Annotated in this window: 54 protein-coding genes (2 of these 54 running past the window's edge); 49 read left to right on the forward strand and 5 right to left on the reverse strand. The window is 31.2% G+C overall.

Features of this window, described 5'->3' with window-relative positions:
* The 15 genes from D4Z93_RS03500 to D4Z93_RS03570 all read left to right on the forward strand — a co-directional run.
* Positions 1-473, forward strand: the 3' portion of a protein-coding gene (locus D4Z93_RS03500) for a Kiwa anti-phage protein KwaB-like domain-containing protein (protein WP_119970420.1). The gene continues 442 nt to the left of window position 1, outside the view; the window shows 473 of its 915 coding nt (coding positions 443-915); its start codon lies beyond the left edge, outside the window; the stop codon is at positions 471-473.
* Between the two features lie 18 nt (positions 474-491).
* Entirely contained in the window at positions 492-1,079 is a 588-nt protein-coding gene (locus tag D4Z93_RS03505; RefSeq protein WP_119970422.1) for a hypothetical protein, read from the forward strand.
* Between the two features lie 63 nt (positions 1,080-1,142).
* Positions 1,143-3,524, forward strand: coding sequence for an EcoAI/FtnUII family type I restriction enzme subunit R (gene hsdR, locus D4Z93_RS03510; protein WP_119970423.1), 2,382 nt, complete (start codon positions 1,143-1,145; stop codon positions 3,522-3,524).
* Positions 3,525-3,543: 19 nt separating this feature from the next.
* The gene (locus tag D4Z93_RS03515; protein ID WP_119970425.1) at positions 3,544-4,989 is read left to right on the forward strand and encodes a type I restriction-modification system subunit M; all 1,446 of its coding nucleotides are present in this window, start codon (positions 3,544-3,546) and stop codon (positions 4,987-4,989) included.
* Between the two features lies 1 nt (position 4,990).
* Positions 4,991-6,700: a restriction endonuclease subunit S gene (locus tag D4Z93_RS03520; RefSeq protein WP_119970427.1), complete on the forward strand. Its 1,710-nt coding sequence runs from the start codon at positions 4,991-4,993 to the stop codon at positions 6,698-6,700.
* A 162-nt stretch (positions 6,701-6,862) separates the two neighbouring features.
* Positions 6,863-7,270, forward strand: a complete 408-nt coding sequence (locus D4Z93_RS03525) for a helix-turn-helix domain-containing protein (RefSeq protein ID WP_119970429.1) — start codon at positions 6,863-6,865, stop codon at positions 7,268-7,270.
* 10 nt (positions 7,271-7,280) lie between these two features.
* Entirely contained in the window at positions 7,281-8,096 is an 816-nt protein-coding gene (locus D4Z93_RS03530) for an ImmA/IrrE family metallo-endopeptidase (protein ID WP_119970430.1), read from the forward strand.
* Entirely contained in the window at positions 8,065-8,937 is an 873-nt protein-coding gene (locus D4Z93_RS03535; protein ID WP_119970432.1) for a hypothetical protein, read from the forward strand. Before D4Z93_RS03530 ends, D4Z93_RS03535 begins: the two co-directional genes overlap by 32 nt.
* Before the next feature lie 287 nt (positions 8,938-9,224).
* The gene (locus D4Z93_RS03540) at positions 9,225-9,602 is read left to right on the forward strand and encodes a helix-turn-helix domain-containing protein (protein WP_162920248.1); all 378 of its coding nucleotides are present in this window, start codon (positions 9,225-9,227) and stop codon (positions 9,600-9,602) included.
* Between the two features lie 199 nt (positions 9,603-9,801).
* Positions 9,802-10,041 carry a type VII toxin-antitoxin system HepT family RNase toxin gene (hepT, locus tag D4Z93_RS03545; RefSeq protein WP_341466785.1) on the forward strand — a complete coding sequence of 80 codons (240 nt, stop codon included), beginning with the start codon at positions 9,802-9,804 and terminating at the stop codon, positions 10,039-10,041.
* 39 nt (positions 10,042-10,080) lie between these two features.
* Positions 10,081-10,467: a type VII toxin-antitoxin system MntA family adenylyltransferase antitoxin gene (gene mntA, locus D4Z93_RS03550; RefSeq protein WP_119970436.1), complete on the forward strand. Its 387-nt coding sequence runs from the start codon at positions 10,081-10,083 to the stop codon at positions 10,465-10,467.
* A 1,677-nt stretch (positions 10,468-12,144) separates the two neighbouring features.
* Positions 12,145-12,495 (forward strand): four-helix bundle copper-binding protein, encoded by a 351-nt coding sequence (locus tag D4Z93_RS03555; RefSeq protein WP_119970437.1) that lies wholly within the window; start codon positions 12,145-12,147, stop codon positions 12,493-12,495.
* A gap of 864 nt (positions 12,496-13,359) precedes the next feature.
* Positions 13,360-13,554 (forward strand): hypothetical protein, encoded by a 195-nt coding sequence (locus D4Z93_RS03560; RefSeq protein ID WP_119970439.1) that lies wholly within the window; start codon positions 13,360-13,362, stop codon positions 13,552-13,554.
* 521 nt (positions 13,555-14,075) lie between these two features.
* A complete protein-coding gene (locus tag D4Z93_RS03565) occupies positions 14,076-14,525 on the forward strand; it encodes a sunset domain-containing protein (protein ID WP_119970441.1) in 450 nt (149 codons plus the stop codon).
* A gap of 106 nt (positions 14,526-14,631) precedes the next feature.
* Positions 14,632-14,991 carry a molecular chaperone Hsp90 gene (locus tag D4Z93_RS03570; RefSeq protein WP_119970442.1) on the forward strand — a complete coding sequence of 120 codons (360 nt, stop codon included), beginning with the start codon at positions 14,632-14,634 and terminating at the stop codon, positions 14,989-14,991.
* Positions 14,992-15,173: 182 nt separating this feature from the next.
* Here the strand turns inward: D4Z93_RS03570 and D4Z93_RS03575 are convergent, their stop codons facing one another.
* Positions 15,174-15,314, reverse strand: a complete 141-nt coding sequence (locus tag D4Z93_RS03575) for a zinc ribbon-containing protein (protein WP_119970444.1) — start codon at positions 15,312-15,314, stop codon at positions 15,174-15,176.
* Positions 15,315-15,525: 211 nt separating this feature from the next.
* On the opposite strand from D4Z93_RS03575, the gene D4Z93_RS03580 reads away from it, so the two are divergent.
* The 3 genes from D4Z93_RS03580 to D4Z93_RS03590 all read left to right on the forward strand — a co-directional run bounded on the left by D4Z93_RS03580 (position 15,526) and on the right by D4Z93_RS03590 (position 18,693).
* On the forward strand, positions 15,526-16,332 hold the full coding sequence (locus D4Z93_RS03580; RefSeq protein WP_119970446.1) for a glycosyltransferase family 8 protein: 807 nt from the start codon (positions 15,526-15,528) through the stop codon (positions 16,330-16,332).
* Between the two features lie 728 nt (positions 16,333-17,060).
* Positions 17,061-18,221, forward strand: coding sequence for a MalY/PatB family protein (locus D4Z93_RS03585; protein WP_119970448.1), 1,161 nt, complete (start codon positions 17,061-17,063; stop codon positions 18,219-18,221).
* A 28-nt stretch (positions 18,222-18,249) separates the two neighbouring features.
* A complete protein-coding gene (locus tag D4Z93_RS03590) occupies positions 18,250-18,693 on the forward strand; it encodes a hypothetical protein (protein ID WP_119970450.1) in 444 nt (147 codons plus the stop codon).
* Positions 18,694-18,830: 137 nt separating this feature from the next.
* Here the strand turns inward: D4Z93_RS03590 and dmpI are convergent, their stop codons facing one another.
* The gene (gene dmpI / locus D4Z93_RS03595) at positions 18,831-19,019 is read right to left on the reverse strand and encodes a 4-oxalocrotonate tautomerase DmpI (RefSeq protein WP_119970452.1); all 189 of its coding nucleotides are present in this window, start codon (positions 19,017-19,019) and stop codon (positions 18,831-18,833) included.
* Positions 19,020-19,267: 248 nt separating this feature from the next.
* On the opposite strand from dmpI, the gene D4Z93_RS03600 reads away from it, so the two are divergent.
* From D4Z93_RS03600 to D4Z93_RS03645, 10 genes are all read left to right on the forward strand, one after another.
* Positions 19,268-19,930: a superoxide dismutase gene (locus D4Z93_RS03600; protein WP_119970454.1), complete on the forward strand. Its 663-nt coding sequence runs from the start codon at positions 19,268-19,270 to the stop codon at positions 19,928-19,930.
* Positions 19,931-20,300: 370 nt separating this feature from the next.
* Complete coding sequence (locus tag D4Z93_RS03605) at positions 20,301-21,626, forward strand: MFS transporter (RefSeq protein ID WP_119970456.1); 1,326 nt, start codon at positions 20,301-20,303, stop codon at positions 21,624-21,626.
* Positions 21,627-21,664: 38 nt separating this feature from the next.
* The gene (locus tag D4Z93_RS03610; RefSeq protein ID WP_119970458.1) at positions 21,665-24,046 is read left to right on the forward strand and encodes a glycyl radical protein; all 2,382 of its coding nucleotides are present in this window, start codon (positions 21,665-21,667) and stop codon (positions 24,044-24,046) included.
* Between the two features lie 16 nt (positions 24,047-24,062).
* Complete coding sequence (locus tag D4Z93_RS03615) at positions 24,063-24,857, forward strand: glycyl-radical enzyme activating protein (protein ID WP_243105976.1); 795 nt, start codon at positions 24,063-24,065, stop codon at positions 24,855-24,857.
* A 54-nt stretch (positions 24,858-24,911) separates the two neighbouring features.
* The gene (locus tag D4Z93_RS03620; protein ID WP_119970461.1) at positions 24,912-25,715 is read left to right on the forward strand and encodes a pyrroline-5-carboxylate reductase family protein; all 804 of its coding nucleotides are present in this window, start codon (positions 24,912-24,914) and stop codon (positions 25,713-25,715) included.
* A 118-nt stretch (positions 25,716-25,833) separates the two neighbouring features.
* On the forward strand, positions 25,834-26,769 hold the full coding sequence (locus D4Z93_RS03625; RefSeq protein WP_243105994.1) for a sugar phosphate isomerase/epimerase family protein: 936 nt from the start codon (positions 25,834-25,836) through the stop codon (positions 26,767-26,769).
* A 660-nt stretch (positions 26,770-27,429) separates the two neighbouring features.
* On the forward strand, positions 27,430-28,320 hold the full coding sequence (locus D4Z93_RS03630; protein ID WP_162920249.1) for a LysR family transcriptional regulator: 891 nt from the start codon (positions 27,430-27,432) through the stop codon (positions 28,318-28,320).
* Positions 28,321-28,939: 619 nt separating this feature from the next.
* A complete protein-coding gene (locus D4Z93_RS03635) occupies positions 28,940-30,211 on the forward strand; it encodes a dihydroorotase (RefSeq protein WP_119970467.1) in 1,272 nt (423 codons plus the stop codon).
* 31 nt (positions 30,212-30,242) lie between these two features.
* Entirely contained in the window at positions 30,243-30,764 is a 522-nt protein-coding gene (locus D4Z93_RS03640) for a nitroreductase (RefSeq protein WP_119970468.1), read from the forward strand.
* Positions 30,765-31,241: 477 nt separating this feature from the next.
* Positions 31,242-32,126, forward strand: a complete 885-nt coding sequence (locus tag D4Z93_RS03645) for a S66 peptidase family protein (protein ID WP_279220968.1) — start codon at positions 31,242-31,244, stop codon at positions 32,124-32,126.
* An 83-nt stretch (positions 32,127-32,209) separates the two neighbouring features.
* On the opposite strand, the gene D4Z93_RS03650 is transcribed toward D4Z93_RS03645, so the two are convergent.
* Positions 32,210-32,770 (reverse strand): accessory gene regulator B family protein, encoded by a 561-nt coding sequence (locus D4Z93_RS03650; protein ID WP_119970472.1) that lies wholly within the window; start codon positions 32,768-32,770, stop codon positions 32,210-32,212.
* A gap of 96 nt (positions 32,771-32,866) precedes the next feature.
* Positions 32,867-33,010: a cyclic lactone autoinducer peptide gene (locus D4Z93_RS03655; RefSeq protein WP_119970474.1), complete on the reverse strand. Its 144-nt coding sequence runs from the start codon at positions 33,008-33,010 to the stop codon at positions 32,867-32,869.
* Between the two features lie 207 nt (positions 33,011-33,217).
* Between D4Z93_RS03655 and D4Z93_RS03660 the strand changes: the two genes are divergently transcribed.
* The 4 genes from D4Z93_RS03660 (at position 33,218) to D4Z93_RS03675 (ending at position 36,331) form a co-directional block, all read left to right on the forward strand.
* A complete protein-coding gene (locus tag D4Z93_RS03660) occupies positions 33,218-34,024 on the forward strand; it encodes an alpha/beta fold hydrolase (protein ID WP_119970476.1) in 807 nt (268 codons plus the stop codon).
* Positions 34,025-34,183: 159 nt separating this feature from the next.
* A complete protein-coding gene (locus D4Z93_RS03665; RefSeq protein ID WP_119970478.1) occupies positions 34,184-34,672 on the forward strand; it encodes a YsnF/AvaK domain-containing protein in 489 nt (162 codons plus the stop codon).
* Between the two features lie 259 nt (positions 34,673-34,931).
* Positions 34,932-35,303 (forward strand): YsnF/AvaK domain-containing protein, encoded by a 372-nt coding sequence (locus D4Z93_RS03670; RefSeq protein ID WP_119970480.1) that lies wholly within the window; start codon positions 34,932-34,934, stop codon positions 35,301-35,303.
* A 116-nt stretch (positions 35,304-35,419) separates the two neighbouring features.
* The gene (locus D4Z93_RS03675) at positions 35,420-36,331 is read left to right on the forward strand and encodes an HAD family hydrolase (RefSeq protein ID WP_119970482.1); all 912 of its coding nucleotides are present in this window, start codon (positions 35,420-35,422) and stop codon (positions 36,329-36,331) included.
* Positions 36,332-36,402: 71 nt separating this feature from the next.
* Here the strand turns inward: D4Z93_RS03675 and D4Z93_RS03680 are convergent, their stop codons facing one another.
* The gene (locus D4Z93_RS03680) at positions 36,403-37,977 is read right to left on the reverse strand and encodes a serpin family protein (protein ID WP_119970484.1); all 1,575 of its coding nucleotides are present in this window, start codon (positions 37,975-37,977) and stop codon (positions 36,403-36,405) included.
* 370 nt (positions 37,978-38,347) lie between these two features.
* On the opposite strand from D4Z93_RS03680, the gene D4Z93_RS03685 reads away from it, so the two are divergent.
* The 17 genes from D4Z93_RS03685 to D4Z93_RS03760 all read left to right on the forward strand — a co-directional run.
* Entirely contained in the window at positions 38,348-39,109 is a 762-nt protein-coding gene (locus tag D4Z93_RS03685) for a nucleotide-binding protein (protein WP_119970486.1), read from the forward strand.
* Complete coding sequence (locus D4Z93_RS03690) at positions 39,106-40,407, forward strand: nitrogenase component 1 (protein WP_119970488.1); 1,302 nt, start codon at positions 39,106-39,108, stop codon at positions 40,405-40,407. Before D4Z93_RS03685 ends, D4Z93_RS03690 begins: the two co-directional genes overlap by 4 nt.
* Positions 40,408-41,457 (forward strand): nitrogenase component 1, encoded by a 1,050-nt coding sequence (locus D4Z93_RS03695; protein ID WP_119970489.1) that lies wholly within the window; start codon positions 40,408-40,410, stop codon positions 41,455-41,457.
* 6 nt (positions 41,458-41,463) lie between these two features.
* Positions 41,464-43,779: a carbamoyltransferase HypF gene (gene hypF / locus D4Z93_RS03700; RefSeq protein ID WP_119970491.1), complete on the forward strand. Its 2,316-nt coding sequence runs from the start codon at positions 41,464-41,466 to the stop codon at positions 43,777-43,779.
* A 16-nt stretch (positions 43,780-43,795) separates the two neighbouring features.
* Entirely contained in the window at positions 43,796-44,002 is a 207-nt protein-coding gene (locus tag D4Z93_RS03705) for a HypC/HybG/HupF family hydrogenase formation chaperone (protein ID WP_119970493.1), read from the forward strand.
* Position 44,003: 1 nt separating this feature from the next.
* The gene (gene hypD / locus D4Z93_RS03710) at positions 44,004-45,062 is read left to right on the forward strand and encodes a hydrogenase formation protein HypD (RefSeq protein WP_119970495.1); all 1,059 of its coding nucleotides are present in this window, start codon (positions 44,004-44,006) and stop codon (positions 45,060-45,062) included.
* On the forward strand, positions 45,055-46,059 hold the full coding sequence (hypE, locus tag D4Z93_RS03715) for a hydrogenase expression/formation protein HypE (protein WP_119970497.1): 1,005 nt from the start codon (positions 45,055-45,057) through the stop codon (positions 46,057-46,059). The genes hypD and hypE overlap by 8 nt, the downstream gene beginning before the upstream one ends.
* A gap of 24 nt (positions 46,060-46,083) precedes the next feature.
* The gene (locus D4Z93_RS03720; protein WP_119970499.1) at positions 46,084-46,854 is read left to right on the forward strand and encodes a nitrogenase iron protein NifH; all 771 of its coding nucleotides are present in this window, start codon (positions 46,084-46,086) and stop codon (positions 46,852-46,854) included.
* On the forward strand, positions 46,845-48,173 hold the full coding sequence (locus D4Z93_RS03725; RefSeq protein ID WP_119970501.1) for a nitrogenase component 1: 1,329 nt from the start codon (positions 46,845-46,847) through the stop codon (positions 48,171-48,173). Before D4Z93_RS03720 ends, D4Z93_RS03725 begins: the two co-directional genes overlap by 10 nt.
* Positions 48,170-49,306: a nitrogenase component 1 gene (locus D4Z93_RS03730; protein ID WP_119974208.1), complete on the forward strand. Its 1,137-nt coding sequence runs from the start codon at positions 48,170-48,172 to the stop codon at positions 49,304-49,306. Before D4Z93_RS03725 ends, D4Z93_RS03730 begins: the two co-directional genes overlap by 4 nt.
* Before the next feature lie 134 nt (positions 49,307-49,440).
* The gene (locus tag D4Z93_RS03735; protein ID WP_119970503.1) at positions 49,441-50,835 is read left to right on the forward strand and encodes a cell wall-binding repeat-containing protein; all 1,395 of its coding nucleotides are present in this window, start codon (positions 49,441-49,443) and stop codon (positions 50,833-50,835) included.
* Between the two features lie 147 nt (positions 50,836-50,982).
* Positions 50,983-52,590 (forward strand): PucR family transcriptional regulator, encoded by a 1,608-nt coding sequence (locus tag D4Z93_RS03740; protein ID WP_119970505.1) that lies wholly within the window; start codon positions 50,983-50,985, stop codon positions 52,588-52,590.
* A gap of 155 nt (positions 52,591-52,745) precedes the next feature.
* Positions 52,746-52,910 (forward strand): hypothetical protein, encoded by a 165-nt coding sequence (locus tag D4Z93_RS13175; RefSeq protein ID WP_162920250.1) that lies wholly within the window; start codon positions 52,746-52,748, stop codon positions 52,908-52,910.
* Between the two features lie 53 nt (positions 52,911-52,963).
* The gene (locus D4Z93_RS03745) at positions 52,964-54,214 is read left to right on the forward strand and encodes an MFS transporter (RefSeq protein ID WP_162920251.1); all 1,251 of its coding nucleotides are present in this window, start codon (positions 52,964-52,966) and stop codon (positions 54,212-54,214) included.
* A gap of 24 nt (positions 54,215-54,238) precedes the next feature.
* Positions 54,239-55,384 carry a M20 family metallopeptidase gene (locus tag D4Z93_RS03750; protein ID WP_119970509.1) on the forward strand — a complete coding sequence of 382 codons (1,146 nt, stop codon included), beginning with the start codon at positions 54,239-54,241 and terminating at the stop codon, positions 55,382-55,384.
* Between the two features lie 632 nt (positions 55,385-56,016).
* Positions 56,017-57,366, forward strand: coding sequence for a Na+/H+ antiporter NhaC family protein (locus D4Z93_RS03755; RefSeq protein WP_119970510.1), 1,350 nt, complete (start codon positions 56,017-56,019; stop codon positions 57,364-57,366).
* A gap of 177 nt (positions 57,367-57,543) precedes the next feature.
* A protein-coding gene (locus tag D4Z93_RS03760) for a sigma 54-interacting transcriptional regulator (protein ID WP_119970512.1) crosses the window boundary here: on the forward strand, positions 57,544-57,671 show its start. The gene runs 1,450 nt beyond the window's last position; the window shows 128 of its 1,578 coding nt (coding positions 1-128); the start codon lies at positions 57,544-57,546; its stop codon lies off the right edge, out of view.

Consider the following 57,671-nt stretch of genomic DNA (forward strand, 5'->3'; position numbering starts at 1 on the left):
CTGTAGTACAGAAAGAAGATGATAGTATACTAGTACTTTCAAAGACGATACCGGACATTATATTAGATGCTAGTGGAATATTTGCTTTTATACTAAATGTTACTCAAGCTGAATATATTTTGGAAATAGATTCATTGTTTGTGAGCGCATTAAATAATGCCTCTAGTAATTTAAGAGAATATAATTTAATGAAGAGTGATACTATTGAAAGTTTTATAAGTGAAGTATCTAAAAAAAATAACTATATGAGGAAACTTCATAAAATAGAAGCTACTCATTCATATCAGTATTTCCATAATAATATTAATAGCATACCAGAAGTTTTAAAATTGTATAATTTAAATGTTAAATTTGATGAACAAAATGGAATGATTATATTTGATGATGAAACAGATGTTAGTGATGTATTACATTTATTTGCAGATGATTATGTTAAAAGGTATATTAGTCAAAAAGATGATGTGATAAAGTAATTAAAAGGAGGAATATAGATGATTCCTGAGTTGGCATTATCTGTAACAGGTTTTATCCCTCTATACATAATGATGATTTCCATGTATTTATATTCGTATTTGTTTGGAACTATATGGGAAACAACTAAAAAGGATATAATACTTACTATTCTAATTATTATACTTATACAATTTATTTCTTCAATAGTAGTTAACTGCTATATAAAAGGTAAGGAAAGTTCAAGAATTTCAGAAAATGAAATTACGTTTAAAAATATTAGAGAAGATAAAAAAGCATATGTAAATTATATGATGACATATCTAGTGCCATTATTGACATTTGATTTAGACAAGATAAATGGATTTTATATACTATATACTAATATATTAATAATTATGTTTGTAATTATGAACGGAAAGGCAGAAAATTTTAATTTCAATATTTTTTTATGGATAAAGGGGTATTCTGTTTATAAAGGTGTAAATATTGATGGGTGTGATAAGGTATTATTAATAAAGAAAAAGAAGTTTTCTAATATTAAAGCTAATCATACTAAATATAGGTTTGTATCTTTTGGAGGAAGTAATGATATTTACTTGTGTAAAAGATATAATGTAAATAAATAAGTAATAGCCTAGAAATTAGAACGTTTATTTAGAACGGTAAATTCTAGATTTGGGGGAGTTATTATGGATAAAAAGAAACTGAGCGAAAGAGATATAATAACAAAATACATAATTCCAGCTGTAGAAAAAGCTGGTTGGGATAGAAATAAACAAATTAGGGAAGAAGTAAATTTTACTGACGGTAGAATTATAGTTAGAAAGAAAATTGTTACAAGGGGAAAAAGGAAGAGAGCAGATATAATTCTCTATTATAAGAGTAATATACCACTAGCTATAATTGAGGCTAAAGATAATAATCACTCAATTGGGTACGGAATGCAGCAGGGATTAAATTATGGAGAAATATTGGATATTCCATTTATTTATTCATCTAACGGCGATGGATTTATAGAACATGATAGAACTAAAAAAGAAGGAATATTGGAAAGAGAGCTGAAATTAGAGGAATTTCCATCTCCAGAAGAGCTATGGAACAGGTATAAAGCTTATAAAGGTTTAACTAAAGAGCAGGAAAATGTTGTTACTCATAATTATTACTATGATCAAGATACTTTCCCACCACGTTATTATCAAAGAATTGCAATTAATAGGGCGGTAGAGGCAATTGCACAAGGACAGAATAGGATACTTCTTGTAATGGCCACGGGAACAGGCAAAACTTATACTGCATTTCAAATAGTATATAAGCTTTTCAAATCTGGCGTAAAGAAGAGAATTCTTTACTTAGCAGATAGAAATATTTTAATTAATCAGACAATTATAGGAGATTTTAAACCTTTAAAAGAGAACATAAACAAAATTCAAAAAAGAACAGCTGATAAATCAAGAGAAATTCAGTTTGCTTTATATCAAAGTTTAACTGGAGAAACTGAGGAAAAGAAAGTATTTAAGAAATTTAGCAGAGATTACTTTGATCTTATAATAATAGATGAATGCCATAGGGGAAGTGCCAAGGATGATTCAGCCTGGAGAGAAATATTGGATCATTTTGAATCAGCTACAAAGATTGGATTAACTGCTACTCCAAAAGAAACTAAGGATGTTTCTAATATTGATTACTTTGGTGATCCTATATTTACTTATTCATTAAAGCAGGGCATTGAAGATGGATTTCTTGCCCCTTACAAAGTAATAAGGGTAGGTATAGATAGAGATTTAGAAGGTTATAGGCCGGAAAAGGGTAAAAGGGACAAGTATGGTAAAGAGTTAGAAGATAGGATATATAATAAAAAAGATTACGATAAAACGCTGGTATTAGAAAAAAGGACAGAGCTGGTAGCTAAATATGTTTCTGATTATTTGAAAAAGAATGATAAGAGAATGGCTAAAAGCATATTTTTCTGCACTGATATAGATCACGCAGAGAGAATGAGAAAAGCTCTTATAAATGAAAATGCTGATTTATATTCAAAAAATCCTAAGTATATAATGAAAATAACAGGAGATGATGATGAAGGAAAAGCAGAACTAGAAAATTTCATAATACCTTCAGAAGATTATCCTGTTTTAGTAACTACATCAAAACTTTTAACTACTGGTGTGGACTGCAAGACCTGTCAATTTATCATAATAGATTCAGAGATAAACAGTATGATTGAATTCAAGCAGATATTAGGCCGAGGCACTAGAATTAGAGAAGATTACGGTAAGATGTACTTTACTCTTATAGATTTTAGAGATGTATCAAGGTTATTTGCTGACAAGGATTTTGATGGTGAACCTGTTAAAGTCAAAGATGTAACTTCTGATGAGGTTCCAGATGAAAATGATGAAGAAATTGATGATACTTATGAAGAAGAGGAAAAGAAAGAGACAAGCTATGGAGAAGCTGGAGAATATACTGAGGGAGAAACTATAAGTGATCCCTCAGGTGAGAAAAGAAAGAAATATTATGTTGATGATGTAGAAGTTAAAGTTATTAATGATAGAGTTCAGTACTATGGTAACGATGGAAAACTTATTACAGAATCTTTAGTAGATTATACTAAGAAGAATATAAAAAAAGAATTTGCAAGTTTAGATGAATTCCTGAGAAAGTGGAGTGAAACTGATAAAAAAGAAGAATTAAGACTGCATTTAGAAGAAGAAGGAATTTTCCTTGAAGATTTAGAAGATGAAGTGGGAAAAGATATGGATACCTTTGATTTAATATGCCATGTAGCTTTTGATATGCCTGCTTTAACTAGAAAAGAAAGAGCAAATAACGTAAAAAAAAGAAATTACTTTGCTAAATATGGAGATTCTGCAAGAAGAGTTTTAGAAAAACTATTAGATAAATATAGTAATGAAGGCATTGAAAACATAGAAGATATTAAAGTACTTAAGCTGCCGGACTTTAAGGAATTTGGCACCCAACTAGAAATAGTGAAGAGAGTATTTGGTGGTAAAAAGAAGTATGAAGAAGCTGTTAAAGAATTGGTTAAGGAATTATATACAATAGCATAAGAGAAAGGAGACATAATACATGTCAATAACAAATGTAGTAAAATCAGTACAAGATATAATGCGCCAGGATGCAGGGGTAGATGGAGATGCTCAAAGAATATCTCAACTAGTTTGGATGATATTTTTAAAGGTATTTGATGCAAAAGAAGAGGAATGGGAATTAGAGTACGATGATTATACACCTACTATCCCGGAAGAATTAAGATGGAGCAACTGGGCTCAAGATGATGAAGGAATTACAGGTGATGAGCTTTTAGACTTTGTAAACAATAAACTATTCAAAGGTTTAAAGGAAATGGAAGTAGATGAGAATAGTGATGCTAAAGCTCTATTAGTTAAATCTGTATTTGAAGATTCCTATAATTACATGAAGTCAGGAGCTTTAATGAGACAGGTAATAAATAAACTAAATGAAATAGATTTTATAGCAGGTGAAGATAGACATTTATTTAATGATATATATGAAAATATATTAAAAGATCTTCAAAGTGCAGGCAATGCAGGAGAATTCTATACACCAAGACCTGTTACACAATTTATAATAGATATGCTAAGTCCAAAGCTTAGTGAAAAAGTAGCCGACTTTGCTTGTGGTACTGGTGGTTTTTTAACCTGTGCCATAGAAAGCTTAAAAAAACAAGAAACCAAAGTTGAAGATTTAAAAATATTAGGTGAAACCATAATGGGTGTAGAAAAGAAGCCATTTCCTCACATGCTTGCTACAACTAACTTGATACTTCATGATATTGATGTGCCAAACATAAAACATGATAATTCTTTAATGAAGAATGTAAGAGATTTAAAGCCTTCAGAATATGTTGATGTAATAGCAATGAATCCTCCTTTTGGCGGAATTGAAGAAGATATGGTATTAACTAATTTTCCTCAGCAATTTCAAACAAAAGAAACAGCAGATTTATTTATGACTCTTATAATGTATAGATTAAGTGCAAAAGGAAGAGCGGGAGTAGTACTTCCAGATGGATTCCTATTTGGTGAAGGTGTAAAGACACATATAAAAGAAAAACTTTTAAATGAATTTAATCTTCATACTATAGTAAGAATGCCTAATGGAGTATTTGCACCATATACGGGAATAAATACAAATCTTTTATTTTTTGAAAAAGGTAAGCCAACAGAAGAAGTTTGGTTCTTTGAACATCCACTTCCTGAAGGATATAAAAATTATACTAAAACCAAACCAATAAGATACGAAGAATTTGAACTGGAGAAAAAGTGGTGGAATAACAGAGAAGAAAATGAGTATGCTTGGAAGGTTTCAGTAGAGGATATCAAAAATAGAAATTACAATTTAGATTATAAAAATCCTAATAAGGAAGAAGAAGATTTAGGAGATCCAAAGGCATTATTAAAAAAGTATCATGAAGCTACTGCTGCTGTAGATAAATTGCAGGATTCTTTGATAGATGAATTAAAGAAGATTTTAGAAGGGACATCAAAATAGTATGAACATGTTATTAGAACAATTTAAAACAATATTTGATAGACCAGAAAAAGTTAAGAAGTTAAGAAATTTAATACTACAGTTAGCAGTAAGGGGAAAATTAGTAGAGCAGGATGAAAATGATGAGCCAGCCAGTGTGCTCTTGGAGAGAATAAAAGAAGAAAAAGATAAGCTCATTAAAGAAGGAAAGATAAAAAAGTCAAAACCATTGCCAGAGATAAGTGAGGATGAAAAACCTTATGAATTGCCTGAAGGATGGGAATGGGTAAGATTAGGATGTATATATAATATAGTAAGAGGATCATCACCAAGACCAAAAGGAGATCCTAAATATTTTACTAATGAAAGAACAAAGTATCATTGGGTTACAATAAAGGATATTACTAATTCATGTGTTAATGAAAGACTTGTAAGTACAATTGAGTATTTAACATATGAAGGTAGTTTAAAGAGTAGATTAGTTGAACATGATGAGATTATAATAGCTGTAAGTGGTAGCGTAGGTAAGTCAGCAATAATGGGGATTAGTGGATATATATATGATGGGTTAGCAGCTTTGAAACATATTATTAATAATAAAGTATTAAGAGATTATATATATATTTATTTAAAATGTTGGAAAGATAATATAAATAACATGTCAGAAGGAACATCATTTCCTAATATTAATACGGATAAATTAAATCGACTTTTGATTTCGCTACCACCTTTAAATGAACAAAAACGTATAGTAGAAAAGGTAGATTCATTAATGGCATTTTGTGATGAATTAGAAAAAGAACTACAAAGAAAGGTTAAATATAGTTCTTTAAGTTTAAAGTCTGTATTTAATAGCATTGATAGCTGCAGTTCTTTAGAAGAGTTAGAAGAAACACTGAGATTTATTATAGATAACTTTAAAGAGTTAACATTAGGTGATGATGGAGTTAAAGAATTAAAAAATGCAATATTTGAATTAGCAGTACAAGGAAGGCTTGTTCCTCAAAATTCAAAGGATGAGCCAGCAAGTGTGCTTTTGGAAAAGATAAAAGAAGAAAAAGAAAAGCTTATTAGGGAAGGAAAGATAAAAAAGGAAAAGGCACTGCCAGAGATAAGTGAGGATGAAAAGCCTTATGAATTGCCTAGTGGATGGGAATGGGTAAGGATAGGAGAATATTGTTTAATAAATCCAAGAAATTCAATTGATGATAATGAACTAGTATCATTTGTGCCAATGAAGTTAATAGAGAATGGCTTCAACAATAAACATACATCAGAGACAAGGTTGTGGAGAGAAATAAAAAATGGATTTACACATTTTGCCGAAAATGATGTTGTTGTAGCTAAAATTACTCCATGTTTCGAAAATAGAAAATCTGCTATTATGAAAAATTTAGTTAATAATATAGGAGCAGGGACAACAGAACTATATGTTATTAGAAGCATTAAAAATTTAATACTTCCAGAATATATATTATGTATATGCAAAACGGAAGAATTTATCAAGGGTGGTATAGAAACGTATACTGGAACTGCTGGTCAGCAAAGGGTAAAAAAGGATTATATAACTAGGTTTGTTATAGGAGTTCCACCACTAAATGAACAAAACCGTATAGTACAAAAAGTAGATTCATTAATGACATTATGTGATGAATTAGAAAATAAAATAGAAAAATCTAAAAAGTACAGCGAAAAATTAATGGAAGCTTTACTTAAGAATGAATTTATGTAAAATTAATAGCAACTTTATGTGGTATATTACCAGAGGCTCGTAACATGTGGATGTAAATGGATTAAAATTGTAATTTAAAAAGATACATATGTAAAAGCTATTTTTACATATGTATCTTTTTTTACAATATTGACATATAATATAGTTAAGGGAGGTAATAATATGATTAATATATTAGAGAAATATACTGAAAAGCAATTGAGATCATATATTTATGACAATAGATATAAAATAGGTGCTAATCTTCTTCAATTTATTAAAGATAATGGATATACTAAATCATCGCTTTCAAAATTAACAGGTATATCAAGACCAACTATTGATAAATTAATTAAAGGTGAAATAGATAATAATACAAATCTCAAAAAACATGTGGATAAGATTATTACAACCTTTAATATAAAGCTTGAAGAATTAGTAGATTATAAGCATACAGAGTCAGACAATAACCGTGAAGTTGTAGCATCTAATAATGCACCGGAAGAATATGAACTAAGTGATAAGGCTAAAAGAATGTTTGGCTTTTTAGACGATATAATAGATCTTTATGAAGTCTATAGTGATAGGTAGGGTGATAAATATGTCTCAATATATAACATCTCAGAATTTAAATGAAGTGATAGAAGCAAATAAAAAAATAAAAAATGAAATTGAGAATTTTAAAAATAATTTCTTTATTAATTATAACAAAGCTGGAATAGTGGGTCCTGATAGACTAGCATTTGATGTTCTTAAGAAAAATTATAATTTAATACAGCTGCCAATAGAGGATGAGTATTGGGGAGGAGCTATATTTATTAGGAATAATTTAAAAATACCTGTTATTAATTCAGCGCAACCCAGAGTTTATCAATTTTTTGTTGCCTGGCATGAAGTATATCATTTGCTTTATGATCCTTCTATTATTAAAGGACAGCATAACATACAGGCAGAAGAAATGGAATTAAATGAGAGAAGAGCGGATTACTTTGCTGCAAAGATGTTATTAGGTGATGTCTATAGATATTATTATTCATTAGAAGATGCTGATTTTATAAATAAAATTGCAAAGTGTATGGATGTATTTAAATCACCCTATAAGGCTATATTAATTCAATTATATGAAGATGCTGTACTGTTCAACAATGTTGGATTAAAGAAGTTAATAGTTGAGAATTTTGATAAAAAGCCAGAAAATTTAATTGAATTATTTGAAAAACTAGAATTAGATACTGATTTAGTTAAACCATCTAATATAATAAGTTTTGGTGGATTGGATAAAAAAATAAAGCTGCTGTCAGAAAAAGAAACGGATGTTGATTATCATAAAGATAATTTGAAATTTTTAAATAAACTCAAGGATTTAGTGAAGGGAGAACTCATAAATGGAAGTAATTCAGGTAGAAAAACTAATTGAAGCTTTAAATTCCAGTGCTCCTAAAAAGATAGGAATCCTTGATAATAATACAATTACTTTTTTAATAAATGTAGATAAATATATTTATGTAGAGAAGATATTGAAAAAGTATGATTTATTACTAATACCTAATTGGGTTTATCAAGAAGTAAATGATTCAGAAGAAAGAGTAGATTATATAGAAAACATGTTTAATAAAGGTATAAAAATTTTTGTGATAAACGAGAGTGATTATGAAAAGTTAGCAAAGTATAAATCAGTATGGATTTATAAGTTTTTTCTATATTGTTCATTCAAAATTGGTGAGATAAAAAGTTTCATTAAAAGATATATTGAGAAAAATCAGCCTCTGGAAGAATTAGAGGACTATGAAGTTTGGTTGAATTTATTGTATAATAATGGGTTTGAAGGCAAACGGCTTAAAAATGGAAGAACAAAGAAGAAAAATGCAGGAGAAATTTCAATAGGTGTTTTAGCTCTAGCTATGTCATATATTTATTTTCAAGGACACCATACTATAACTGTGTTATCCAATGATAGGGATACATATGATTTTGTTAATTTTGCAAAGTTAAAATTATTAAACGACAATATGTTTGAAGGATTAGAAAGCAGTGTTATAACATTTAAGTCTAATGATTTCATAATTAAAGAAAGTTATTTGAATAGTTATATAAGTGATGGAAAAGATATTTATTCTATTACAGAATTTAGAGATGAAAAAAGGGTTAAATATACAAAAAATGCACCTGATACTTCGGTTGAGGAACATGATGAAATTTTAAGCAATGAAGCTTTTATAGAAAATTTAAAAGATAGTACTTTTAATATTATATTTTAATATAAGGTATAGAAAGATACAGACCTAATGGATATTTTGTAGAGGAAAGGGTGTTATTTACAATATATTCAATCTACTTTGAAACAAAGTAACTTTTACTTAACACTAAAATTATTTTACTTGAAAATAATATAAAATTAGTTAAACAAAATAGTGTTATATCATTTTATATGAAATAAATTAGACAAAACAGATACTTTTTAATGAAAACATCATTAAAAAATATCTGTTTTGTTAACTAAGGTTAATGAAATTGAATATGATATAGATAAGAAGGATGGATGTTTATGTTAAGCACAAATGAAATAATAGGAAGAAATATTTTAAAAATTTTAAATGAAAAAGATATAAAACAAACTCAATTAGCGGAAAAATTAAATGTTTCAAAACAAACTTTAAATAAGATAATTCATGGAAGAAGGAATATTTCAATAAGTGAAATAAAAGCGATATGTGATGCTTTATCTGTACCTATGGAAAAACTTACAGATGAAGATATCTTAAATGAAGAGCAAATGGAGCCTATAAAGCTTTTTATGAGAGAAGTTAATAGAAAAGAAGCTAAATGCGGACTAATGCATGCACAGAATATTATGGATATGATTCTCTTTCATAGTGAAATTCAAGAGAAAGAGGGAATACTTCAGGAAGAGTGGGATGATTAATGCATGAGTTAATTAGCAAAAGTATAACTTTAGAAGAGGAATCTTTACTGGAAAAATTCTTAATAATGGAAGGCTCTTATTATATTAATAGAGCGAGCAAGCATTAGTTTGACTACTGGTGTTTTTTTATTTCAGATTTTAAAATTAATATCAAGTTTATGTTCCAAATCAGGACTTTTTTGTATAAAGTAATCATATAATAGCCAGAAACAGATGGGGAAGACCAGAAACTAATAAGGAAAGTTTTAAAATACTTGCAGAACATGATATTATTGAAGAAAAATATGTAAATAGTTACTTTGCTATGGCTAAATTTAGAAATAGAATTGTTCATATGTATTTTGATGTTAGTGATGAAATGATTTATGAAATAACACAAAATAATTTAGAAGACTTTGAGGCTTTTATCAAGAATATTGTGAAAAATATTAGTGTATAATGAAATTTAGAAAGGTAAATACAGACAGGAGGTGATATTGTGCTAAACATAGAAAACTTAAAAAAGTATTTTAGTGAACAACCTAACATTTTAGGTGTATGGATAATAGGTTCCTATGGGACCGAATATCAGAGAGAGGACAGCGATATTGATTTTGCTATACTTTATGATAAAGATATAAATGATTTAGAAGAAATGAAGTTCGCGTGTGATATTACAGAAATACTTAAGATAGAAAACATTGATACTATAAATTTAAAAAAGGCACCAATCACACTTCAATTTAAGACAATAAAAGAAGGTAGAAATTTATATGAAGCAGATTATATTAAAATTTGTGACTATGTGGAGTATATAATAAATAATTATGAGGATAAAAAATACTATTTGGATCAATTTGATAAGGACTATTTTGCAAGTTTTTAATGGAGAGATAAATATCGATAAGGAATAAAAACTTATAATAGAACAACCAGAATATAATGATGAAAATATAAAAGATATAAGTGAAAAAAGAGCTAATGCTTTTGTTGCAGAGCTGCTTATGACTGAAGAAGATATTGATGAGTATTCAAGGCAGCTCCATATATAAAGTCTTTAGCAGCTGTTGAGGTTGTTAATTTTTGTGACATCTTGTTTTTATATACTACAGTACACGGTAAGAATGAACTAGATAGCTAAATGTGTTATGTGAAGTTTACTAAACTTTATGAAGTAGGTAAAGAACCTAAAGTTATAAAGAAAAACGGTAAAGTACTATCATTTATTGATGCTATAAAAAGGTCTTACATAAAATTTTCACATAGCGACAGTCTTAAAAGGTTGATGGATAATATTATAGGAAATAACAAAGAATGAACACTATTTTAATTATAGTGTTTTTGTTTTTTAGATTTATAAATGCTAATAATATATAATTATTCAAAGTTTATAAATTATTACATTATGAATCTATGGACTAGCTTTACCTCTTCGCATACTCAGAATTAAAGCTGTTCCATAGAAATCAAATTTAATGGTATATTCCATCCCAAACCCAGGCAGCAGTTCTCTGAAGTCTTATAATAGGCTCTTTTTCAGTCGCAAGGAAGCTTTGGACAAGCCTTTTCTTTTTCTCTTATTTGCTGTATTAATAGCTACTCAAAATAAAATATTTCGTAAACATATAGAATATTTAGTTTTTGCAGTGTTAGAGACAAAGGCAAATATACAAGTCTATTAGTTAATTCCGCTCGTATGCTTATATCAATGTAGTATTAGTATGGCGGATAGGTATAATAAAATAAATTCTAGTGTATTAAAGTCACTTAATTAAATTAGATTAGATATGTATTTCAGGTTATAAAGGAGATTGGATCTAATAAGGATATAGTTACTGATGCATATAATATATATTTAACATATTCGGGTACTTTAACTGCCACCCGAAAAAGTACAGGTTCCAATCTAGCATTTCTAAGCTTTTATAAGTTCCTCCTTTATCCGGACCTTCTAAAAACAAAGAAATACACGATTTTAACTAGTCCTTTATTTGGGTTCCTGGCAGAGTGCATGAAGGTGGACGTACTTCCTGCAAAAACTTTTCATGCACAAGCATTAAAAGACATGTTCATATAGTGTTTCGCAGCAAGGCAGCCCCATTTAGGTATTCCTCTGAGGTCTTTCATTTGTGCTACTTTGCTAAACAAAGGAAGATTTAACAAAAGAGCAAGCTTGTAACAAGACTTTGGCAAATTCTTTAGTGTTATAAGACAATTTATTTGCCCGATAATATGTGCAAATAAAGCAAATTATAAACATCTTAACTTTTACGTCAGATTAAATAATCTGACTATAATTTAAAAGTATAAAAAAGTTTTATAGGACTGAAAAAATGATAGAAATAGTAAAAATGCCTCAAATAAAAATATTTGATGAACATGGAGAAATTAAAGTAGCGGATAAAATTTCAATAAATGATATGGAGGTATATTAGGGGACATGTATCGGTAAAATTTGTTAAGAAGGTATATTTCATAGTTTAATAAGAATAAAAAATTATTTTTTGTGCATTCTATATTTTGTATGAGTAATTAAAATTAGTTATTAAGGAAGGTGTATTGAATGAATACAGCAACTATGTCTATAAATAAATATCAGCAGTGTATTGATGAATGTAATAAATGCGCTCAAAAATGTTATGAATGTTTTAAAGCATGTTTAAATGAACCTGATGTTCAAAATAGGAAAAATTGCATAAGTGTGCTTATCGAATGTGCACAGATGTGCCAGATGTCAGCATCACTTATGTCTATGGATAGTTGTTCAGTAAAGGAGCATTGTAGGATTTGTGCTAATATTTGTGATAAATGTGCACAAGAGTGTGGAATGTTTAAAGAGCAACATTGCCAGATATGTATGCAGGAATGCAAAAAATGCGCAGATGAATGTAGAAATATGGTTACATGTAATTAATAAATGAGAACTTAGGTGATACCGGGTGCTTTATTCATAGAATGTTTAAAGAATATATATAAATAAGTAATAAATATTACACAAAATCGTAACAATAACCGTATATAATAATAAGTGTCCTAAAGAAATAGTCTTTAGAGAAAACTAAAAGTATAATAAGTCCCCCCTTATTATATAAATAAACTTGAGCACTAGGTTAATTTACTGGTGCTTATTTTTATGCATATTAAAAAAGAAGAAAGTGCTAAAAGTTTAATAATAGATATTTCTATAAGACAACTAAGCGCATTTAATAGTGACGAAGACGGACAACCCAATAAAAATTATTAATGTCTGATGAAGAATTTCAAGATTTTAAAACTAATCATGTATTAGAAAATTTTAATAAGAAAACTTATAGTAAGTTGTTACCTATAAATTTTATTTTGGTAATTATAACAATGTTCATATTAATTAAAGGATTAGTGCCAGGTTACTATCTATTTATGATTCTACTGCTATTGTATTACTTATAACTGAACAAATTGGATTACTTTTAAGTTCTGCAATTCCAGCTACATATGTTGGATTAGGACTGTTTGATTATGCTTTATCTATATTTCCTTTAAAGAAAATTCATCCATCATTGGATGTACTGCGTTCGTAGTTGCGTAAATTACAAATAATGTTAACTAGTAATTTAATTTTTATCGAATTTTTATTTAAATAAAATAAAAATTTAAAAGAATAAATGTTTATGTTTACATAAATGTGATATAATGTAAGTGAATGGTAATGAAATATGCTTGTTATCCCCCCTTTTTCACCATTACCTTATGAGTGTTTTACAGGGATTAAAAGATAGCTTTGAAAAGGGGGAGGAAAATGAATATTTTATTTTTGTGTCTTATAGTGCTTTCTATTACAGGAATATTGAGTCTAACAATTTTAGCAGTTTTCTGCTATAAACAAGACAATATAAAAATGTTATTTGAAAGTAAAACAACTATGTCAGAGAATGGAGTCTCATCTAATGCCAAAGTTGATATAAATAAGTGCAAAAAGGAAAATAGTAAGTAGTTGTTCGAGAAACTACTTACTATAAAAAATTACACAAGCATATTTATGAGCTAATTACATTTCCATGTAAAACACTCACCATATATTATATTCTATTTATGCAAAAAAAGATAACTATTTTTAATAAAGTTTGACGTACTTTCTATAAAATTACACCGTATTGTTCAAATAAATTTTACGGTGTTTTTATATTTAAAAAAAATCTATAAATAGAACTTTATAGAATAAAATTCGGCGTAATATTAATTTAAACACTGAAGATTCGTCATCTCCAGTGTAAAGTAAATACCAATACACTAAAGAAAAATATTTTAGTTTCCATGGAATTTAAATATTTAAATATCTTAAGTACATTTGATATCCTTATGTGAATAGTATGTGCAGAAATTAAATTATTATTTTGGTAACTTATTGGTTGTCACACATTGGTAAATGATTTTAAGTATTTGAGAAACGAATTAACTAAAATATGCTATAATGTAGGTAGCATAATGTATTAGTATACTTTAGGAGACTCAGTAATGAAATGGATATTTCTTTTTTTAGGCTTTATGTTTGAAATATTATTTTTATATTCATTGATGATAAAGCCTGTAATTTGCTTTAAAAAATGGCAATCAGGTGTATTATACGGTATACCGATGGTGCTATATATGACATTATTTTTTCTTATACTTAATGTTGAATATCAAACCTTTAAAATAAATATTGAAGCTTCAAATAGCATGGTAGTATCAAATACGGTTTCTGTTCTGCCATCAACATCTACACCGACAACTTCAAGTGATAAAAATAGTAATGATACAAGTAAAGGTGATATTATAGGAGATACTGACAGTAAGATATATCATATTCCTGGAGATCCTGATTATGAAAAGGAAATGAAAAAAACAAGCAACAATGAATATTTTAAAACTACATCAGAAGCTGAAGCTGCCGGATATAGAGCGTCTAAGAAAACACCTAAATAAAAAGGTGCTTTTTTATGCTTAGAATTGTAAATTCTATAAAAATGCGCGAATTAAATAATTATGTTAGAATATAGATAAATTCTGAAAGAAAGAGGGAATATAAGTTATGGATAAAAAAGTATTAGACTATGTTACTCAAAAAACACATGAATTAATGAGTGTACCATCATGCTGCAGTGAGGCAAAAGCAGCGGCAAAAGCTTGGTTGGATGCTGTTGGAACTGAAAAGGAAGCTGTAGAAACGAAAAAATATATTGATGAACTGGAAGCAGATATTGTACCAATAGATAGTTTAATTAGTCTTGTAGAATCTGATAACGGAATTAAGTTTTTAGGAGCAGATGCTGCTAAGAGTATGGCAGTACATGCAAAGAAAATCAAGTCTGCTGGAGCGAAATATTGTGATTGTCCAGCATGTACAGCCGCAGCGGCAATTCTAGAAAAAAAGGATATGCTTCTTAAATAAGAAAAGAAGGTTAATAATCGAAAAAAAGAGTATATTTGTACTTCAAAAACGTGTAGAATAATAGTAATAACTTATGCTAAAAATAATCAATAATTAACTGAATGCCAAAGACTACCTTTGAATGTTGGCCTTAATAAGAGCCTTTGGCTATTCAGAACAGATTATAAAGGATTTTTTACAAACTAGTCAACCTTTGTGAATGTACTCATTCTACATTTAGGACATGGTGGTAAAGTATCTGTATCCTGATCTAAGTAAATTATTTCGCCACAATTAGTACACTTGTAATGGCCCTTACCAGGTTTATCGCCGGTTGAATACATAATTATCACCTCTCTTGGTATCAATATTCAACATAAAATATTTAATTCCTCTATTTTCTAATTCATTTTTTATAAGAATAACAAAAGTTTTTTGTAATAAGCTCCTTTTATTATAATGAGTTTGCTGTTATAATAAGATAAATTAAATTACTAAAGTTAAAGTTTATATGTTTTAAATTGAATTTACTAAATTATTGGAAAGAAGATGCATATGAATATTCTTGTTACTTTAAATTCAAATTATTTAAAACCATTGAAAGTTATGCTCAAATCGCTGTTCATTAATAACCCAAAAGAACGCTTTTATATTTATATGATACATTCAGATATGAAAGAAACTGAACTTTCTGATATAAGTATGTTAGTACAAAAAGATGGAAATAAATTTTATGCGATAAGAGTAAGAAATGAATATTTTAAAGATTCACCTTTAACTATGCATTATACAAAAGAGATGTATTATAGATTATTAGCATTTAAATTTTTGCCTAAGGACGTTGATAAAATATTATATCTTGACCCAGACATACTTGTTATAAATTCCATAAAAAAATTATATGATACTGATATTTCTGAATACCTTTATGCAGCAGCGTATCATGATATACCTACGGTAAAAGAAATTAACAGGTTAAGATTAAAACCATATGAGGTTGAAAGATATTATAATTCAGGAGTTCTTTTGATGAATATTAGCCTGCAGAGAGAGTTAGTAAAGGAAGAAGAAATTCTGAATTTTGTTCAGAATAATAAGAATAAATTGATTTTACCGGATCAGGATATAATTAACGCATTATATGCTAAGTATATAAAGCAAATTAATGGAATAATTTATAATTATGATCCACGATACTACAAATATAATAAAATTATAAGTAAAGGCAATATTGATATGGATTATGTTATCAATAATACTTCTATAATTCATTTTTGTGGAAAGAGAAAGCCCTGGCAAAAAAGTTATACGGGAGAATTCTATTCTTTATATAAGCATTATGAAAAAGTCGCTGAATCATAAGAAAAATTTGATTTTCTAAGTCAATAAAGGAATTCGACAATTTTTAAATTGCTGAATTTTTTATTATAAAAAACAGGGTGTTAGGACACCCTGTAGCATACAATCAATTCTAGTTGTAGCCAATCCATAAAGCTGGTGTTATAAAAAAATAGCTATGCCAATTGCGGCGGTAGGCTATCTTTTTTATTTTGTCTGTTAGTACGATAATTAAAAATAGTTAGATATTATAGGGTTTATAATTCCAAGCTTAAGTTATTCTCCAGCTGCTACTTCCAAAATTCGTCACGTAAAAAATTTCTAGTAAGTCTAAGTTCGTATTTATAAAAATCTAAGCAGATTTTATAAACTCGCAGGTTTAAACATATAAAATCTACTAAGATTTTCAAAAATACTTCACCAAGATTTACTAAAAAATTTTTTAGTGTTCCTACGTTTTGAAAATGTCAGTTTACGTATAACTTAAACTTGGAATTACAAACCCTATATTTTACATATAAAGTTATTTATCTTTTTCTTAAAAGAATCAAGTTGACAATAAGAAGATTTTCCATGGTGAATATCTATGAATTAAATATTTTCACTGTCAAGAGAAATAGCACGTATACTGTATCTGAAAATGATAGAACCTGCAATTTGTTTAAAAAAATGGTAGTTAAAGATATTATATGTTATATTACTACTATATGGATATAAGGCCTTAATTAAGATATTTTAGGAGGAATCGAGAAATGCAATATAATTTTGATGAAATCATAAGTAGGAATAATTCAGCTAAATATGATGAGTTAAGTGTTAATTATGGAAGAGATGATATAATACCTATGTGGATAGCTGACATGGAATTTAGGACTGCCCAGCCTATAATTGATGCTATGAAAAATAAATTGGATGAAGGTATATTTGGTTATGTATCAAGACCTGATTCTTACTTTGAATCAGTCCGTAAATGGTATTTAAAAAAACACAATTGGAATATAGAAAGCAAATATATGAGCCATAGTCATGGAGTTGTTCCTGGAATGGTGATGATGATAAAAGAGTTTACAGATCCTGGAGATAAAATAATAATTCAGTCGCCGGTTTATAATGAATTCTTTGAGATAATAGAAGATAGCGGCAGAAAATTAGTAATTAGTCCATTAAAATTGGTTAATGGCAGATACGAGATGGACTATGAAGATTTTGAAGAAAAAATAAAAACAGGGGTAAAGATGTTTTTACTTTGTAACCCTCACAATCCAGTGGGAAGAGTGTGGACAAAAGAAGAGTTAACTCAAATCGGAAAAATTTGTTTAAAGTATAATGTACAAGTAATTTCGGATGAAATCCATTGTGAACTAGTATATGGAAATAACAAGTATATTCCATTTGCTTCAATTTCACAGAAATTTTTTCAAAACTCAATAACCTGTTTTGCTCCAAGTAAGACTTTCAATTTAGCAGGATTACAATCCTCTATTATAGTTTTTGGGAATAAGGGACAGAAAGATAGATATGATCATCTTCTTCAAATAAATGATATCAAAAGAAATAATTCTTTTAGTTTAGTTGCAACTGAAGCTGCGTATAGATATGGTGAGGAATGGCTTAATCAATTATTGGCATATTTGAAGGGAAATATAGATTTTGTATATAATTATTGTAAAGAAAATATACCTAAAATAAAACCTAACATACCAGAAGCTACTTATTTAATTTGGATTGATTGTAAAGGACTTGGGATGACTGCTGAAGAATTAAAGGATTTTATGACAAATAAAGCTAGATTAGCTTTAGGATTATGGTATGGAGAAGAAAGCAAAGATCATGTAAGAATGAACATTGCTTGTCCTAGGTCGGTAGTTGGGGAAGCATTGATGAGATTAAAATCAGCTGTGGATAATTTATAGAAACATTATGAAAAGAGGAGTGATTATAATGCATATTGAAAAACAATATTTGTATCATAGACATGAATTTACTGATTATTTTTGCGTTAAAATTTCAGTTAGAGAAAACTCTCAGGATAATATTTTGTTTTTGAGAAATACCGATGATTTAGTTGATGAAGGTGCATCATGGATTAGTATTAGAAACTTAAATGATGAAGAATTTTTGAAGCAACATAAAATTGAATATATTATAAAAGAAGATCAATTAAATAAGAATAGGGAAATTATACCGATTGGTTTATTTGAATTTAATGATAAAGATAATTTTTGTGATTGTGAATTATTATTATGGAATATAGGATCTAAAGATTTATATGATTTTGAACATATAATAAAAAATATAGAAGATGCAATAAAGATTAAATATAATGCACTGAAATTAAAGAAAAAATGTATTGAAAACAAGAAAGAAGATATTGAATTAGATTGAATTGAAATTCCTATATTTAATTCAAAGCAAAACGCCACAAAATTCAATTTGAATAGTGTGGTGTTTTAAAATTAAAATATTCTTACGGGGTTTACATAGATCATTTTATATTCTTGCATAGCTTAGTATTAGAAGAACTATTTTTGCTTATTAGATAATAATTCGGTACCTGAACCTATATTTTCTAACTCATTTTCTTTTATAAGAGTAACAAAAGCTTGCTCAGGTATATTAAGAATTTTACTTGCGGAAGTTACAAGCTCATTTACAAGTTGTTCTTTTTGCTGTTTTGTAATTTTTGGGCCTTCAATTTTTATTAGTGGCATAGAATCACTCCTTAAATGTAGTTTATAAAAATATTATATAGGTTTAAATAATTAAAGTAAAATTTATTATATGCCAATAGAGAAAAAACTAAAAATTATAATAAGTCCCCCTTATTATATAAATAAATTTAAGCACTATGTTAATTATACTGGTGCTTATTTTTATATATACTTGCTTGTGTAAGAATTAAACATTTAAATTCTAGATGCATACAATAAATGGTGATATATTATTAGGAGTGATTTAATTGTACAACTTAAAGCCTGAAACTTTTGATTTTAAATCAGTTAATGGAATTTCGAATAAGCAGCTAGATGAGCATTATAAATTATATGTGGGTTATGTAAATACATTAAATAAAATTTGGAATATGGCCTATATACCTGAAAATTATACTGATAGCAATCCAACCTATTCTAATATGCGTAGTTTAAAGCTTGGGGAAACCTATTTTTTAAATGGAGTAAAATTGCATCAACTTTACTTTCAAAATATGACAGGAGGAAATAATACTCCTTTTGGTCCGGTATTAAAGGCTATAATAGATCAGTTTTCTTCTTATGATAGATTTATATCTTATCTTACTAATGTAGGTTTATCTATGAGAGGTTGGTCTGTTCTTTCTATTGATTCTATAGATAATAAACTTCACATAATAGGTAGTGATTTACATGACAAAGGTTCTGTATGGCTTTCTTATCCATTATTAGTTATGGATCTTTATGAACATGCATATTTTATGGATTTTGGAACAGATAAGAAAAAATATATAGACACTTTTATTAAAAATATAAATTGGAGGGTGGTAAATAACAGGCTTACAAGTTTTACCTCGTTTAAGCGGATTAATTGGATAAATGCAAACAGAAAACAATATAACCAATGTCCATTGATGTTTACTAGATTTTAAAAATATTAAAACATATAGGGTTTATGAATGAAAGCTGAAGTATAACCTAAGCTTTCATTTATAAACCCTATAATTCTAGTAGATAGAGAAAGTATTATAAAAATAATGTAGTTTAAACTTTTAAGAACTTTGGAGTTTCCCAAGGTTCTTTTTAATATCCAAAAGTGAAGGTACTTTCAGAGCATTTTATTATCACGTTTTGTGATAGGGTTTATCTCATTTACGCGGGAGATCATGTACTGAAAACGTATTATTTATTTTTTGAATAGTGGTATTCGTCATAGGCATTTCCGGTCTGAACAATTGAATGTTAATATAATAACGAAAGAAAACGTTAATATAATAACAAAAGAAAATGAAAGGAGAAAAAATGAAAAAAGATTATAAAGAAGCGCCATTTACGAAATTCCATCTTATGCTATATGTCTGTACTATTCTAGGTCAGATTGCATGTGGGTATGCTTTGGGGATTGCAGGTACAGCAGTAACACAAGCTCAGGATAAATTGAGTCTAAGTACTTTTTGGGTTGGACTGCTTGGAGCCGGAACACTAATCGGACTTGCAGGGAGCCTTGTTGTCGGCAATATTTCAGATAAAATTGGCAGAAGCAAATTGTTGATACTGGATATGGCATTATTTTCTATATTTTCTATCCTTCAGCTTTTTACATCAAGTGTTGGAATTTTAATGGTTCTGCGTATCTGCATCGGTCTTTGTATTGCTGTTGATTACACAGTGGGATCTACAATTATTTCAGAGTGGTTTTCACCTAAGGATGGACCAATTTATCTGAGCAGGTTTATTATTTTCTGGACATTTGGTTATGTAGCTTCCTTCTTTGCAGGACTGATTATGGGAAACTTATCGACAGATTACCATATCATTTTCGTTACTTCAGTTATTCCAGGTGTACTTGCTGCTATTTCAAGAATTGTTATGGGGGTTCCAGAATCTCCTACATGGCTGGCTACAGTTGGTCGGTTGGATGAGGCAAACAAGCTGATTGAGGAGAAACTTGGAGATGAATATTGTGTTGTTGTGGAAGAAAAGAAAGAAATTAATGAAAAAGTATCTGTAATGGAATTATTTAGTCCCAAATATCGAAAAAATACACTTGTGGGTGGAGCATTCTATGCATGTCAGGTGTTCCCTTACTTTGGAGTAGGCATCTTTCTTCCTATATTAATTGGTCAATTGAATATGGGAGATGCAAATACATCTAGTATTTTATACGATATCTTCTGTATGGCGGGAGCATTCATCGGAACTTATCTGTGTAACAGGATTTCGCGAAGACGTTTTCTTGTTTCAACATTTTATGTTTCTGCTATTGCACTGGGTGTGATGATTTTAGGACATAAAGGACCAGTTATTATAACTGTTGTTTCATTCTGTGTATATGCACTTGCTATGTCAATTGCTGTTGTAATGGAAAATCCATATCCACCAGAATTGTTTGATACTCGTGTTAGAGGCACAGGTGTTGGTATAGTTATTTTTTTCAGCCGAATTGGAGCGGCTGCAGGAACTTTTCTACTTCCGATTCTTGTAGAAAGCATTGGTGTATATGGTACTTTAGGTGTCTGCTTTGCCATATTGCTTATTGGAGGAGTAGTTTGCCAGCTGTTTGCACCGGAAACTTCCTTAAAACATATTCATGTGGTAAATACAGATAAGAGTTTATCTACAAATTGAAGGAACAAAAAATAATAGTTGTAAAGGAGAAATGTATCATGTCAAAAGATTATATGCAGAGAATACAGGCACTGAGAGAAAATTATATGTCTCATCGTGTTGAAATGGACATCCTTGATGCTTACTATGTGACTCAAGGATTTAAAGCCACAGAAGGCCAGCCATGGCAGATTCAGAAAGCTACTGCTATGAAGAATGTATATGAGAATAAACCGGTTTACATTCAGGACAATGAACTTTTAGTTGGCGGTGTTGCATTCAAACCGCGTGCAGGAATTCTCAATCCAGATTCTGCTTGCTCCGTAATTGAGAAGGAGCTTGATACTATCAGCACACGTAAATATGATCCATTTTATCTGTCTGATGAGAACAAGAAACTCTTTATGGATGAAGTTGCTCCTTATTGGAGAGGCAAATGTGTTCTTGATCGTTGGAATGTAATGATGCCTGAAGATGTAAGAACAATGCGTGATGGCGGAATGCTGTATGTTGATAAAAAGTTTGTTCGTGGATATGGTGAGAATACACCTGGCTGGAGAACTCTTCTTAAAAAAGGTATTTCCGGAATTAAGAAAGAAGCTGAAGAAAAACTTGCTGCTCTTGATGATGCAAAGGGAGAAGATGTACTGAAACAGATAATATTTTACAAATCGCTTATTATCTCAGCTGAAGGTATCATTGCACTTGCTAATCGTCATGCAGATCTGGCTGAAAAGATGGCAGCAAAAGAAACAGATGAAACACGCAAGGCAGAACTGTTAAAAATTGCAGAAGTGAACCGCAACGTTCCTGCAAATCCACCTCGCAACTTCTATGAAGCACTGCAGAGTATGCTTACCTATGAGTTCTGTATCTTTATGGAGCAGAATGCCTCTTCTTATAATTTAGGCCGTATGGATCAGTATCTTGTTGATTATTATAAGAAAGATATTGCAGATGGTATACTGACACAGGATGAAGCTCAGGAACTTATGGACTGTTTCTGGATTAAGATTGCAGAAATGGGATTATTTCAAGATGGTGAAAGTGCTGCTTTCTCCGCAGGTTACAATATGACTGTTCAGGTTTGTGCAGGTGGTATTGATCAATATGGAAATGACGCTGTTAATGATCTTTCCTATATGACAATTCAGGCTACAGAAGATACTGCTCTGAAAGAACCAAACATGACCGTTCGTTACAGCATTTCCAAAAACCCGGATTCATTCTTAAGAAAAGCTGCAGAGTGCATCCGTATGGGACGTACGATGCCTGCTATCTATCATGATGACGATGGTATCAAGATGCTTCTTAATAAGGGCATTCCACTGTCACAGGCATGGGATTGGACTCCATGTGGCTGTGTTGAGACAAATCTGGAAGGCCGTTTAAAATCTTATACTGATATTGGTGAAATCAGTATGGGTGGCGTTGTAGATATGGTTATGAATAATGGTAAGAGCCGTAAGAATGGTGAGCAGATTTCTATTCAGACTGGTGATCCTCGTGATTTTAAGACGTTTGATGATTTTATGGCAGCAATCAAAAAACAGATTGATTATTTCGTGCATACGATGGCAACAATGAATTCCTATTTGGATTATCTTAGCGAGAATTATCGTCCGGTTGCAGGGCTTTCGCTCACATATCCGAACTGTATGAAGGTTGGAAAGGATTACGCAAATGGCGGAGCTGAGTTTAATATAGGTAATGGTATCAATATCATCGGACAGGCAGATATCATTAATTCTGTGGCAGACATTAAAAGTCTTATTTATGATGAAAAGAAATTGACTATGGATGAACTTTGCAAAGCATTGGATGCAAATTTTGAAGGATATGATGACATCTATAAGATGTGTATGGATGCACCAAAATACGGAAATGATGATCCTAAGGCTGATTTTTGTGCTGGAGAAATCTACAACTATCTTGTAGATCAGATTGAGAAATATAGTTCACCATTTGGTAAATTGACAGCAGGTATGCTTCCTGTATCTGGTAACGTACCAATAGGACAAAGTGTAGGAGCGCTTCCTTCTGGACGTAAGGCATGGACACCTCTTGCAGATGGTATTGGTGCTACAGGTGGTACTGATATAAATGGTGCTACTTCACTTTTGAAATCTATCAGTAACTTACCACATGCACGTTTCACTCAGGGAACACAGATGAATCTAAAGATTGATCCGAAACTTCTTGAAGGCGAGCATGGATTAAATAATATGATGGTTTTGTTGAAGACTCAGTGTACATTGGGTATTTATCATACTCAGTATAACATTGTTGATCCAAAAGTTCTTTTGGATGCACAGAAAAATCCGGACGATCACAGAGATCTTTTGGTACGAGTTGCAGGCTATACAGCATTCTTTGTAGAGCTGGGCAGGGATATCCAGAATGATATTATTCAGCGTACGGAAATTGAAAGCTGGGCTTAATAGAAAGGTCAATATAATGAGCTATGAAAATTATGAAAATATGGATCTTAAAGGATCTGTACTTCGTATCGAGAAAAGTTCCATTTTTGATGGAGATGGACTTCGGACAGTTGTATTTATGAAAGGATGCCCTCTGCGCTGCCAGTGGTGTTCAACTCCTGAAAGTCATCATAAAAGGATTCAGACAACTATGGATGGAAGTATTACCTATGGCCATATTATGACTGTTGAAGAGGTTATGGTAGAAGTTAGAAAAGATATTCCCTTTTACTTTCATTCAGGTGGCGGAATGACGGTATCCGGAGGAGAAATTCTTACACAATCTAAGTTCGTTTATAATTTAGTGCGCCGTGCATGCTGGGAAGGAATTAACACTTGCATCGAAACCTCCTTTTACGGGGACTGGAATGAGATTGAGCCTATTCTAAGGTGTACAAATACTGCTTTTGTGGATTTGAAACTAATGGATCCAGAAAAACATAAAAAATATATAGGGGTGTCCAATGACGTCATTCTTAGTAACATTCGTAAAGTTGGGTCTAAGAAAATGGATAATATGAAGTTGATTATTCGCAGACCACTGATTCCAGGAGTGAATGATTCCAAAAAGGATCTGGAGCTCCTTGGAAGGTTCCTTGCTGAACTACCGGGTGTGGATCATCTGCAACTATTGCCCTATCACCGTCTTGGAATAGACACTTACCGTAAATTGGGACTTACGTATAAGCTTCCTGATATTGAGACTCCTTCAAAAGAGTATATGGAGCAGTGTGCACACATTACAAACAAATATGTTAGAACAATAATTTAAAATAAATTTTAGAACAATAACTAAAAACAAATTTAAGAGAAAGGTGATACAATTATGTTACGTTATGGATTTATTGCTGCAGGAAATATTATTCGTGCAATGCACAGAGGAGCAGAACTTAAAGAGGAGTATAAACCTTCAGAAATTGGTGTTTATGATATTAACGAAGCTGTACGTAAAGATTATGCATTCAAAGGTTATGCTACATTTGATAACATGAAGGAGCTTGTTGATAATTCAGAAATGCTGGTTCTCGGAGTAACACCTAAAGTTGCCGGATTCATCATAGATGAGCTGAAAGCATGCTATAGACCGGGACAACTGATGTTAACAGTAGTAACTGGTGTTGAACAGCCTTGGTATACAGAACATCTTGGCAAGGACTGCAAGGTTGTGATTTGCATGCCTAACATGAGTTCACAGGTAGGAGAAGGTGCATTTGCGGTATCACGTAATGAAAACTGCACAGATGAAGATGTAGAGAAGGTTACAGCAATCCTTAGATTATGTGGTATTGTGGAAGAGATTCCAGATGGTAAAATGGCTGAAATACTTCCTTTTAATGGTTCAACGCCTGGATTTATTTATCATATCGCTAACTTAATGGTAAAAGAGGCAGGAAAGTTAGGATTGGATTCTGATTCAGCAATTCGTTTATTTGCCCAGACAGTTAAGGGAAGTGCTGAAATGATACTTTCTTCCGATATCAGTCTTAAGGATCTTGAGGCTGCACTTAGGTTACCTGGTGGTGCTACGGTAACAGCATTGGAGAAGATTGAATCTATGGGATTTGATGCAATATTTAAAGAGTTTGTAAAGGTTTCAGTTGATCACTGCAAGAAACTTGGAAATCAATAATTAATAAAAATAAACCAATGATAAGTTGTACTTAAGTCAGATACAGTGTAAAATAAAATTTTTTAAATAAAGGAGAAAAAACATGATTAAGAATCACGATAGAAAATTTAAAATTGGAATGCATAGTTATACGCTGCACCTTTCAGGTTTTGGTGAGAGCTGGGGATTTCAGGAATTTGGAGAACATCATGAATTTGAACAAGTAGCAACATTTAAAGATTTGGTAAACATTGCAGCAGAAGTTGGATTGGATGTTCTTCATATCACTTTGGTAGATGTCCAGAATGACACATCAGACGAACATTTGGCAGAGTGCCGTAAAATTGCTGAGGATGCAGGCATTGAACTTGAGCTTAATGTTTCTTTCAATGCCCCTTCTGATCCTCGTGTAAATTGCAATGTTGTAGATTCCCTGAACATCGCACATAAATTAGGATGTAACCTTGTTAAGTACAGCACAGATGTAGAGCATCCAGAGAAATCTTCTAACGCTTGCTTAGCACCTTCTGTTATGGCACAGTTGGTTGAAATTTATAATCAGTTCCATGATAATATTTCACTTATTGAGAAGTATGGAATGAAAATTGCAATCGAGAACCATTGTGATCTGTTCGCAGATGAAGTAATCTGGTTGGTTGAAAAGTTGAATCATCCACTGATAGGTGCATGCTGTGATACGATCAATTCATTAATGGTTATGGAAGGTATTGCAGATTGTGTTCGTAAAATGGCACCATATTGTTATTGTGTACATTTCTGTGATAATAGAGTATTTGCAGATCCTGATGGAACACATTCACTTGGTACAGCAATCGGAGCAGGAAATGTTGACTGCAAAGCTGTCATGGATATTTTGAGAGAAGAAGCACCAGAAGGTTTGGATACTATCGATCTTGAAATAGAATTACCTCTTTCTGGTTATACTATTGAAGAAGGCCGAAAGTTAGAACTGAAGAGTTTACGTGAATCTGTTGAATATATGTATAAAGAATTAGGAATCGGCTACAATCCTGCAAAGATCTACGGCGATAGTAATTACTTTTTAAACAAATAATTCGACGGTAAATTTAGTGTAAGTTGAACTGAGATATTAAGCATGATTGGATAATCGATTAAAACTCGTATATCTGATCATGCTTTTTTATCTTATAAAAATAATCCAGGACAGAAAAATATACAGGTAAGGAGCAAGTCCATAAAAATTGGAAAGATTGCTGTAAATAAGAAAAAGAAGTGTATGCAAGGTTTATGAGAAAACAGATTAGATGGACATTGCATTTTAAACATCCATTTTATATGATATAGTAAAAAGCATATTTTTAAGGATTTATTACAATAATAGTCTATGGAGGTAGTGTGAAAGAAAGTAGAAGACAGCCAAAGAATGGCGTATTTTACTAAGCTATCTAAAAGGTAGCTTTTGAAAAAATCCTTCACTTTTAAGAAGTTTCAATGCTTGTTTGTGATTGCCTCACTACATATTTAACCGGGTGTTAAAACAATTCTTAGGATCTTATAGAGTCACTTATTTGTGCTTGAAAGGTGAAGACTTACACTGATTAATGTTCTGTCTAAAAGAAGAGAGTTTTTACGGCTTCTCCTACTGCGATTTGTAGTGTAGCTTCTTGAAACTATTGTAGCAAAGAAGTTAGAGGCAGTCAAAAACTTTCACTACTATTTGTGCCGCTCGCTTGGCGGCGGAATGGAGATTAATATGACTTTACTACAACTTAAATATTTTATTGCAGTAGCTGAAACAAGAAATTTTACCCATGCAGCAGAACAAGTATATACATCCCAACCAACAATAAGTCGGCAGATACAGTTGTTGGAAGATGAATTAGGTTACGCTCTTTTCAATCGAAATAGTAAACCAATTCGCCTTACCGAGCCTGGACAAATACTATATGAAGGTGTTAAAGCAGCAATTTCGGAGATAAATTATACTCTTAATATGGCAGAAGTTGCTTCGGAAGGGAAAATAGGTTCATTATCTATCTCTTTTCAATCCGGTTATTATTCAGAATATATGTTTTTCCCTACTATTAATGAACTGCGTGAAACATGGTCATCACTACAGATACGATGTAATAAATTATTTTCATGGGAACAAATAAAAGGACTTAAAAATGAGAGCATAGATATTGCTATTGGTCTTGATTTACCTAATTGGGAAAAATCAGGTTTTACTGTTATACCATTGAAAGAAGTAGAAACTCTAATTGTTATGTCTACTCATCATAGGTTAGCAAATAAACAAACTCTTGATTATAATGATCTTTGTGGAGAGACTTTTTTTCTAACTGAACCAAATGGATATCAGGTGGACAAAATTTTCAAAGATCATTTTAATCTTAAAAATGTTCATCAGGTAGAAGTGTCCTCTTCAGAAGTTGCTTACTTTAAGGTATTATCGGATAATGGACTTACTATTTCAAATCCATATGATCCAGTATTGTTAAATAGTCCACAATATCATTCTATAAAGTTTGATTCCGAATACTCTGACTCTTATGTTTGTGTAATAAATCCAGGTAATACAAATCCCGTAATAAAACTGTTTTTGAACTTAATTAGTAAATATTGTATTGAAACAGATAAATAACTTATGTGGTAGGTAGGGATGGGAATGTATAATATATATATAGGGTTTATAAATGAAAGCTTAAGTTATACTCCAGCTGATATTTCCAAAATTCGTCACCTAAAAATTTTCTAGTAAGTCTAAGTTCGTATTTATAAAAATCTAAGCAGATTTTATAAACTCGCAGGCTCAAACATATAAAATCCACTAAGATTTTCAAAAATACTTCACTAAGACCTACTAAAAAATTTTTTAATGTGCCTACATTTTGGAAATGTCAGCTTACGTATAACTTAAGCTTGGAATTACAAACCCCATAAATTAAAGTTCATATAAATAAGTATAAAAAGAAAATAGTAAGTAGTTGTTCGAGAAACTACTTACTATAAAAAATTATACAAGCATATTTATGAGCTAATTACAACTTCCTATAAAATACTCACCATATATTATATTAAGTTTTATTAAAAAAAGATAACTGATTATAATAAAATTTTACTATAAATATAATAAAATTTCCACATTAATATATAGATTTATATAGTTTTATATAGATTTATAGTATATTATAAGAAGTGAAAATTACATTCAGATGTTGATATGGGGTTTATTGAAGGATTATATAAGGAGGTGTTTTTTTATGATACTTATAAAAAATGGATGCGTCATTGATCCTTTAAGTAAAATAAATGAAAAATTTGATATTTTAATAGATGGTGAAAATATAGTAAAAATAGATAAAAATATTAATAAAATTAATAATGCAAAAGTAATTGATGCATCAGGATGTATACTTGCACCAGGGTTTATTGATATACACAGTCATTTCAGAGATCCAGGATTTACATATAAGGAGGATTTACTAACAGGTTCGAAGGCGGCTGCAAGAGGAGGATATACGACAGTTGTATGTATGGCTAATACAAAGCCGGTTGTTGATAATGTTGATACTTTAAAATATATACTTGATAAGGCAAGAAAGGCAAAAATTGAAGTTCTTCAAGTAGCAACTATCACGAAAGGAATGAGGGGAGAAGAACTTATAGATATGCATAGTCTCAAGGAAGCTGGAGCAGTGGGATTTTCAGATGATGGAAAACCAATTATGAAGTCAAAAGTTGCTTTTGATTCCATGAAAATTGCAAAAGAACTTGATGTGCCATTAAGTTTCCATGAAGAAGATCCAAATCTTATTAAAGAAAATGGTATAAATATGGGACGGATTGCTAAAAATTTAAATCTTACGGGTTCTCCTAATGAAGCGGAAGATGTACTTGTAGCAAGAGATGCAGTTTTAGCGATATCGACTGGAGCAAAGGTTAATATACAGCATATAAGTTCAGCAGTATCTGTTGAAATATTAAGATGGGCTAAAAAAATGGGAGCTAATATAACAGCAGAAGTAACACCGCATCACTTTAGTATGACAGAAAAAGCAGTTTTAGAAAAGGGTTCGAATGCCAAAATGAATCCTCCTCTAAGAACGGAGAAAGATAGAAAGGTAATAATTGAGGGAATTAAAGATAATATACTTGAAATAATAGCAACAGATCATGCACCACATACAGAAGAAGAAAAAAATAATGCTTTTTCAAAGGCACCAGGTGGTATAATAGGCCTTGAAACGGCACTTGCCCTTTCAATAACTAATCTTGTTAAACCAGGATATTTAACTTATATGGATCTTATTGAAAAACTCACCATTAATCCCGCAAAATTGTACAATTTAGACAGAGGTTATATAAAGGAAGGACACAGAGCTGATATTGTAATATTTGATCCAAATGAAGATTATATAGTAAGGGATTTTGCTTCTAAAGCATGTAACTCACCATTTATAGGTGAAAAACTATCAGGAAGAATTAAGCGGACAATATGTAAGGGAAAAATAGTATACATGCATGAAAGATAGTGAAAAATAATAATGAAGGAGTTGAATTGTTATGAATGAAACTTTAAAAGTTTTAAAGGAAAGAAGAAGCTGCAGAAAATTTCAGCAAAAGCAGATCAAAAAAGAAGAATTGGATGCCATTCTTGAAGCTGGTATTTATGCACCGACGGGTGCGGGAAAACAGTCACCTATTATTGTTGTCATACAAGACAAAGAGACTATTGAAAAAATTTCTAAATTAAATGCAGCTATTGCAGGAACTACATTGGACCCATTTTATGGAGCTCCGACTCTACTTGTTGTACTTGCTGATAAAAAAGTTATAACTTATGTTGAAGATGGATCACTTGTTATGGGTAATATGTTAAATGCAGCTCATGCTGTAGGATTAGGCTCTTGTTTTATTTACAGAGCGAAAGAAGAATTTGAAACAGAAGAAGGCAAAGCATTATTAATGGCATGGGGAATACAAGAAAATTATGTTGGAATTGGAAATTGTATTTTGGGATATGCAGCTGATGGTGGTATTGCTCCAGCTATGTCTAGAAAAAATGATTATATTATCAGAGTTTAATTCTGTATAGGATTTATAAATGAAGGCCTAACTAATGCACAGGCCGGGATTTCCAAAATACGTCACGTAAAAAATTTCTAGTAAGTCTAAGCTTGCGCTTGAAAAAATCTAAGCAGATTTTATAAACTCACCTTGTTCAAACATATAAAATCCACTAAGATTTTTAAGAACGCTTCGCTAAGACTTACTACAAAATTTTTTAATGTGACTTAATTTTAGAAATCCCGGCCTGTGCATTAGTTAAGCTTAGACTTGTAAAGCCTAATAGAATTTGTAGTTTTAAAGTTAATTTTCCACTATAAGCCCCATGAATTTTTAAAATAAAAGCTAAATAATATGTACTATTTATATAACAAACAAATATATATGTATTAAAGGTAAATGGTGATTTTTATAAAGTCATTATATTATATATTATTATTTGGGAGGTGAATTATTATAGCAACAAGACCACAAATTTTACGTCCGGGAGATACGATTGGAGTAGTTACTCTGGGGAGTCCACTGTCTTCGTATACTATTAATATTGGTATAGAAACACTTAGAAATATGGGATTTAATGTAGTCTCGGGAGATTATTTGTATTCACATAATGGATATGTTGCAGCTACAGCGCAGCAGAGGGCATCCGATTTGATGGAAATGTTTAGGAATTCAAATGTTAGAGCCATAATACCATCAAGAGGCGGAGTGGGTGTTGCAGGTATTATACCTTATCTGGATTATGATTTTATAGCGAAAAATCCCAAAATTGTAACAGGATATAGTGACATGACGATTTTATTAAATGTGTTATATGAAAAGTCTAACTTGATAACTTTTCACAGTCTTCTTTTGATAGATTTTAAACCGAGTACTCCAGAATATAACATAAGTCAATTTTTTGATGCGACATCTTCACTTACTGCACCAAGAAAACTTGAAAATCCTCCTGGAATGCCTTTAATAAGTAGGGTGGCTGGCAATGTTACGGGGGTTATAGTAGGCGGAAATCTTACTTCTTTTGTAGATAATCTTGGAACTTCATTTGAAATCGATACTAAAGGAAAGATACTTTTAATTGAAGAAGTCAGTGAACCTATTAATAGAGTATATAGATATATAAATCATTTGATATTAGCGGGTAAACTTGAAGATTGCGCTGGAATAATTATGGGTCAGTGTACGAACTGTAAATCTTCATATGGTAAGTCATACGAAGATTTGATAAATGAAGTTATTGTTCCACTCAATAAACCTCTTATGACAAATCTGGCATCAGGACATGGTATTTACAAAATGGCCATACCGATAGGGGCTAGAGCTAATCTCAATACGTATAATAATACACTTACGATACTTGAGCCAACAGTGAGGGCATAAAATTTTATTTAATATAATAGTAGAATCATAAAATAGAAAAACTAAAAGTTTATAAAATTACTGTATTAAAAGATGATAATGTATCAATTTAAAAAAGATAGTTTACCTGCAATCATTAATATTGTTGCACTTATAATAGAAATTACAGCTGTAGTTAAAAATTTATCCGGAATAAGATAACATATTATAATTAAAATTAAGGTAATTATTATAGAGTAATATTTAAGTTTTTTTCTACGTTTTTTACTTTTTATTTTTTTATTTATGTTATCCACAGGAGAAAAAATACAAATTAATATAAAGCATGTAAGTAAGAGCAAAGCTAAAATATAATGATTAATTGTTAAATATTTACCGAATAAAATTATCGCACAAAATATTAGAAAACTCATAAAAAAGCAGCCCCAATAAGTTCTTGCATGGTATCCACCTGAGAATAACCTAATTGGACAAAAAAATATTAGAGCAATCAAATAATAATTTTGAATAGAAAATATCCAGAATACGATGAAGTATGGAATTAGTTTTGTAATTTCATCAAAGGTGCAAATTAGTCCATATTCCATCTTTTTTAATTGTAATTCCGAAAATTCAGGATTGGATTCGGAAATTTTTCTAATTAAAGTAGCTATAAATCTGTCCATAGTATCTCCTTTAATGTAAATATAATTATCTTTAGATGTGTTTTGAACTTTTTCATACATGATTGAAGTATCATGTATGAAAAAGTTGAGTTTAGATTATTTTAAAAACTCATCAGGACATTTTGGTTGATGACCGCTTATAAGTGATGTTGGTGTCATGACAATTCCACCTAGTAGTAATGCTACAGAACCTATAAGTTTCATAGATTTTTTAAGAAAATATTTTTTGAAAGATTTCATTGTTAATACCTCCTATAAAAATATATAAATTTAGTATTTATTTATATATTATACAAAACTTTGATTTTTCCTCTATAATTTTAAAAAATATTAAATAATTTTCTGTTTTTAAATTATATAATAAAATTTATATTTATGTACATTCACATGATTATATTTTAAAGAATAATATAAAAGGTATGAATATTAAAATTGGAGGAATCTTCAATGGGCTATTATGTTCAAGTAGAACCAGAAGTAAAAGTATATGTTGAGGATATTAATCCTTTTGGAAACAAGACTATAGTATTTTTACATGGTTGGCCTGCAAATCATAATTTATTCGAATATCAATTCAATATACTTCCAAGATATGGTTATAGATGTATAGGTATAGATCAAAGAGGATTCGGCAAATCAGATAAACCATTTACAGGTTACGATTATAATACATTGTCAGATGATATCAGTCAGGTTATTAAAACTTTAAAATTGAAAAAATTTATGCTCGCTGGTCATTCCACAGGTGGGGCTATTGCTGTAAGATATATGTTACGGCATAAAGGGTATGGAGTATCAAAACTTGCACTTTTTGCAGCAGCGGTACCTAGTCTTATTAAACGTACCAATTTTCCATATGGACTTGAGAAGGAAACTGTAATTAATATTATTAATCAAACATATGAAGATAGGCCTAAAATGCTGAGTGATTTTGGAGATATATTCTTTTTTCAGCATGTAACTGAACCTTTTGTCAGCTGGTTTTTAAATTTAGGATTTAAAGCAGCAAGCTGGGCAACTATAGAAGTAGCAAATACATGGATACAAGAAGAGTTATTTAAAGATTTAACTTCAATAAGAGTTTCAACACTAATTTTACATGGAATTCATGATAAAATTGTACCATTTGAATTAGGAGAAATACAGGAAAAATCCATTAAAAATTCACTTCTTATACCATTCCAATATAGTGGACATGGTCTGTTTTACGAAGAGAAGGATAAATTTAATAAGGAACTGATGAAATTTTTTTAAAAATTTATAAATATTAAAATTGTTATAATATTTTAATAACAAATTTTAATATTTGATGTAATTAGTTTTCTTTAATCCCATATTTCATAAAGTATATATTGTCTACGTATGGACAAAATATTATCGTGTTAAAAATATGATTTGTGGGAGGTAATATTTATGGATGGTATATTTAATAATTTTTTTGGTGATTACGGTGATGAAAATAATGATGATAAAAAAAGTAAGGATAGAAAAACTCAGGATGATGGAAGGCTCACTCTTCATAAAGAAGAACTTGATATAAATAAAGACAGAATTTCAAAAGGTGAAGTTGATTTAAGTAAGGATGTTGTTGAAGATCATAAGACAGTAGATGTACCAGTAACTCATGAAGAGGTTGTTATAGAGAGAAAAGCAATAAACGACGAATCAAGTAATGCTCCAATAAGTGAGGAGGATGAAACGATACGTATACCAGTAAGTGAAGATAAGGTCAATGTAAATAAGCATACTGTTGTAACTGGCGAGATATCTGCTCATAAACATGAAGTTAAAGATACAGAAAAGGTTGATGAAAAACTTAAAAGAGAGGAAGCTCACATAGACTCAAAAGGTGATGTAAATGTAGTAGATAATAGTCATGAAGACAGTCATGGTTTTCAATAATATAGCTTTAATATAGGGTTTATAAATGAAAAGTTAATCTATCCATCGGGAGATGCTGCCAAAATCCGGTACAATAAAAGCATTTAATGTACCTATATTTTGGCAGCATCTCCCTCAAGTATAAATTAACTTTAAAATTACAAACTCTATTAGAATTTACAAGCATAAGTTACGCTTCCATTTACAAACCCTATATAGCTTTATAGATGAAAGTCAAGCTTAAACGTGTAAACTCCATAAAAAGAAGGTGTAATATAATATGAAAATTCGCGAAGAAAAATTAAATATATCTAAGGAAAAAGTACAGACTGGGAAAGTATCTATCCATAAAGAAATTTTGACTGAGAAAAAGAATATTACTGTACCTATAAAAAAAGAACAGCTTGTAATTGAAAAAACCAAATATGATCCTAAAGATGGGAAACCGCGTATAAGTGAAACTATCAGAATACCTATAAGTGGGGAACGTGTAGAAGTAAAAAAGAATCCAATAGTTTTACAATCTGTTTCATGTAGTAAAAATAAATACAAAAAAGTAGAGCATATAAATGAAGTTATAAAAAAAGAGGTACCACATATAAGTATTAAAGGTAATGTTAAAGTTATAGACGATGGAATTTATACGAAATAAATAGAAGGGCACACTTTTTATCAAGTGTCCTTTTTTGTGGCTTTAAATATAGATAATAGCTGGTATATATACTATAATTGGGATATAAATATATGATTATATGAGGGGAGGAAGTTATGGCTAATATTATTGCTGTAGTCTGGGATTTTGATAAAACTTTAGTAAATGGTTATATGCAGGATCCAATCTTTGAACATTATAAGGTTGATGGTAAAAAATTTTGGAAAGAAGTTAGCTCACTTCCTGAGAAATATATGAAAGAGCAGAATGTTAGAGTAAATGAGGATACTATATATTTGAATCAGTTTATAGAGTATGTAAAGAATGGTACATTTAAAGGCTTAAATAATAAAACTTTACGTGAATATGGTAAAAGGCTTAATTTTTATAATGGAATTCCAGATATTTTTGAAAAGACAAAGAATTTGATTTCAGACAATCCTAAATATAGAGAATATGATATAAAATTGGAGCATTACATAATAAGTACTGGTATAGTAGAGGTTATAAGAGGTTCATGCGTTATGCCATTTGTTGAAGATGTGTGGGGATGTGAGTTCATTGAAGACCATGATGAAAACGGAAATACTGTAATTAGTGAAATAGGATATACGATTGATAATACTTCTAAAACAAGAGCCCTTTTTGAGATAAATAAAGGTGTACGCAAATTAGAAAAAGTAAATGTCAATACAAAAATTTCTGAAGAGTTCAGGCGTGTACATTTTAAGAATATGATATATATAGCAGATGGACCTAGTGATATACCGGCATTTTCAGTGGTTAACAAAAATGGAGGAGCAACTTTTGCGATTTACCCAAAGGCGAATATGGAGGCACTTCATCAAGTAGAGCAGATGAGAATTGATGGCAGAGTTAATATGTATGCAGAAGCTGATTATTCTGAAGGAACTACAGCATATTTATGGCTCACAAATAAAATATTAGAATTTGCAGATAGAATAAGAGAAAGTGAAAAGGTGAGGATTTCTCATTTGATTGCGGATACGCCAAAACATTTGGAATAGTTTTCTTTTAAGCAGAATAAAAAATACAGGGCACTTTAAAATTAAAAGTGTTCTGTATTTTATAGTTTAACCTAGTTATTAGAAGGATTTTCAACCTTACCAATAAATAGTATGGTTCCCGTATTATGATCTCGTATTGTAAAAATAAATGGTCTGTCAATAAAGAAGTCATCATTTTCATATTGTTTTGGAGGTAATGTTCCTGTCATATTCTGTAGGGTTATAGCTGAGGTTTCTGTTCCTTTTTCATCTATATTTATATAGGCATTATGTTGTATATTACTTATATAAAGAGGTTCTTTACTCGAAATTCCACTAAAATCTGCTTTTTGTTTATCAAAGGCGGTATTTATACCAAGAGTTTTAAGCATATTTGCCAGATTGTTTTCCTCATAGCTAAATTTAAATTTTGGTATTTTCATATTAACTTTCGCATCATAAAAATCGTTCATCCATTTATTTATATTGTCTTTATTCAGGGTTAATATAAAATTATTTATATCAATTCCTTTATCAGGTAAAAACAAGTCCATTTCTAAACCACCGTAATATGGAAGACTTATAGCTTTAAAATTATCTCCCTTCAAATAATTGCATACTCGTTTATCCTCAAGGTTGTCTATATATATTTTTTTACCATTCGACAGATTAAAATTCTCTTGATTGGTATAGGATGGATTAAACTCATCAAGCCAGGTTCCATTAAAATTTGCAGAATTAATTAAAATTGTTTTTTCATTTTCCCTTAATTGATTTAGTATTTTTTTTATCTGACCATCTGTACTTTGGCTTACCCAATTATTTATAACATTTACTGAATCCTTATCTTTAAAATCCAATGTTTTTATTTCTGAATTATAATATTTTTTTGAAGTATCGACAAATTGATCATTTAAAGTTGTATCTTTATTGACCCATGTTGAATTTGTTACATTTAATCTTGATGAAAATGAATTATTATAATAGTTTAATAGGTTGTAAAATTGTTCATTTATAGTTTTGTCATCTGCTGAGTTTAATTCAAATATGTTTAATATTTCATCTTTTGTTTGACCTTTTGCACCATTTTGAGTTTCAGCGAGGATAGTTTCTATACCCAATGGAGATATTATTATGTTTTTATCTTTATTTTTATTTATCAACTGTTTTATTAAATCACAAGAAAATTTATTATTTGATTCAGTAACAAGACTGTTATTATCTACGTTTATTGTTCTGATATCATTAACAGTAAATTTCATTGTTATTGGTTTGTTAAGATTTTCAAAAGATGAGTTAGATTTATTGTAGAAGTTTAAATTATTAGATATATTTAGATAATAAGTTTTTTTAGGATCATATCCATCTCTTGGAGGATATATTAAAACATTTTGCCCGAAATTAGCTTCAATTATAAAGACATCGATTTTAGTGCCAGTTGAATCTGTTACAGTTATATAATTATTCAAAGATGAAGGATCAACTAGTAATCCTTGTCTAAAAGTTAATTTCCATACTTTTCTTGAGTTAATATATTTTTTTTCTGACCATTGTTTTTGAACTATGGATTTACTACTAGCTTTTACATTTTGCATATAGCATACTGAAGTTGATGATGCAATTATAAAAGATAGAAAAGTTAATCCAATTGATTTTAATTTAAACATATAATAAAAGTCCCCCCAAAATTTTATATGTAAAAATAATATTAATAGATAATTTTTAATTATACATAATATTATAGCACTTTATGGAAGTATTTTTTCATTTTAGAGGATGATTTAATTCAACGATTTGACACAAACAAGTTTTCATATATTGTTGACATAGTATATTGCGGATGATAGACTGAAAGTATAAATTAATATTTTTATCACTCTGAAGCGAAGGTGTCCTGAGATAAAGAGCGTATGGCAAATTTAATTATATGTTAATTGCGAGATTTGAGCTCTTCCTGAACTTTTGGGGAAGAGTTTTTAATATATTAAAAAATATAAAGTTTTGAACTATAAGTGGAACTTCATGGGAGGTTTAAATATGCTGAAAATAGCTGTATATGGAAAAGGCGGTATAGGAAAATCAACAATTACAAGTAATCTGTCAGCAGCATTTGCTGTGCTTGGGAAAAAGGTTATTCAGATAGGATGTGATCCAAAAGCGGATTCTAATATTAATTTGCTTGGAGGAGAACCCTTAATGCCTGTAATGAATTATATGAGGGAATTTGATGAGGATCCAGAAAAAATTGAGGACATTTCAAAAATAGGTTTTGGAGGTGTACTTTGTATAGAAACAGGAGGACCAACACCTGGACTTGGCTGTGCTGGAAGAGGTATTATTACTACTTTTAGTTTACTTGAAGATCTCAATCTTTTTGAAACATATAAACCTGATGTTGTACTTTACGACGTATTAGGAGATGTAGTATGTGGAGGTTTTGCAGTGCCCATTCGTGAGGGGTATGCTGAAAAAATATTAATAGTGACTTCTGGAGAAAAAATGGCACTTTATGCAGCTAATAATATAAATAGTGCAGTTAAGAATTTTGAAGACAGGAATTATGCAAAGGTATTCGGAATTGTATTTAATCATAGAAATATAGACGATGAAGAGAAGAAAGTTAAAGATTTTGCAAATAAGATAGGACTTCCAATTGTAGGTGATATTCCAAGGAATAATGATATAAATTATTTTGAAGAACAGGGGAAAACTGTAGTTGAAGGAGATCCAGAACTTGATATAAGCAAGAGGTTTTTTGACTTAGCAAAACTACTGATTAAAAGTGAGGAAGAGAAATGAAGAAAGAGGCATATTACATTACAGCAGAAAAGTTAATTGAGAGAGGTAAGGATAATATCCCGGGTGAACTAATTTCGAATACGCATTTAATTTACAGTTCGCCAGCAACACTTTCATTTAACTCTCCGGGTGCCAATGGATTTGGTGTTAAACGAGCGGCACTTGCAATCCCTCAATCTATCATGCTTTTGGTGGCGCCTGGATGCTGTGGCAGAAATACAAAGGCTCTAAGTGAAGGTGGATACAGTGACAGAATGTTTTATCTCATAATGAATGAAACGGATATTGTTACGGGGGCGCATTTAAAGAAAATTCCTGAAGCGGTTGAAGAGATATGCAAATTAAGAGACAAGATGCCATCAGTTGTTATGATTTGCATTACATGTGTTGATGCACTTTTGGGAACTGATATGGAACGTGTTTGCAGAAAGGCAATGGAAAAAGTTCATGTACCAGTTCTTCCTTGTTATATGTATGCTCTCACAAGAGAAGGAAGAAAGCCTCCTATGGTGCATGTAAGACAATCTATTTATTCTTTACTTGAACCAATGGAAAAAAAGGCAGATGTAGTTAACATACTTGGAAATTTTGCTCCAATTGAAGATGATTCTGAATTATATGATTTGCTCCATGGAATAGGCATTAGAAAAATAAACGAGATTTCACGGCTTAAAAATTTTGATGAGTATATGAATATGTCTCACGCGAATTTTAATCTTGTGTTAAATAAAGAAGCTATGTTTGCTGCCCGGGATATTATGAAAAGACTCAATATACCGTCTGTAGAACTTACAAGATTATATCAGATAGATAAAATACAAAATCAGTATAAGATTTTTACAAATGCTCTTGGTACAGGTTTTGATGATCAGGTATATTATGATGAAGCAAGGGAAGCTATAGACGAATTTAAACTTAAATACAAAGATATGACATTTGCAATTGGAGAAGTTATGAATGGAAATCCTTTTGAACTTTCTCTGGCACTTATAAGATATGGATTTAAAGTATCCGAGATTTACGGATATCTTACAAATGATGACTTTGTGTACATGAAGAAGATCGCAAAATTGAGTCCTAAAACTAGAATTTATTCAAATCTTGAGCCTACTATGCTTTATTATGACTTAAATAAGGAGAAAATTGATATAACTATAGGAAAGGATGCAGAATACTATCATCCGCATAGTGTAAATGTTCCATGGAATCAGGATATTCAGCCATTTGGATATGCCGGAGTAAAAAAATTGTTTGGAGAGTTAAAACATTCTATGGATTGTTTTAATAAGGAGGACTAGATGAAAGGATTAAGAAAATATATACAGCCCTTTGCACCTGACCAATCCGGTGCATCGGCAGTTTTATATAAACTTGGAGGAATCATAGTTATATGTGATGCTGGAGGCTGCGCAGGAAATATATGTGGTTTTGATGAACCTAGATGGTCAAAAGAGAAAAGTGCAATTTTTAGTGCTGGTCTTCGTGATATGGATGCTATTCTAGGACGTGATGACAAGCTTGTCAGTAAACTTTACGATGTATCACAAAAAATTGAGGCAAAATTTGCAGCAGTCATTGGAACACCAGTACCATCAGTTATTGCAACGGACTATAAGGCTATAAAAAGAATGGCTGAAAAGAAATTGAATATACCAATAATCACAATTGAAACTACAGGTATGGATTTATATGATGTCGGAGCCGAAAAAGCATATCTAGAGATATTTTCTACTTTTGCAAAGGATGGACTTTGCATAGATGAAAAAAGTGTCGGCGTAATTGGTGCAATTCCCCTTGATATGACTTCTTTTTATGATGCGGATAGAATAAAAGGATACTTAAAGGGAAAAGGTTTTGACAATGTATATTGTTATGGTATGGATGCTGACCTTAAAGAGGTAGAAAAAGCAGGTACTGCAAAAAAGAATATAGTTGTGGCTCCTTCCGGGTTAAAGGCTGCAAAGTATTTGAGAGAAAGGTTTAAAACACCATATGAAGTATGTTATCCAGTAGAATTTGATGTAATTAAAAATGAAGAAGGTAATTTTAAGAACTTTTATAATAAAAATATTCTAATAGTACACCAGCAGGTTATAGCAAATTCTATAAGGGATAAGATAAATAAAATCACTAATACCCGAGTAACAGTGGCATCATGGTTTATGCTGAAGGAAGAATTTAGAGAAGAACAGGATATTTTTCTTAAGGAAGAGGATCAATTTATAAAACTTGTAAGACAGGGAAATTTTGATGTGATTATAGGCGATGAAGCTTTTAAACGTGCTGTGCCTGATTTTAAGGGAGAGTATATCAAGTTACCACATTTTGCAGTATCAGGAAGGATGTAATACTAAATGGATGAGTATAAAACAATACTTATTAGAGTATATGGAATTGTTCAGGGAGTGGGTTTTAGGCCTACAGTAAGTCGTCATGCTGATAAAAATAAAGTATTTGGAAGTGTGTGTAATAAGGGACCATATGTAGAAATATTTGCACAGGGAAACAGTAAAGGTTTAGACGGATTCTTGTATGACTTAAAAAATAATCCACCTAAACGTTCTGAAATACTTAAAATAGATGTGAAAGATGCTCCAAGTTTTAAAAGATTTGATAAATTTGAGATCATAGAAAGTGAGCATGAACACGGAGAGATTTTTGTGTCACCGGATATAGCAATATGCCCTGAATGTAAAAAAGAACTTTTTGATAAAAATGATAGACGATATCTGCACCCCTTTATAAACTGTACATGCTGCGGACCAAGACTCACTATTTTAGATTTAATGCCATATGATCGTGTTCGTACGAGTATGGGAGAGTTTTCAATGTGCAAAAAGTGTGAATATGAGTATACTCACTCAGAAACGAGAAGATATGATGCTCAGCCGGTTTGCTGTAATGAATGTGGACCTGAGGTTTATATAATTGGAAGAAAAGAGAAGGGAAGAGATGCAATTACTTATACCAGGAGAATAATTCATAATGGAGGAATTGTTGCTATAAAGGGTATTGGAGGTTTTCACCTTTGCTGTGATGCTGCAAATGAAAAAGCTGTAGAGCGTCTTAGAAAGCTTAAAAATAGGCCGGCTAAGCCATTTGCAGTTATGATGTGTGATATGGAAACTGTTAAGCGTGAGTGCATTGTAAGTAAGGTTCAGGAAGAAGTATTAGATGGACATCAAAAACCAATAATACTGCTTGGGAAAAATTCTTCTGGAACCCTTAGTAATGGTGTAGCTCCAGGTAATCCAAAAATTGGAGTTATGCTTCCGTATGCACCAATCCAGCTTTTAATATTCAAATATGATGATGATATAGATGTACCGGATTGTCTTGTTATGACAAGCGGCAATATATCAGGAGCACCAATATGCAGAGATGACAGCGATGCAGTAACTGAACTTTCAGGTATGTGTGATGCTATTTTATCACATAACAGGATGATACGTATTCGTGCAGATGATTCAGTTATGGATTTTTTTGATGATAAACCTTATATGATAAGAAGATCAAGAGGATATGCGCCCCTTCCCTGTATGGTTTCGAATGAATTTAAGGGTGAGGTTTTAGCAGTTGGCGGAGAACTTAAAAATACATTCTGTATAGGAAAAAATGATTTGTTTTATCCATCCTCATATGTCGGCGATATGGGAGATTTAAGGACGGTTAAAGCGTTAAAAGAGTCTATTAACAGGATGGAAATTCTTCTTGAAACAAAGCCGGGTATTGTTGCATGTGATATGCATCCAAAGTATAATACTACATTAGTTGCCGAAAGTATTGGGCTGCCTTTAATAAAAGTCCAGCATCATTATGCCCATATTGTATCTTGCATGGCCGAAAATGACTATAAAGATCCGGTTATAGGAGTTTCTTTTGATGGAACTGGCTATGGAACAGATGGCACTATATGGGGAGGCGAGATATTAAAAGCGGATTATAATGGATTTGAAAGACTTTCAAGTATAAAGCCATTTTTCCAAATTGGAGGAGATGTATCTTCGAGAGAGGGATGGAGAATTGCAGTATCTATGATATATGGTATATATAAAGACAGGGCAAAAGCTTTTGAAATTGCAAGGAAACTTAAATTATGTGATGAAGAAAATTTCAATGTTCAATGCATAATGGCTGATAGTAAGATAAATAGTGTTGTTTCTACAAGTGCAGGACGTTTATTTGATGCTGTGAGTGCTGTCTTGAATATTAGAAAGCAGTCATCTTTTGAAGGTGAAGCTTCCACAGCTCTTGAGTTTGCAGCGGAGTCGTATGGAGAAAAGGATACTGCGGAAATTTCTTATACTAATAATTTTGATGATACGTATGAAAACTCAGATGGGCGTATAGTTATGCAGACTGATTTGCTTTTTAAGGATATAGTTGAAGGAATTTTAAATGGAGGAAATTCACAAATGCTTGCGTATCTTTTTCATGTAAGGCTATCAGAAATGATTACATCTGCGTGTATACTTGCATCTCAAAAAACGAAAATTAAAACTATAGCACTGAGCGGTGGAGTGTATCAGAATCAATTGCTGCTGAAGATGAGTGTTGAGTCTTTAGAAAAATCGGGATTTAAAGTCTTAACTCACAGCTTAATTCCTCCAAATGATGGTGGAATATCACTTGGCCAGGCTGTAGTTGCAATGAATTATATAAATAGATGAAAGGGGATACAAAATAATGTGTGTGGGATTACCAGCAAAAGTAGTAAAAATAAATGAAGGAATGGCACTTATAGATGCTTCAGGAGCAAAGAGAGAAGTGTCAGCAGAACTTATAGATGAACTGGAACCTGGAGATTATGTTATGGTTCATGCGGGAATTGCCATTGCTAAAATAACTAATAATGATAAGAATGAAACAGATGAAATTATGGAGGAATTGTAGTATGCATGGCAATGAAAAGAAAACTGCAAAAGAGATTATAGAATCCTATGATGGACCTAAAATTCGTATAATGGAGGTTTGTGGAACTCATACTCATGAAATATTCAGACTTGGTATTAGAAATATTATTCCAAATAATATAGAACTTATATCAGGCCCGGGGTGTCCTGTATGTGTAACTCCTGTTGGATTCATTGATGAAGCTGTTATGTTATGTCTTAAATATAATGCGACGATATGTACTTTTGGAGATCTTGTAAGAGTCCCTGGATCAGAAATGAATCTTGCTAGGGCCAGAGCCAGCGGCGGTAAGATTAAAATAGTGTATTCACCTATTGATGCCTGTGAATATGCAAAGGAACATCCTGAAGAACAGGTGGTATTTTTGTCTGTGGGTTTTGAAACAACAACTCCAGCGAGTTGTCTAGCAGTAAAGAAAGCAAAGAATGCAGGTATTAAAAATTTTTCACTTCTCACAGCAAACAAAACTATGCCTGGGGCATATAGGGTTTTAAAGGATAGTGCAGATGCATTTTTATATCCGGGGCATGTAAATGCAATAACAGGCACACGATTATGTGAAGATCTGGTAAATGAAGGTGTGAGTGGGGTTATAACAGGTTTTACGGCAAATGAAATTATGACAGCGATTGCTTTTATTATAACAAAATTGCAGGAAGGAAAAAGTTTTTTTAAAAACTGTTACCCGAGGGTAGTAACCAGGGATGGAAGTAAAGCTGCTAAGCTTATTGTATCTGATACAATGGAATCTTGTGATTCTGAATGGAGAGGACTTGGAATTATAAAAAATTCAGGTCTTAAATTAAGGGATAAGTATAAGGAATTTGATGCCAGGATAAAATTTAATATAAAAGAGATAAAGGGAAGAAGTAATCCGGCATGCCGCTGTGGCGATGTATTGCAGGGAAAATGCAGGCCATCGGACTGCAGAGTATTTGGAAAAGGCTGCACACCGCTTCATCCTATTGGAGCTTGCATGGTTTCAAATGAAGGTGCATGTTCGGCATATTATCAATATGGAGGAAATATAAATGGATAAAACAGTTACATTAGCTCATGGAGCTGGAGGAAAACAGACATCAGAACTTATAAATAAAATTTTTAAAGCTCATTTTTCCAATCCTGATTTGACGGCAGATGATGCTGCTGTATTAAATTTCGATGGTGGAAAATTAGCTTTTACTACAGATGGATTTATAGTGTCACCATCGGAATTTAAAGGTGGGAATATTGGAAAATTAAGCATCTGCGGTACAGTAAATGATTTGTCATGTATGGGAGCTAAGCCACTATATTTATCATGTGCATTTGTAATTGAAGAAGGTTTCCCTATGGATAAATTGGAAAAAATAGCAGTAGCTATGGAGAAAACTGCTAAGGAAGCTAATGTTAAAATAGTCGCTGGAGATACAAAGGTTGCCGGGAAAGGGCAAGTTGACGGTGTATTTATAACTACAACTGGTATAGGAAAAATTTTGGATAATGTAAATACTTCTGGATTCAATGCAAAACCTGGTGACGCAGTTATAGTAACTGGTGATATAGGACGACATGGTTGTACAGTTTTGCTTGAGAGGAATGAATTTGGTATTGAAGCAGATGTTGCAAGTGATTGTGCTCCACTTTGGGACACAGTAAAATCGATGCTGGATGTTTCAAAGGATATTCATGTTATAAGGGATGCTACCCGTGGGGGAGTAGGAACTGTATTGTATGAAATAGCAGAACAAAGTAAGGTTGGTATCGAACTTGATTCTAAAAACATACCCGTAGCAGAGGGTGTGAGAGGTGTATGCGGTATGCTTGGTTTAGAACCTCTGTATCTTGCATGCGAAGGCAGACTTGTTGTTTTTGCGCCAAAAGATACCGCAGAGGATATTGTAAGTGTACTTCATAAAGGTAAATATTCAAAAAATGCGGCAATTATTGGTGAAGTAACAAGTGATATGACTGGATGTGTTGTACTAAAAACAGAGATAGGATCGGAAACATTGCTGCCGCAGCCTGGTGGTGAATTACTTCCGAGGATTTGTTAGCATGTGTAAAGGGGGAAGCTTGTTATGATAAAGATTGCGGTATATGGAAAAGGTGGAATAGGTAAGTCTACAACAGTTTCTAATATATCTGCAGCACTTTCTGAGAGCGGAGTGAAGGTTATGCAGATAGGATGTGACCCTAAAGCCGATTCTACAGTTTTACTCCATGATAGAGTAAATGTAAACACAGTGCTTGACCTTGTTCGAACAAATAAAAATAACTTTAAACTTGAAGATATGGTGACTGTGGGATATAACGGTGTAATATGTGTGGAATCCGGGGGACCAACTCCCGGACTTGGGTGTGCCGGGAGAGGAATTATAACTGCACTCGAAAAATTAAAGGAAAAGGGTGCATATGAAGTATATAAACCTGATGTTGTAATATATGATGTACTGGGTGATGTTGTATGTGGTGGATTTTCGATGCCTATGCGCAGAGGCTATGCTGATAAGGTATTTATAATAACTTCCGGAGAGAATATGGCAGTTCATGCAGCGGCCAATATAGCAGTGGCTGTGGAAAACTTTAAAAATAGAGGTTATGCAGAACTTGGAGGCCTTATTTTAAATAAAAGAAATGTAAAAAATGAATACGACAAGGTAGAAGAACTTGCCAGGGATATTAATTCGAAAATAATTGGAATTTTAGATCGAAGTGGCATTGTTCAGCAGGCAGAAGCTTTAAGAAAAACAGTAATAGAGGCATTTCCTCAAAGTGATATGGCAAAACAGTATAAAAGACTCGCAGAGAGTATACTGAGGACATGCGGAAAGGAGATATCATGCTTATAAAAGTATCTTCACATATTGAAGAAACAGGTGCATGCATTAAAATAAAAGATGCTCTATTTCCTGAACCTTTTGCATCCGGACTTCAATATAGTCCTCCTGCTAGGGGAACCTGGAATATAGTTCACATTGGAATGCTTGTCCCAGAATCACATCAGATACACGTGTGTGCAGCAAATTGTCTTCGGGGAGTTGTTTTAACTGCAGAGGAGATGGGAGCAGGAGATAGATTTTCAACCATAGCGGTTGGGGAGCATAATGTGCTTCAAGGCAATATGGAAGAACTCATAATAGATGGTGTGTCAGATATAATAAAAAAACTTCCAGGGAAACCGCGTTCTATTTTGATATATACTGCATGCATACACCATTTTATGGGGTGCGATATTGAAATGATATACAGTAATCTTAGAAATAAGTATCCCGATATTGACTTTCTGGAGTGCTATATGGATCCAATAATGAGGAAAAGTGGTTTGACGCCGGAGCAAAAAACGAAACGTCAAATATATAGTGCCCTTAAACCTAAGAAAATTAATAGAAAAAGTATAAATATAATTGGAAGTAATATTAAAACTGATGAAAGCAGTGAACTTATAGATACAATTTATAAAAATAGATATGAACTTAAGGATATAACTCTTTGCAAAACTTATGATGAGTATTTAAATATGGCGGAAAGTTTTTTAAATATAATATATTTTAAAAGTGCCTTACCTGCAGGTGAATTTCTTAAAGACAAATTGGGTCAGGAATATTTATACCTCCCTTTATGTTATGGCTTTGATGAGATAGCAGATAACTTGAATAGACTAAATGAATATTTAGGTTTACCAAAAGAGGATTATAAAAAACAAAGGCTAGTGGCAAAGGATGCTTTAAAAGATGCAAGAGAATTGATTAAGAATGCTGAAATTTCAATAGATTATACGGCGGTACCAAGACCTTGTGGACTTGCAAGATTACTTGTAGAGAATGGATTTAATGTTAACAGAATATACGTAGATACATTTATAGAAGATGATAGATGTGATTTTAACTGGCTTGTTAAAAATAAACCGGAAATAAAGATTTATGCTACAATGCATGCAAAAATGTGTGTCCTTGATAGAAAATGTCCTGAAAATAGTCTTGCAATAGGACAAAAGGCAGCTTATTTTACAGAAAATAAAAACTTTGTAAACATAGTAGAAGGCGGAGGAATGTATGGATTTGATGGAATTGTTAAGCTTGCAGGACTTATGAAGGAAGCGTTTATTAAACCTAAGGATATAAAAGAAAACATACAAATTAAAGGATTGGGGTGTGAATGCTTACTATGAAACAATCTTCAGCATTTATTTCGACATATACAGCTGATGTATCAGGAGTATGTTCGGCATTATATGAACTTGGTGGAATGACTATTATGCATGATGCATCTGGCTGTAATTCAACATATAGTACTCATGATGAACCACGATGGTATGATATGGACAGTATGATATATATAACGGGACTTACAGAGATGGAAGCCATAATGGGTGATGATGAGAAAATGATAAATGATATTGTGGATGCGGCAAATGAGCTTAAGCCCAAATTTATAGCTATTGCCGGCACTCCAATTCCAATGATGACAGGAACAGATTTTCATGCAATAGCTAAAGTTATTGAGGAAAAAACTAAAATTCCGTCATTTGGGATTAATACAAATGGTATGCATTCATATATTTTAGGAGCAGGACAAGCATTTGTTGAAATAGCCAGGTGTTTTACAGTCAATGGTCTTCATAAAATAAAAAGAGGTGTTAACATACTTGGTGCTACGCCTTTAGATTATTCTATAAATGGAAGTATAGATAGTATTAAACGGAGATTAACTGATGCTGGCTTTAAAGTTTTATCTACATGGGCAATGGGAAGTACCTTAGACGAGATAAAACAATCCGGGGCTGCAGAGGTTAATATAGTTATTTCATCAACAGGACTTCCTGCAGCAAAAGAACTGCAGAAAAAGTTTGGAACTCCTTATGTTATAGGCGTTCCAATGGGAAAACAGTTTACAGTTGTAATAATGGAAGCATTAGATAAGGCAATTAATACAGGAAAATCACAAATTGCATATGACAAACGAACTACCTGTGAAAGTGATGCAGTTATTATTGGCGAAAGTATTTATTCAGAATCATTGGCTGCAGCACTTGAACTTGCAAAGAATATGAAACTTAAAGTTTTATGTCCTCTGGAAACAAAATCTAATTTGTTATTACGAGGAGATATTCTTGCAGAAGGTGAAGATAATATTATGGCACACTTGAAAGATGTGAAAACGGTGATTGCAGACCCTATTTATCGCACTATCATTAAACCTGATGTTAAATTTATATCACTTCCGCATGAAGCTTTTTCGGGAAGAATTTATAGAAAAAATATTCCGAATTTAGTTAATAACGTAAATACATTGTCCTATTAATAATTACATTTTATGGTTATGATGGCATTAAGATACTATATAAATAATGGTATATTGGGAGTAAAATAAAATTGTGCATGTTAAGTTAATAACTTACAAGCTTAAAAATTTTGAATATAATAGGGGGAAATTTTATGAAAAAAACATGCAAAATTTTATTGACTTTTACGATGACTTTTGGTTTAGGACTTAGTAGCATTGCAACAGTAAATGCCAGTAGTATTGGCAATACTCAAAATTTTAATTTAGCGGGGGTTATATCGGATTCAGATAATATTAATAGTATGTCTGAAAAGGATAACAATACTGTATCTTCTGAGAAATCCGTAGACTCTAAAGCAGAAATAAAAAATATAAGAGTACAAGTTTCGGCAGTTAATGATGGAGATACAGATGTACCGCCAGATTATCCTGTAGTTATAAAATTTGACAGTGATATAGACGTAGTTGATAACTCAAAAATCACCTTAAAAGGTGGCGATAAGAATTATCCAGTCAAGAGTTCCGTTTATGATGGAATGCTTGTTATAGAACATGATGATTTACCTTATGACTCTAGTTTTACTTTAAATATAGAACCTGGTGCAGTTAATAACTCTGCAGGTACTTTATATAATGATAAATATACTGTAAGCTTTAATACAGGGAAGGAATTTAACCGTCTTCAAGGCATTGATAGATATGCAACGAGTATAAGTGTTTCACAAAAGTGGTCAAGTTCAGAATATGCAGTACTTGCTTCTGGAGAAGATTTTGCTGATGCTTTAAGTGCAGCTCCACTAGCTAAAGAATATGAGGCACCTATATTATTAACAAATCCAAAGACTCTTATGCCAAACACAGAAGCAGAATTATCCAGATTAGGAGTAAAAAAAGTTTTTATAATTGGAGGAAATGCATCTGTATCAAAGGAAATAGAAGACAAATTATCTGCAAAGGGTATTGAAATTACAAGATTAAGTGGACTTGATAGATATGAAACTTCCTTAGCGGTAGCAAACTATATAGGTACTGATAATGGAGAAATGTTTGTAGTTTCAGGAGTTAATTTCCCAGATGCCTTGTCTATAGCTTCTTATGCAGCATATTCACAAACACCGATTATTTTAACAGATGGTGTTAAATTATCAGAAGGTATACAAAACTTTGTTAAAACTCATGACGTAAATAAAACTCATTTAATAGGAGGCTCGGGAGTTGTTAGTGAAGATGTAGCAAGTAAACTGCCCAATGCTGAAAGAATAGGCGGACTTGACAGATATGAAACTAATCTAAAAGTTCTGGAAAATTTTGAGTTTTATTATGGAGCAACTATGTTTGCCTCTGGACAAGGATTCGCAGATGCTTTATCCGGATCAGCTTTAGCAGCTCTATCAAATAGTCCTATTATTCTTATGGATGAAGATATGGTTAATAGAACGGATATTACTAGTGAATTAGCAGGTTTAAAATCAGATGTAAAAATGAAATGGATTATTGGCGGTGAAGGCGTTATTCCTTCATCTGTAGTGTATAAAGTATTTAAATAGAATCGTTCAATAAAAAAGCAGTATTGACTTTATAAAGTCAATACTGCTTTTTTATATTACAGGTGCAGTAGAGGAAATAGTCACAAATATATCTTAAAGGTTATAGATTTATCATATAATAATAAGGATAATAAAGGAGGTTTTTATATGTCAATAACTGTTGAAAACATGCTTAAAATTAATAATTTTTCTGATTTTAAGGTAATAGCAGGACATAATGGTTTGCAGAGAAAAGTAACATCAGTTAGTGTTATTGATGCGCCAGATGTGGGAAATTGGGTAAAAGGAGGAGAATTTCTTATAACAACAGGTTATTGTATAAAGGATGATCTTGACAAATTTGTAAAATTGATAATTAATATTAATAATTCTAGTGTTTCAGCATTGGGAATAAAATTAAATAGATTTATTGACATACTTCCTGAAAAGGCAATTGAGATAGCAAATAAATTATCCTTACCTATAGTTCAGATACCTATAGAATTTACATTTGTTGAAATCATTAATCCAGTTCTTTCTAAAATTATTAATGAACAAGCTCAAAAATTACAACATTCAGAGAACATACATAAATTTTTCACCCAACTTGTTATAAATGGAGGAGATACCCGGCAAATAGTCAATACCTTAGGGGATATTTTGAAAGGTGATGTTGCTTTTTATGATACATATAGTGAAAAGAAATATTATATAAAGGCATATTCAGATAAATTTGCAAGTGATATAGAAACAATGGAATTGAGTGAAATACTAACCAAGTACAAGAATTATCCTATAAATATCGATAAAAAAAATTATGGCTATATTGTAATATCAGACGAAATATTAAGAGATGGAAAGATAAATATTTATGATGATATTGCCGTTGAACATGCAAGCACAGTTTTAAAACTTGAAATACAGAAAAAAATATCTAATGTGCAGATTGAAGAAAGATATAAAGATGAATTTGTAAGAGATTTGATAATAAATAATATTAAAACTCCTGAAGAAGTTAAAAGCAGGTCAAGGCTTTATGGGTGGAACCTTAGTTCTGGGTTGGTATCAATTATAGTCGATATAGATGATTTTAAACTGCGGTACTTGAAAATAAAGGATAAAAAGAAAAACTACACGCTTGAAGAAACTAAATTAATAATATTTGAATCTGCTAGAAAAGTCATGAAAAAGTACTTTGATCAAGTAGTATATACTACATTTAGTGACAGTATTGTTTTTTTAATAAAACCTTTATGTTTAGATAATCATAATTTTTTTAAACAATTAAGAAAAGTTTGTGAAGAAATATGTGCAAAAACTTTAAATGAAAATAAATTTACAGTTACTATAGGTGTGGGTAATTATGAATTATCAGTTATGAATATTTATAAAAGTTTTGAAAATGCCAAGAAAGCAGTAAAATTAGGCAGAATAATATATAAGTGCGATAAAGTAGTTTTTTTCGATGAACTTGGAATATATAAATTACTTTCATTAGTGTATAAAAGTGATGATGCTAAAGAATTTTATTTGTCAAATTTGCAGGAGTTAATTAGTTATGATAAGAAAAATAATGCAGATTTATTGAAGACTCTTTATTATATAGTACGGAATAATTGGAATCTTAAAGAAGCTTCTAAGGACATGTATGTACACTACAATACTATTAAGTATAGATATAGTAAAATAAAAGAACTGCTAAATATAGATTTTAAAAATTCTGAAGAAAAAACTAATATAGTTATATCATTAAAATTAATGGAAATGGCTGAGTAGTACAAAACTCAGCCATTATTTTTGTACTCAAACTACAATATAAAAAATGTGTAATTATCATAACATTATCAAATAAACCAATTTATTTTTAATTATTAAATAAATTCGCTAAGCATCATTAATTAAATATTTTTAAAGTATTAGGGGGGATAAAATTGTATGATGTTGTGATAAAAAATGGGAAAATTGTATCAGGATCCGGGAATCCATGGTATAAAGCAGACATAGGAATAATTGGTGATACTATTTCATTCATTGGAGATATTTCGAAGGAAAGTGCAAATAAAGTAATCTTTTGGAGAGTATTTGAAGGAAGTTGAAAAAATAATACTAAACCTTGTACTTACAATCAAAAATGGAAGGAGGAAAAAGAATGAGGAAGAAAAGAAATATAATTTTGGCAATCTTATTTCTTACATGGACCGTATGCTATATGGACAGGATGGTAATGACCGTTGCAGTGCCATATATTGCTAAGGATTTTAATCTTACTCCAGTGGCTATGGGTGTTGTAATGAGTACATTTTTTGCAGGATATGCTTTATTCCAAATTCCAGGAGGTATGCTGGCTGACAAGTTTGGAGCAAGGAAAATTATGTCTATAGCTGTTTCCTGGTGGTCAGTGTTCACTGTTTTCACTGGTATGGCTGCATCATTAACACATATGTTAATTATTAGATTTCTATTTGGAGTTGGTGAAGCTAGTTTCCCGGGTGGTTCATGGAAAACTATTGCAAATTGGTTTCCTAAAAAAGAAAGAGCTAGTGCAAATTCTATCATGATGTCTTCAAATTCATTGGGCCCTGCAATTGCACCGCTGTTTGTGGTAGGAATTATGGCAGCTTATGGTTGGAGAAGTGTGTTTTACTTTTTGTTTATTCCAGGTATCATAGTTGTTTTATTAATATGGTTTTTTATAAAAGATAATCCTAAAGATAGCAAAATGATTTCTGCTGAGGAATTAAAGGTGATTCAAGATGAAAACTTCGAAAAAGAAAGTACGGTTGACAAAGTGAAATTTATAGATATTATTAAACTTCCTGTTGCATGGAAATTGTTTTTTACCTGGTTTACTTACGATATAGTTTTTTGGGGTTTCTCTTCATGGATACCTTCTTATTTGGTAAATGCACGTGGTTTTCAATTGTTAAAAATGGGGATAATTGCATCGTTACCTTTCTTTGCAGGTACAGTAGGAGTTATTGTAGGTGGTTATGTTTCAGACAAATATTTTGTTGGCAAACGACGTAATTTGATTGTTATTTCTGAAATACTAACAGCTATTATGTTATTTTTAACTTATAATACCTCTGGGGAAGGATTGGCTATGACATTTCTTACTTTGACTGGATTTTTTGTATGTGTGGCTTTTGGTGGTTTTTGGGCCCTGCCAATGAATATTTTAAATCCTGAAGTAATGGGGGCATCTTCTTCATTTATTAATTTTGCCGGCCAAATCGCAGGTTTTATTTCTCCAATAGTTATGGGAATTCTAGTTCAAATTTCTGGAGGTTCATTCGGAATGGCTTTCGTTTTTCTTGCTATTGCTGTTCTTGTTTCTGCTTGTATTGCATTTACAATACGTGAAAAGAAAGTAGAAATTTCCAAAACTATAGATATTTAATAATATAAAGAGGAGTGAAAATGAATGCAAGAATATATATCTTTTCTTAAAGAACTTATAAAAATTGATAGTGTTAATCCTCCAGGTAATGAAGAAAAAGTAGCCAGAGTTATTGCAGATAAACTGAAAAAAAATAGTATTGAATGTAAGATGCGATCACTTGATTCAAATCGTGCATATCTTATTGCCAGGCTTAAAGGAAAGGGACATAAAAAGAGTTTAATATATTGTGGTCATATGGATACAGTACCGCCAGGAGATATTTCTTGGAAACATCAACCTTTTACTGCAGAGGAAGTTAATAATTGTATTTATGGTCGTGGAGCTTCTGATATGAAAAGTGGTTTAGCTGCGTTAACTATAGCTATGATAGAAATTGCTAAATCAAAAGTTACTTTGGAAGGAGATCTTGTTCTTGCAGCTACAGCTGGTGAGGAAGTAGACAGTCTTGGAGCAAGGGTAATGATAGAAGACGGAATTTTAAATGATGCTGGAGCTATGATAATTGGAGAGCCAACTAATAACAAGATTGTTGTTGCTCATAAAGGAGCTCTATGGATTGAAATAATATCCTATGGCAAGACAGCTCATGGCTCAATGCCTGATCAAGGAATAAATGCAATTGATAACATGAATATTTTTATTAATACATTAAATAATAAATTTAAATTTAAATATAGGGAAGATATTCTGCTTGGAATACCAACTATAAATTTAGGAACTATTAACGGTGGTGTAAGAACAAATGTAGTTCCAGATATGTGCAGTTTAAAAATTGATATCCGTACTGTCCCGGGTCAAAAGCATCAGGAAATTTTACATGATATAGAAGTATTATTAAAAGACATTGAACAAAATTCTAATGCTAAATTTGATTTAAAGGTTTTGAATGATTTAGCATCAGTGGGCACATCTAAAGAAGATTCATTAATAAAATTAGCATTATCCGCTGCTAATGAATTATTTAATAGTGAACATGATGTCAATGGTGTAAGATATTATACAGATGCTTCTGTCTTTGTACCTAAACTGGGTAATAATCTGCCAGTACTATTTTATGGCCCGGGAAATGAAACCATGGCACATAAACCAGATGAATATGTAGAAATAGATAAGTATCTCGATTCTATTAAGTTCTATAGAGAATTGGCAGTACGTTATCTTAGATAAGTGGATAGAGCATATTTTGGAGGCTAATCTTTTAATGGATTAGTCTTTATTTTAAATTTATTTTATCTTGAAATAGAACTTGTGTTCGTATATAATATTATTATACAAAAGTTTTAAATTATAAATTCTAAAAGTTAAATCAGTCATGATTAAGCTAAAGATTTCATATAAATATTAAAAGACAAATGAGTATGAATTTAAAAATAGAATTTATATTAATGGGGGTATTTGAAATGTCATTATCAATATTTATGGCTTATATAGATTATTGTAAGAAAAAGAACAAGGAGCCCAATATAATAGAATTATATATATGGAAGAAAAAGTATAATGATAGATGAAAAGTAATGAGAATGTTATAATTATTAACATTCTCATATTTTTTATCTGTTATAATTATTTATATGAGAGTATTAATCTCAATACATGATTTTAGCTGTAAAAATAGTCTTACAATTGTAAATATTTTTTTACATATTAATCAAAGAAATGGCATGAAACGTTTACATATTTCTGATTTTTATTTTATTCCCCTAAATTCGAGGGGAAATATAAGATCTTGAGTTTTTGGCATGATAAATGCGTAATAAATATTTTGAAATGTAAGATAAATTAATGGAGGTATATGAAAAATGAATGAAAAAAAGGTAGGTAGTGGTATGGCCCTGCTCCCATTAGTTGTATTTATGGTATTATTCCTCGGTGTATCAATTGTAATGAAAGATTTTTATAAAATGCCTGTAATTGTTGCTGTAATAATAGCATCAACTATAGCTATACTTCAAAACAAAAAGGTACCTATAGAATTAAAAGTTGAGAGATTTTGCAGAGGTGCTGGTGATTCTAGCATAATACTTATGTGCTTAATCTTTATACTTGCAGGTGCTTTTGCAGAAGTAAGCAAGGCTATGGGAGCCGTTGATTCTACTGTAAATTTGGGACTAGCTGTTTTTCCCCACAGCTTCATGGTAGCTGGAATATTTATTATTGGATCATTTTTATCTATGTCACTTGGAACTTCAGTTGGAACTATAGTAACATTAACACCTATTGCAGTTGGAATTGGGCAAAAGACAGGACTTCCTATTGCTTTCATGGTAGCAGCTGTTGTAAGTGGTGCGATGTTCGGAGATGGATTATCCATGATATCAAATTCCACAGTAGCCGCCACAAAAACACAGGACTGTGAAATGGTTGATAAATTTAAGGCTAATGTAAAAATAGTACTTCCTGCAGCTATTATAACATTGATAATATATGCATTTTTAACTTTAGGCATGAACATAAGTCACACAGGGAATTATCATTTCCAATTAATTAGAATATTGCCTTATTTAGCTGTTTTAATAGTAGCATTAACTGGATTTAATGTGGTGCTGGTACTAATTGGAGGTATAGTGTTAGCCTCTGTTATAGGTATCATTTATGGTTCTTTTGATATATTTACAGTATTCCAGCTTTGTGCAAAAGGCATTGCAGGAATGGAAGATATATCTATGGTATCAATATTAATTGGTGGAATGGGGGCACTGGTCAAGTTTAATGGAGGTATAGACTTCTTATTAAATGCTATAGAGAAAAGGATTCACTCTGAAAAAGGTGCTGAATTTGGAATTGGTATATTAGTAAGTTTAGTAGATTTATGTACTGCTAATAATACTGTTTCTATAATATTAGTTGGTTCACTAGCTAAAGATTTATCCGAAAATTATGGTGTCGACAGAAGAAAGACAGCAAGTCTTTTAGATACCTTTGCATGCTTTGTACAAGGTTGTATACCGTATGGAGCCCAACTTTTGGCTGCATCTAGTCTTGCGGTGATTTCTCCATTTTTAATAATGAAGTATCTTTGTTATCCATATCTTCTAGGTGTTGCATCTGTACTAGCCATAATATTTGGAATACCGAAATTTAAAACTCCGGCAAGGGGAGCTTTAAAATTGGAAGACGAGGAAGTTGAAGAAGTTTCTAATACTATTTAAATACATATAATATTATGTTTAAAAAAGCAAACTCAAAAAGTTTGCTTTTTTATATTATCATAAACATTCGTGAGAGTTATATGGTTTTTAATAAAGTTATGGGTTTTCTAATACTTGAAAAGGTTGCACTTTAAATATAAAATTATATAGTAAATATTAAAAAGGAAAGTGATGTTTATGAAAACCTATTTTAGACTAGAAATAATCTCACGTGATAGAATTGGAATGGCGCTAGATATTTTAAAAAATCTTTATGAAAATGATATAAACATCCATTCACTTGAGGTATTTCCTAATAAAATGTA

It is taken from the genome of Clostridium fermenticellae (assembly GCF_003600355.1).
GTDB classification, from domain to species: Bacteria; Bacillota; Clostridia; order Clostridiales; family Clostridiaceae; genus Clostridium_AV; species Clostridium_AV fermenticellae.

Coding starts and splice junctions, on each gene's coding strand:
- D4Z93_RS03505 (WP_119970422.1), top strand. CDS start 492: ATGATTCCTGAGTTGGCATTATCTGTAACAGGTTTTATCCCTCTATAC.
- hsdR (WP_119970423.1), top strand. CDS start 1,143: ATGGATAAAAAGAAACTGAGCGAAAGAGATATAATAACAAAATACATA.
- D4Z93_RS03515 (WP_119970425.1), top strand. CDS start 3,544: ATGTCAATAACAAATGTAGTAAAATCAGTACAAGATATAATGCGCCAG.
- D4Z93_RS03520 (WP_119970427.1), top strand. CDS start 4,991: ATGAACATGTTATTAGAACAATTTAAAACAATATTTGATAGACCAGAA.
- D4Z93_RS03525 (WP_119970429.1), top strand. CDS start 6,863: ATGATTAATATATTAGAGAAATATACTGAAAAGCAATTGAGATCATAT.
- D4Z93_RS03530 (WP_119970430.1), top strand. CDS start 7,281: ATGTCTCAATATATAACATCTCAGAATTTAAATGAAGTGATAGAAGCA.
- D4Z93_RS03535 (WP_119970432.1), top strand. CDS start 8,065: ATGGAAGTAATTCAGGTAGAAAAACTAATTGAAGCTTTAAATTCCAGT.
- D4Z93_RS03540 (WP_162920248.1), top strand. CDS start 9,225: ATGTTAAGCACAAATGAAATAATAGGAAGAAATATTTTAAAAATTTTA.
- D4Z93_RS03555 (WP_119970437.1), top strand. CDS start 12,145: ATGAATACAGCAACTATGTCTATAAATAAATATCAGCAGTGTATTGAT.
- D4Z93_RS03560 (WP_119970439.1), top strand. CDS start 13,360: ATGAATATTTTATTTTTGTGTCTTATAGTGCTTTCTATTACAGGAATA.
- D4Z93_RS03565 (WP_119970441.1), top strand. CDS start 14,076: ATGAAATGGATATTTCTTTTTTTAGGCTTTATGTTTGAAATATTATTT.
- D4Z93_RS03570 (WP_119970442.1), top strand. CDS start 14,632: ATGGATAAAAAAGTATTAGACTATGTTACTCAAAAAACACATGAATTA.
- D4Z93_RS03575 (WP_119970444.1), bottom strand. CDS start 15,314: ATGTATTCAACCGGCGATAAACCTGGTAAGGGCCATTACAAGTGTACT.
- D4Z93_RS03580 (WP_119970446.1), top strand. CDS start 15,526: ATGAATATTCTTGTTACTTTAAATTCAAATTATTTAAAACCATTGAAA.
- D4Z93_RS03585 (WP_119970448.1), top strand. CDS start 17,061: ATGCAATATAATTTTGATGAAATCATAAGTAGGAATAATTCAGCTAAA.
- D4Z93_RS03590 (WP_119970450.1), top strand. CDS start 18,250: ATGCATATTGAAAAACAATATTTGTATCATAGACATGAATTTACTGAT.
- dmpI (WP_119970452.1), bottom strand. CDS start 19,019: ATGCCACTAATAAAAATTGAAGGCCCAAAAATTACAAAACAGCAAAAA.
- D4Z93_RS03605 (WP_119970456.1), top strand. CDS start 20,301: ATGAAAAAAGATTATAAAGAAGCGCCATTTACGAAATTCCATCTTATG.
- D4Z93_RS03610 (WP_119970458.1), top strand. CDS start 21,665: ATGTCAAAAGATTATATGCAGAGAATACAGGCACTGAGAGAAAATTAT.
- D4Z93_RS03615 (WP_243105976.1), top strand. CDS start 24,063: ATGAGCTATGAAAATTATGAAAATATGGATCTTAAAGGATCTGTACTT.
- D4Z93_RS03620 (WP_119970461.1), top strand. CDS start 24,912: ATGTTACGTTATGGATTTATTGCTGCAGGAAATATTATTCGTGCAATG.
- D4Z93_RS03625 (WP_243105994.1), top strand. CDS start 25,834: ATGCATAGTTATACGCTGCACCTTTCAGGTTTTGGTGAGAGCTGGGGA.
- D4Z93_RS03630 (WP_162920249.1), top strand. CDS start 27,430: ATGACTTTACTACAACTTAAATATTTTATTGCAGTAGCTGAAACAAGA.
- D4Z93_RS03635 (WP_119970467.1), top strand. CDS start 28,940: ATGATACTTATAAAAAATGGATGCGTCATTGATCCTTTAAGTAAAATA.
- D4Z93_RS03640 (WP_119970468.1), top strand. CDS start 30,243: ATGAATGAAACTTTAAAAGTTTTAAAGGAAAGAAGAAGCTGCAGAAAA.
- D4Z93_RS03650 (WP_119970472.1), bottom strand. CDS start 32,770: ATGGACAGATTTATAGCTACTTTAATTAGAAAAATTTCCGAATCCAAT.
- D4Z93_RS03655 (WP_119970474.1), bottom strand. CDS start 33,010: ATGAAATCTTTCAAAAAATATTTTCTTAAAAAATCTATGAAACTTATA.
- D4Z93_RS03660 (WP_119970476.1), top strand. CDS start 33,218: ATGGGCTATTATGTTCAAGTAGAACCAGAAGTAAAAGTATATGTTGAG.
- D4Z93_RS03665 (WP_119970478.1), top strand. CDS start 34,184: ATGGATGGTATATTTAATAATTTTTTTGGTGATTACGGTGATGAAAAT.
- D4Z93_RS03670 (WP_119970480.1), top strand. CDS start 34,932: ATGAAAATTCGCGAAGAAAAATTAAATATATCTAAGGAAAAAGTACAG.
- D4Z93_RS03675 (WP_119970482.1), top strand. CDS start 35,420: ATGGCTAATATTATTGCTGTAGTCTGGGATTTTGATAAAACTTTAGTA.
- D4Z93_RS03680 (WP_119970484.1), bottom strand. CDS start 37,977: ATGTTTAAATTAAAATCAATTGGATTAACTTTTCTATCTTTTATAATT.
- D4Z93_RS03685 (WP_119970486.1), top strand. CDS start 38,348: ATGCTGAAAATAGCTGTATATGGAAAAGGCGGTATAGGAAAATCAACA.
- D4Z93_RS03690 (WP_119970488.1), top strand. CDS start 39,106: ATGAAGAAAGAGGCATATTACATTACAGCAGAAAAGTTAATTGAGAGA.
- D4Z93_RS03695 (WP_119970489.1), top strand. CDS start 40,408: ATGAAAGGATTAAGAAAATATATACAGCCCTTTGCACCTGACCAATCC.
- hypF (WP_119970491.1), top strand. CDS start 41,464: ATGGATGAGTATAAAACAATACTTATTAGAGTATATGGAATTGTTCAG.
- D4Z93_RS03705 (WP_119970493.1), top strand. CDS start 43,796: ATGTGTGTGGGATTACCAGCAAAAGTAGTAAAAATAAATGAAGGAATG.
- hypD (WP_119970495.1), top strand. CDS start 44,004: ATGCATGGCAATGAAAAGAAAACTGCAAAAGAGATTATAGAATCCTAT.
- hypE (WP_119970497.1), top strand. CDS start 45,055: ATGGATAAAACAGTTACATTAGCTCATGGAGCTGGAGGAAAACAGACA.
- D4Z93_RS03720 (WP_119970499.1), top strand. CDS start 46,084: ATGATAAAGATTGCGGTATATGGAAAAGGTGGAATAGGTAAGTCTACA.
- D4Z93_RS03725 (WP_119970501.1), top strand. CDS start 46,845: ATGCTTATAAAAGTATCTTCACATATTGAAGAAACAGGTGCATGCATT.
- D4Z93_RS03730 (WP_119974208.1), top strand. CDS start 48,170: ATGAAACAATCTTCAGCATTTATTTCGACATATACAGCTGATGTATCA.
- D4Z93_RS03735 (WP_119970503.1), top strand. CDS start 49,441: ATGAAAAAAACATGCAAAATTTTATTGACTTTTACGATGACTTTTGGT.
- D4Z93_RS03740 (WP_119970505.1), top strand. CDS start 50,983: ATGTCAATAACTGTTGAAAACATGCTTAAAATTAATAATTTTTCTGAT.
- D4Z93_RS03745 (WP_162920251.1), top strand. CDS start 52,964: ATGAGGAAGAAAAGAAATATAATTTTGGCAATCTTATTTCTTACATGG.
- D4Z93_RS03750 (WP_119970509.1), top strand. CDS start 54,239: ATGCAAGAATATATATCTTTTCTTAAAGAACTTATAAAAATTGATAGT.
- D4Z93_RS03755 (WP_119970510.1), top strand. CDS start 56,017: ATGAATGAAAAAAAGGTAGGTAGTGGTATGGCCCTGCTCCCATTAGTT.